This window comes from Brenneria alni, from assembly GCF_003666245.1.
GTDB lineage: Bacteria > Pseudomonadota > Gammaproteobacteria > Enterobacterales > Enterobacteriaceae > Brenneria > Brenneria alni.
Window position 1 is genome coordinate 1 of the sequence record NZ_MJLZ01000033.1, and the last position, 50,310, is coordinate 50,310.

At 52.5% G+C, this 50,310-nt stretch carries 42 protein-coding genes, 1 tRNA gene and 3 pseudogenes; 30 read left to right on the forward strand and 16 right to left on the reverse strand.

All coding sequences use genetic code 11. The annotated features are described in order from the left end of the window. From BIY29_RS14020 to BIY29_RS14030, 3 genes are all read right to left on the reverse strand, one after another. Positions 1-5,952 (reverse strand): two-partner secretion domain-containing protein (locus BIY29_RS14020; protein WP_121575723.1); only part of this gene is annotated, 5,952 nt, incomplete at its 3' end. Next, positions 5,949-6,497, reverse strand: a complete 549-nt coding sequence (locus tag BIY29_RS14025; protein ID WP_121575724.1) for a toxin-activating lysine-acyltransferase — start codon at positions 6,495-6,497, stop codon at positions 5,949-5,951. The genes BIY29_RS14020 and BIY29_RS14025, both read right to left, overlap by 4 nt. Further along, positions 6,497-8,149, reverse strand: coding sequence for a ShlB/FhaC/HecB family hemolysin secretion/activation protein (locus tag BIY29_RS14030; protein WP_121575760.1), 1,653 nt, complete (start codon positions 8,147-8,149; stop codon positions 6,497-6,499). Before BIY29_RS14030 ends, BIY29_RS14025 begins: the two co-directional genes overlap by 1 nt. Positions 8,150-8,714: 565 nt before the next feature. Here BIY29_RS14030 and BIY29_RS14040 point away from each other — a divergent pair. Then, positions 8,715-9,218: a GNAT family N-acetyltransferase gene (locus tag BIY29_RS14040; protein WP_121575725.1), complete on the forward strand. Its 504-nt coding sequence runs from the start codon at positions 8,715-8,717 to the stop codon at positions 9,216-9,218. A gap of 73 nt (positions 9,219-9,291) precedes the next feature. Here BIY29_RS14040 and rraB read toward each other — a convergent pair whose 3' ends face one another. Then, the gene (gene rraB, locus BIY29_RS14045) at positions 9,292-9,708 is read right to left on the reverse strand and encodes a ribonuclease E inhibitor RraB (protein ID WP_121575726.1); all 417 of its coding nucleotides are present in this window, start codon (positions 9,706-9,708) and stop codon (positions 9,292-9,294) included. 92 nt (positions 9,709-9,800) lie between these two features. On the opposite strand from rraB, the gene argL reads away from it, so the two are divergent. Continuing rightward, positions 9,801-9,887: a putative translational regulatory protein ArgL gene (argL, locus tag BIY29_RS21015; RefSeq protein WP_420808422.1), complete on the forward strand. Its 87-nt coding sequence runs from the start codon at positions 9,801-9,803 to the stop codon at positions 9,885-9,887. Next, the gene (gene argF, locus BIY29_RS14050; protein WP_121575727.1) at positions 9,871-10,878 is read left to right on the forward strand and encodes an ornithine carbamoyltransferase; all 1,008 of its coding nucleotides are present in this window, start codon (positions 9,871-9,873) and stop codon (positions 10,876-10,878) included. Before argL ends, argF begins: the two co-directional genes overlap by 17 nt. Positions 10,879-10,976: 98 nt before the next feature. Here the strand turns inward: argF and BIY29_RS14055 are convergent, their stop codons facing one another. Further along, positions 10,977-11,444: a NanQ anomerase/TabA/YiaL family protein gene (locus tag BIY29_RS14055; RefSeq protein WP_121575728.1), complete on the reverse strand. Its 468-nt coding sequence runs from the start codon at positions 11,442-11,444 to the stop codon at positions 10,977-10,979. Between the two features lie 536 nt (positions 11,445-11,980). Between BIY29_RS14055 and pyrB the strand changes: the two genes are divergently transcribed. The 9 genes from pyrB to nrdG all read left to right on the forward strand — a co-directional run bounded on the left by pyrB (position 11,981) and on the right by nrdG (position 21,140). Then, positions 11,981-12,916, forward strand: a complete 936-nt coding sequence (gene pyrB, locus BIY29_RS14060) for an aspartate carbamoyltransferase (RefSeq protein WP_121575761.1) — start codon at positions 11,981-11,983, stop codon at positions 12,914-12,916. Positions 12,917-12,931: 15 nt separating this feature from the next. Then, a complete protein-coding gene (pyrI, locus tag BIY29_RS14065) occupies positions 12,932-13,396 on the forward strand; it encodes an aspartate carbamoyltransferase regulatory subunit (protein WP_121575729.1) in 465 nt (154 codons plus the stop codon). Positions 13,397-13,521: 125 nt separating this feature from the next. Continuing rightward, positions 13,522-13,908: a 2-iminobutanoate/2-iminopropanoate deaminase gene (ridA, locus tag BIY29_RS14070; RefSeq protein ID WP_121575730.1), complete on the forward strand. Its 387-nt coding sequence runs from the start codon at positions 13,522-13,524 to the stop codon at positions 13,906-13,908. A 229-nt stretch (positions 13,909-14,137) separates the two neighbouring features. Further along, positions 14,138-15,571 (forward strand): circularly permuted type 2 ATP-grasp protein, encoded by a 1,434-nt coding sequence (locus tag BIY29_RS14075; RefSeq protein WP_121575731.1) that lies wholly within the window; start codon positions 14,138-14,140, stop codon positions 15,569-15,571. After that, positions 15,571-16,500, forward strand: coding sequence for an alpha-E domain-containing protein (locus BIY29_RS14080; protein ID WP_121575732.1), 930 nt, complete (start codon positions 15,571-15,573; stop codon positions 16,498-16,500). Before BIY29_RS14075 ends, BIY29_RS14080 begins: the two co-directional genes overlap by 1 nt. Next, positions 16,497-17,321, forward strand: a complete 825-nt coding sequence (locus tag BIY29_RS14085) for a transglutaminase family protein (RefSeq protein WP_121575733.1) — start codon at positions 16,497-16,499, stop codon at positions 17,319-17,321. The genes BIY29_RS14080 and BIY29_RS14085 overlap by 4 nt, the downstream gene beginning before the upstream one ends. Positions 17,322-17,344: 23 nt before the next feature. Then, on the forward strand, positions 17,345-18,082 hold the full coding sequence (locus tag BIY29_RS14090) for a proteasome-type protease (RefSeq protein ID WP_121575734.1): 738 nt from the start codon (positions 17,345-17,347) through the stop codon (positions 18,080-18,082). Between the two features lie 400 nt (positions 18,083-18,482). Then, the gene (gene nrdD / locus BIY29_RS14095; protein WP_121575735.1) at positions 18,483-20,621 is read left to right on the forward strand and encodes an anaerobic ribonucleoside-triphosphate reductase; all 2,139 of its coding nucleotides are present in this window, start codon (positions 18,483-18,485) and stop codon (positions 20,619-20,621) included. A 54-nt stretch (positions 20,622-20,675) separates the two neighbouring features. After that, positions 20,676-21,140, forward strand: a complete 465-nt coding sequence (gene nrdG, locus BIY29_RS14100) for an anaerobic ribonucleoside-triphosphate reductase-activating protein (protein WP_121575736.1) — start codon at positions 20,676-20,678, stop codon at positions 21,138-21,140. Between the two features lie 36 nt (positions 21,141-21,176). On the opposite strand, the gene BIY29_RS14105 is transcribed toward nrdG, so the two are convergent. The 3 genes from BIY29_RS14105 to BIY29_RS14115 form a co-directional block, all read right to left on the reverse strand. Continuing rightward, positions 21,177-21,830: an NAD(P)H-binding protein gene (locus tag BIY29_RS14105; protein ID WP_121575737.1), complete on the reverse strand. Its 654-nt coding sequence runs from the start codon at positions 21,828-21,830 to the stop codon at positions 21,177-21,179. A 16-nt stretch (positions 21,831-21,846) separates the two neighbouring features. Continuing rightward, positions 21,847-22,296 (reverse strand): YhbP family protein, encoded by a 450-nt coding sequence (locus BIY29_RS14110; protein WP_121575738.1) that lies wholly within the window; start codon positions 22,294-22,296, stop codon positions 21,847-21,849. 178 nt (positions 22,297-22,474) lie between these two features. Then, positions 22,475-24,631 carry a YgiQ family radical SAM protein gene (locus BIY29_RS14115; RefSeq protein ID WP_121575739.1) on the reverse strand — a complete coding sequence of 719 codons (2,157 nt, stop codon included), beginning with the start codon at positions 24,629-24,631 and terminating at the stop codon, positions 22,475-22,477. A 359-nt stretch (positions 24,632-24,990) separates the two neighbouring features. Between BIY29_RS14115 and BIY29_RS14120 the strand changes: the two genes are divergently transcribed. The 5 genes from BIY29_RS14120 (at position 24,991) to BIY29_RS14140 (ending at position 31,586) form a co-directional block, all read left to right on the forward strand. After that, positions 24,991-25,926: an aminoimidazole riboside kinase gene (locus BIY29_RS14120; RefSeq protein ID WP_121575740.1), complete on the forward strand. Its 936-nt coding sequence runs from the start codon at positions 24,991-24,993 to the stop codon at positions 25,924-25,926. Between the two features lie 187 nt (positions 25,927-26,113). Continuing rightward, complete coding sequence (locus tag BIY29_RS14125; RefSeq protein ID WP_121575741.1) at positions 26,114-27,676, forward strand: carbohydrate porin; 1,563 nt, start codon at positions 26,114-26,116, stop codon at positions 27,674-27,676. Between the two features lie 73 nt (positions 27,677-27,749). After that, positions 27,750-29,120, forward strand: a complete 1,371-nt coding sequence (locus tag BIY29_RS14130; RefSeq protein ID WP_121575742.1) for a sucrose-specific PTS transporter subunit IIBC — start codon at positions 27,750-27,752, stop codon at positions 29,118-29,120. Further along, positions 29,120-30,529, forward strand: a complete 1,410-nt coding sequence (locus tag BIY29_RS14135) for a glycoside hydrolase family 32 protein (protein WP_121575743.1) — start codon at positions 29,120-29,122, stop codon at positions 30,527-30,529. Before BIY29_RS14130 ends, BIY29_RS14135 begins: the two co-directional genes overlap by 1 nt. A 34-nt stretch (positions 30,530-30,563) precedes the next feature. Further along, on the forward strand, positions 30,564-31,586 hold the full coding sequence (locus BIY29_RS14140; RefSeq protein ID WP_121575744.1) for a substrate-binding domain-containing protein: 1,023 nt from the start codon (positions 30,564-30,566) through the stop codon (positions 31,584-31,586). Between the two features lie 24 nt (positions 31,587-31,610). Here the strand turns inward: BIY29_RS14140 and exbD are convergent, their stop codons facing one another. Then, positions 31,611-32,033, reverse strand: a complete 423-nt coding sequence (gene exbD / locus BIY29_RS14145; RefSeq protein ID WP_121575745.1) for a TonB system transport protein ExbD — start codon at positions 32,031-32,033, stop codon at positions 31,611-31,613. Between the two features lie 3 nt (positions 32,034-32,036). Continuing rightward, entirely contained in the window at positions 32,037-33,059 is a 1,023-nt protein-coding gene (gene exbB, locus BIY29_RS14150) for a tol-pal system-associated acyl-CoA thioesterase (protein WP_121575746.1), read from the reverse strand. A gap of 603 nt (positions 33,060-33,662) precedes the next feature. On the opposite strand from exbB, the gene BIY29_RS14155 reads away from it, so the two are divergent. Together BIY29_RS14155 and BIY29_RS14160 are read left to right on the forward strand one after the other, a co-directional pair. Then, positions 33,663-34,739, forward strand: a complete 1,077-nt coding sequence (locus BIY29_RS14155; RefSeq protein WP_121575747.1) for an alpha/beta fold hydrolase — start codon at positions 33,663-33,665, stop codon at positions 34,737-34,739. Between the two features lie 161 nt (positions 34,740-34,900). Further along, positions 34,901-36,520 carry a methyl-accepting chemotaxis protein gene (locus tag BIY29_RS14160; RefSeq protein WP_121575748.1) on the forward strand — a complete coding sequence of 540 codons (1,620 nt, stop codon included), beginning with the start codon at positions 34,901-34,903 and terminating at the stop codon, positions 36,518-36,520. Positions 36,521-36,626: 106 nt separating this feature from the next. Here BIY29_RS14160 and BIY29_RS14165 read toward each other — a convergent pair whose 3' ends face one another. The 3 genes from BIY29_RS14165 to pepA form a co-directional block, all read right to left on the reverse strand. Beyond that, positions 36,627-39,482, reverse strand: coding sequence for a valine--tRNA ligase (locus BIY29_RS14165; RefSeq protein WP_121575749.1), 2,856 nt, complete (start codon positions 39,480-39,482; stop codon positions 36,627-36,629). Positions 39,483-39,494: 12 nt separating this feature from the next. Next, a complete protein-coding gene (locus BIY29_RS14170; protein ID WP_121575750.1) occupies positions 39,495-39,944 on the reverse strand; it encodes a DNA polymerase III subunit chi in 450 nt (149 codons plus the stop codon). Positions 39,945-40,023: 79 nt separating this feature from the next. After that, positions 40,024-41,535, reverse strand: coding sequence for a leucyl aminopeptidase (pepA, locus tag BIY29_RS14175; RefSeq protein ID WP_121575751.1), 1,512 nt, complete (start codon positions 41,533-41,535; stop codon positions 40,024-40,026). Between the two features lie 283 nt (positions 41,536-41,818). On the opposite strand from pepA, the gene lptF reads away from it, so the two are divergent. The 7 genes from lptF (at position 41,819) to BIY29_RS14210 (ending at position 47,874) form a co-directional block, all read left to right on the forward strand. Then, on the forward strand, positions 41,819-42,919 hold the full coding sequence (gene lptF / locus BIY29_RS14180) for an LPS export ABC transporter permease LptF (protein ID WP_121575752.1): 1,101 nt from the start codon (positions 41,819-41,821) through the stop codon (positions 42,917-42,919). Beyond that, on the forward strand, positions 42,919-43,989 hold the full coding sequence (gene lptG, locus BIY29_RS14185; RefSeq protein ID WP_121575753.1) for an LPS export ABC transporter permease LptG: 1,071 nt from the start codon (positions 42,919-42,921) through the stop codon (positions 43,987-43,989). Before lptF ends, lptG begins: the two co-directional genes overlap by 1 nt. A gap of 225 nt (positions 43,990-44,214) precedes the next feature. Then, a tRNA-Leu gene (locus BIY29_RS14190) sits at positions 44,215-44,299 on the forward strand. Positions 44,300-44,519: 220 nt separating this feature from the next. Then, positions 44,520-45,776 carry a tyrosine-type recombinase/integrase gene (locus tag BIY29_RS14195; RefSeq protein ID WP_121575754.1) on the forward strand — a complete coding sequence of 419 codons (1,257 nt, stop codon included), beginning with the start codon at positions 44,520-44,522 and terminating at the stop codon, positions 45,774-45,776. Between the two features lie 18 nt (positions 45,777-45,794). Then, positions 45,795-45,959 (forward strand): CopG family transcriptional regulator, encoded by a 165-nt coding sequence (locus tag BIY29_RS14200; protein WP_121575755.1) that lies wholly within the window; start codon positions 45,795-45,797, stop codon positions 45,957-45,959. Positions 45,960-46,229: 270 nt separating this feature from the next. After that, positions 46,230-46,535 (forward strand): helix-turn-helix domain-containing protein, encoded by a 306-nt coding sequence (locus tag BIY29_RS14205; protein ID WP_121575756.1) that lies wholly within the window; start codon positions 46,230-46,232, stop codon positions 46,533-46,535. 4 nt (positions 46,536-46,539) lie between these two features. Continuing rightward, positions 46,540-47,874 (forward strand): type II toxin-antitoxin system HipA family toxin, encoded by a 1,335-nt coding sequence (locus tag BIY29_RS14210; RefSeq protein WP_121575757.1) that lies wholly within the window; start codon positions 46,540-46,542, stop codon positions 47,872-47,874. Here the strand turns inward: BIY29_RS14210 and BIY29_RS20650 are convergent. Next, on the reverse strand, positions 47,759-48,088 hold the full coding sequence (locus BIY29_RS20650; protein ID WP_276310294.1) for a phage integrase N-terminal domain-containing protein: 330 nt from the start codon (positions 48,086-48,088) through the stop codon (positions 47,759-47,761). The two genes, BIY29_RS14210 and BIY29_RS20650, sit on opposite strands and share 116 nt — an antisense overlap. A 261-nt stretch (positions 48,089-48,349) precedes the next feature. Between BIY29_RS20650 and BIY29_RS14220 the strand changes: the two genes are divergently transcribed. Both BIY29_RS14220 and BIY29_RS14225 read left to right on the forward strand, forming a co-directional pair. Next, the gene (locus tag BIY29_RS14220; protein ID WP_121575762.1) at positions 48,350-48,562 is read left to right on the forward strand and encodes a helix-turn-helix domain-containing protein; all 213 of its coding nucleotides are present in this window, start codon (positions 48,350-48,352) and stop codon (positions 48,560-48,562) included. A 145-nt stretch (positions 48,563-48,707) separates the two neighbouring features. After that, positions 48,708-49,340 (forward strand): LysE family translocator, encoded by a 633-nt coding sequence (locus BIY29_RS14225; RefSeq protein WP_121575758.1) that lies wholly within the window; start codon positions 48,708-48,710, stop codon positions 49,338-49,340. A gap of 91 nt (positions 49,341-49,431) precedes the next feature. Here the strand turns inward: BIY29_RS14225 and BIY29_RS20660 are convergent, their stop codons facing one another. Continuing rightward, positions 49,432-49,554, reverse strand: coding sequence for a helix-turn-helix transcriptional regulator (locus BIY29_RS20660; protein ID WP_240630149.1), 123 nt, complete (start codon positions 49,552-49,554; stop codon positions 49,432-49,434). Between the two features lie 79 nt (positions 49,555-49,633). Continuing rightward, positions 49,634-49,792: pseudogene (locus BIY29_RS14235) on the reverse strand (integrase domain-containing protein); the annotation flags it as partial. Between the two features lie 3 nt (positions 49,793-49,795). On the opposite strand from BIY29_RS14235, the pseudogene BIY29_RS20665 reads away from it, so the two are divergent. Next, positions 49,796-49,960: pseudogene (locus BIY29_RS20665) on the forward strand (type II toxin-antitoxin system RelE/ParE family toxin); the annotation flags it as partial. 5 nt (positions 49,961-49,965) lie between these two features. Then, a pseudogene (locus BIY29_RS14245) lies at positions 49,966-50,310 on the forward strand (IS66 family transposase); the annotation flags it as partial.

Genomic DNA, 50,310 nt, shown 5'->3' on the forward strand with positions numbered 1-50,310 from the left:
ATCGACGGTAAGATCGTTGCCCGCCAGCAAGGACACGTCGCCGGTGCCTGCCACACTGCTGCCCAGCACGGCAAGATCGTTGCCTGCCGTGATGTCAACCGTATCGCCGCTCAGTTCACTGCCCTGTACCGTCTGGCGGGAGACGACGTCATGCGTGCGGGTGGTGGTCTTCGACAGCCAGCCGCTGCTGCCCGTTACCTTATGGCGTTCATCCAGATCGAGAAAGTTCTCTGCGCCTTTAATGTTCACGTCATGGCTGGCGCCCAGTTGCAGCGTACTCTCAGATGAGAGCGACGCCGCCTGCGCGTTAATGTCGTTACCCGCCGCCAGCGTGACGCTGCCTTTACCGACCACTTCGCTACCCACGCTGTCGCGCCGGCTTTGCTTCAGGGTGTTATCACTGTCCCAGACCAGGTCGTCGCTGCTGGCGGTGGTGACGGTGTTGAGATTCAAATCTCGACCGGCGATAAGCTGCGTCTGGCTATTCTCACCGCTGTTCACTACCTGGGCGGCGGTCAGATTTATATCGCGACCGGCCTGAAGGATAAACTTGCCGTCCTCGCCCTGGACGTAAATAGCGGAAACGCTGTCGATGGTGGTTCTGGCGAAACGGTTCTGATCCGTGGCGCTTTCCGCACGACGGAAGGTGGAGGTCGCGTTGATATCACGACCGGCGCTGGCCAGCAGGCTGTCGTTGCCTTGAATAATGCCGCCGATATTGTTGATATCCTTCCGGGCGTTCAGGCTGACATCGGCCCCCTGAATAGTGCCGGTCTGGTTGGTGATGTTACCGGCATCCAATTGCACCACGCGGCGTCCGGCGATGGTGCCGTGGTTAAACAGATCGCCGTCGAGCTTCATCACGATATTGTTGCCAGCGAACAGCGCCCCGGAGCCATCTATATCGCCAGCTTTCACTTTGGCGTAAACCTGCGGCGCCAGCACCGTCTGTCTTGAGCCATCCGGCATTTCCACCTCGGTATTCACCAGCCAGATGATATCGCCAGTCAGCAGCGTCATCTGCTCCGGCGTCAGCGCTACGCCAAGCTTCAGCGAGTATTCTTTGCCGAACGTGATCCCTTGATCCATTAACGATTTAAATTGTTCTTCGTCGCTGGCGTAACCATCAAGATAGCGCTGTCCGGTCAGATTAATCACCTGTTCGCGCACCAAACGCTGCTCGTAGTAGCCGTCGCCGAGTCGCTTGGCGGTGTTATCGCCGTTCTGACTGAAGGCGTCCTGCATATAATCACTACCGAGCCACTGCTTCTCGTTGGTGAAACGTGGGTCGGTTTCCACCAGATAGGGCACATCCGTCGATGGGGTAACGGTGAACAGAGTGTTATCCGGCAGTTTGGTGTCCGGGCCGACGATACGGATTGTCCCCTCCGGCAGATTGACCTCAAACTGCTGACCCGGCGGCGGGGTAACCGGCTCGCCAGCGGAAACCGACTGCAATTGCGGAGCGCGTGAGTCGCTATTTACCTGCGCCGTAATCGTTCCCGCCTGACCGATGGCCACATCGGTAGCCTGCGGCGTCAGCGGATTGAGGTTGACCGAACTGCCCTCAAACTCGCCATTGCCGACAAGCTGGCCCGGCTTAAGCGCGATGGTCTGAATCACCGTTGGCGGGGTGTAGGCTGTACGATCGTCGCCTTGTTCATCCGTGCCTTTATGACGGATACGGTAGTAGTGCGTCACCCAGCCCGCATCGCTGGTATGGCGCTCCCCGGACACGTCGTCGTTTTTAACCTCTTTCATATCGCTGATTGCCAGCGTGCCGCCCGCAACAATCTGGCTTTTATCGTTGAAAAGCGAATCGCCGGCGAGCGTTATGTCGCCGCCTGCGAGGATCTGCGCCGGGTCGGACGCGCTAATCCGCGTCTCCTGAACCGTCCGGGTATAGTCGTACTGGCTGAAGCTATCGTTGTTCGCGCCAGTATCTTCCGGCGTGTTCAGATTTAGCAGCGAGTCTGATGAATTACGGTCGACATACACGCCCTCCTCGCCAGCCTTCCAGCGATTTGGTGAACCGGAATGCTGGTATTCGGTCTCCGGCCCACTGGAAACGGTGACCAGCTCGGTGGAGAAGTTGTCGTTGATGTTATTGATCTGCCCGGCGGCGATCGCCATATTTCCGGCAGACTCAATGGTGGCGCTATGGTTGTTGATAGTGGCCGCCAGCCCCGTCGCCGCGCCGCTGGCAGCCAGCGCCCCGCCGATGGTCATATCGCCCGCGCTATAGATCAGGCTGTGCGTGCTGTTGTTCAGCGTCTGAACGCCGATATCCACGCGTTCGCGGCCTGCAAGAGTGGCCGCCGTGCCGTTTTCGGCCAGGTTGTTGAACGTTGCCGCGTTCACGCCGATGGCATCGCCATAAATACGTCCACTACCGGTGTTGGTGAGCGTACCGGCGTTAAGGCGCGTATATCCCCCGTCAATCAGCCCGTAGTTAAGTAGCGTGTCGTCAACATTCAGCCAGTTCTGTCCGGCATTGATTTCACCGCCTGCCGTATTCGTCAGATTGCCGCCGTGCAGATCGAATTTGCGCCCCGCCAGCAGCCTGCCGCTGTTGGTGATGTCCCCCGGCGTGCTGAGTGTAAAATCGCCGTTAGCGATCGTGGTGCCGCTATGGGTAAACGACTGATTGCTGTGCAGAGTCATATCGCCAAGCGACAGCAATTGCCCGCTTCCGTCGACGTTATCCGCCCGGATATCCAGTTGCTCACCGGCTTTCACCACCCCGTCACGGTTGATGAGATTAAGTCCTGAGCCACTCGCTTTCAGCGTGCCGGAAGAGGCCAGCGCACCGGCGCTGTTGTTCAATTCGCCGTTATTGCTAATCGTCAGCGCGTTATCGGCAAGAATACTGCCGCTCTGATTGTTGAGTCCGCCGGTGTTGAGATTGACGGTCTGGCCTTCCAGCCCCTGATTAACGCCCTGGGTGTTCTGATTAACCAAATTAATCGCGTTGAGAGTGAGATTCGCGCCGCTGCGGATAAGCCCGGAGACGTTATCAACCGCGCCTGTGGCGTTATCGAGCAGCAAATTGCCCACCGACTGGATCTGCCCGTCGCCATTTTGCAGGTTACCGGTATGCAAACGGGTGTTTGATTCACCGATGACGCGCCCTCCACCGCGGTTATCCAGATCCACGGCGACAAGGTCGAACCCGCCTTTCGCCGCCAGCGTGCCGCCCTGGTTATTCAGCTCGCCGCTGTTCAGGGTTAACGTACCGAGGCTATTGAGCGTTCCCGACTGGTTGTTAAAGGTCTGTCCCTGGGTAGCGAGCGCGACGCTTCCGCCTTGTATCAGGCCGGATTGATTTGTCAGCCCTTCGCTTAACGAGAGCGTCAGCGCGTCGGCGGAAACCAACTGTCCGGCAGCGTTGTCAAGCTGGCCGCCGGTCAACGAAAACGCGTTGCCGGCAAGGATAAGACCGTGGTTATTGGTGAGCGCATCGGCCGCCAGCGTCATTGCGCCCTGACCGATCAGGCCGCCTTTTTCGCCGCTATTGCGGTTAGTCAGCTCGCCGGCGTCGACAGCCAAGCTATCCCCGCTCTGAATAAGCCCGCCGTCATCGTTGTTGATGCGTTCGCCGCGAAGAGTGAGCGCTTTTTGCGCCGCCAGTTGCCCAGCGCGGTTGTCCAGAGTATCGGCGTTAATCTGCGCTGCATCGCCGCTGACCAGCGTACCTTGTTGGTTACGCAGTTCACCGGCGCCAAGCGTGAGCGCTTCACCCGCGCCGATGACGCCGCCGCTGTTATCCAGCCATTGAGCGGCGTTAAGCGTCATCCCGCTACCGGACTTAACCGAACCGCCCTGATTGAGGAAGGTGGTGAAGTCGGCCGCCAGCGCCTGTTCGGAGCCGAACACCCCGTTGCTGTTGTCCACCGCCAGACCTTTGTAGGCGAGCGTTCCGTGGCTGATGACCGATCCGTTCTGGTTATTCAGCGCGCCGCTATTGATCCCCAACGCGCCATAAGAGAGCAGGATGCCGGACTGGTTATTGAGCGTGCCGTCGTTCAGCGCCAGATCTAGCCCCTCGGCCAGAACCACGCCCTGCTGGTTTCCCATCCCACCGGATTCGATACGTTGTGATTTAGCCGCCTCAATACGCCCGTTACGGTTATTGATGACCTGTTGGCTGCGAATCTCGCCCTTGCCAGTCGAGGCGGATACCAGACCTTCTTCGTTGTTGAACGCCCCCGCGTTTACGATTGTATTTCCGTCTGCGGCAAGCGTCCCCTTCCAGTTATCCAACTTGCCTTTAACCTGCGCGTTCAGGCTGCCGTTCTGCGCCGCCAGCACGATGCCGCTCTGGTTGTTCAGCGTCTGTGCGCCTAAATTAATATTACCGTTGGCGGCAATCTTTCCCTGCTGGTTATTGAGCTCGCCCGGCAGGTTTAATGCCAGATCGCCGCTGCCGGTCTGGACGATTTCTCCCTGCTGGTTTGACAAACTCTGTGCTGAAAGTGTCACCGCATCGGCGTTAAGCGTACCGCCATCGTTACTCAGTTGCCTGCCGGTACTCGCCGTCAACTGCCGTGCATAAACCTGCGCATCTTGCGTGCTGAGATTGCCGTTCCCCGCGTCCAGTTCTACATGCGTTCCCTGAGTCTGGCTACCGCTGAGATCCATCTCCTGACTGCGGATGCTGAGATTGCCGCCCGCCAACGTTTGGCCGTGCGCGTTCAACTGGCCGCTGACGCTCAGTTGCAAATCGCCTTTTTCCGCCAGTTGCCCGTTATCTTTCACGCCTGCCGCCAGTACGCTTCCTTTGCTGCTGGTCAGCGTGGCGGCCTGGAGCTGCGCATTGTTGCCTGCAATGACGGAACCGCTGTTGTTGAACGCACCTTTACTCTGGATGCTGGCGTTATTCCCGGCACGAACCGCACCGCTATTGACTACGCCCACATTAGACGCCAGTTGCGTATCGTCGCTGGCGCCGATAGCGCCGCTGTTTTCAATACGCCCGTCAGCGGTGATCACCACGCTTCCCGCCTGCGCGCCGATGGTGCCCGCATTGCGAACGCCCACGCCGCTTTCGGTGCCGACCATGCGGATTTTACCCGCGTACATACCGCCGAGGGAGGACGTATCCACCGCCAGTTGAGGGGAAGTGACGGCATCGCCAGCGGTTTTTTCGATACGGCTATGCCCGGCATCGACATTGTTGCGCCCGGTGGTTACCTGCAAATCTTTTGCCCACAGCCCGGCGTTGATTTTTACCGAACGGGCAATGATGTCGGTGTAATCGGCCCCAGAGGTATCCATACCCGCCCCATCAACCACAACCTCGCCGCGCTCAACGTTATAGCCGGTAATATTGCCGTTGTTCATCTGCACCTGGCCGGTGGTGAGCGTGGCGCGACTGGCGTTGATAAAGCCGCAGCCGCTACAGGTAATGCCGGACGGATTGGCGATCACCACCTGCGCCTTTTTACCCGCCACTTCCACAAAGCCATTCAGACGGCTTGGGTCGCGGGAGTTCACCTCGTTAAGAATGACTTTAGCTTCCCCTTTGGCAAGCCACGGGTTGCCCGTCACCATGCCGCCCAATTGCGTCTGTACATTTTGACGGGAGTTATTGAGGATCACGCCTTTCCGGTTAACATCGAACTGGGTGTAATTGTTGCGTGATACGCCGCCTGTGGAAGGCGTCTGAATATTGACTTGCGGCGTACCGTTGGCGCTGTTGAGAATGGTCGGCTGCTGGTTTTTCGGCGCGCCGCTGTTAGCCACAATATTCGCCTGCACGGACTGGACGGCGCCTATCGCCAGCCACAAACTGAAGCTGAGAGCGCTGACTTTACCGATAAGGCGGCTATGCGTATGCCCGATGCCGGAAGAAGGGGAGGAACCAGTGCGACCGGAGCGGGCGATATCCGCCACCACCATCAGCATATTGCGCGCTTTGTTAAAAACGATACGATACAGGTTCTTGTTCATCGCAGTGTCCTTGCTGTTAAAACTTCCGGCAGTTCAATAGCCAATGGATGTGCCTTACGCCAGTTTCCCGCCGCCTTGCGGCTTACTCTCGCTCCGTGGAACATCACCACGCGTTTACCGCGCTGCTGCCCACGGTGGTACAGTGCGCGAACGCAGTGATCGGGGAAGATGTCATCTCGCATCAACTTGTTCATCTCGGCGGTGTGTCCAAAAGGGGCTATCCAGTCGCAGAACCACATCCGATCGCCGCTGTCCCAGTCTTCTTCCTTCATATGGATAGAAGGGCGGATGAGATAGCGCGCTTCCGATTCCAGGTTGAGCCACGCCCAGCTCAGAAAGAAAATGGGGCGCTCCTGCTCGGCGACCAAGACGTACTGCTGGCGCTTGATGATGGGCAACAGCAGCGTTGGCAGCGCATGTAACGGCGCATCACGATGCAATGGCGAGTGCATCCACAGCCACACGGAAGCGCCAAGCACTTCCGCTTCGCTCTCTTCGCCGCCCAGAATCAGCGGCGCCTTGATGTCATATTTTCCGACGCGCATTACCAGTTCCAGTTGAGGTTAAACCCGAGAGTCACGGAATCGGTTTTAAAGCCGTCCGGTTTCGAGAAGGGGACGCCTGCAAACAAGTCATAGCTGGTGTTGAGCACATAGCCGCGCAGGCCCACTACGCCGCCTGCCAGATGTTTACCGATCAGATAGTCCGAGCTATAACCGCCCACTTCACCGTAGTCTGCACCGAGGTACAGTTCTTGATTTGGCAACGGCATGCTCCAGGCCAGATCGTTGCGCACATACCAGCCACGGCTGGCGTTAAGCGTGCGTTCGCCATCAAAGCCACGCACCGTCCAACGGTTGCCGATAGCGAACTGATCCTGGGGCGTAAGCGGCGTGTTGCTTATCTGGCGCAGGTACTGCACGTTGTAGCGAAACGTCTGTGAGCCGATCTCAAAAGGCAGGTTAAGTTGAGCGTTAAACAGAAAAATTTTGCCGAGCGCCGTCGCATCGCCGACAAACTCTTCCGGCGCCGGTTGCGCGCCGAACCAGCGGGTGCCGCGCTGGTAGCTGACGCCAGCGTCAAGCGTGGCCTGACCGATATAGTGACGATGTTGCAGCCCCAGTCGCCATGCGGCAGTCTGGCGACGCTGCACTTCTACTTCGGTATCGTTGATATAGTTGCGGGTTTCGCGTGCCAGCACATCATAGGTGAACGTCGTTTTCTGGCTGCTGCTGCGGTGCAGTACGCGGCTTAACTGCACATCGAGATTTTTACTTTTGCCGCGGTAACGGTAATCCTCATTTAAACCGGCCACCGTCTGGTGATAATCATAATCGCTGCCGGTGATCCCCAGCGTCCAGTAACCAAAGGGAACCGAGTAGTGTGCCGTATAGTTACGGCTTCTCTTGCCGCTTTCGTCATGCAAGTCGCGGCTGGCGGAGACGTAGAGAAGATCGCTAAGTGAAAAGGGATTATCAAGCGAGAGCGTAGCGCCCCCCTGATAGCGGCCTGTGCTTTCGGTTCCTGAATCATCGAACGACAAACCAAGACGCCACATCTTTTCCTGTTTGCGGCTAATAACGATATCGCTCTCACCCGGTTGTTCACCGGGGATAATTTCCATGCTTGCCTGCACGGTGGGAAGACGCTGTAAATTCTCCAGCCCTTGCTCGATATCGCGCAAGTCGAGCAGGTTCCCTTCATGCGCCGGAAAAGCGCTGTAGAGCTGAATATCATCATCGCTGTCCGGCGTCAATTTCACGGTGCGGACATATCCCGGCACGATAGCGAGCGTCAGCGTACCGCTTTTCAGATCCTGCGCCGGAGCCAGAACGCGTGCGGTCACATAGCCGTGATCGATCAGGCGATTCTGCAATGCGCTCATCAGCAAGTTGATCCCTTTGGCTCCCAGGCACCGATCCACCGCCTGATCGGCCAGCCGTTGCAACGGCAGCCAGCCAGGAAAATCCTGAGTACCTTGCAGATCTACTTTTCTGATCGGATAGCACGGGGTCATTTCTACTGGAAAATGCAGACGGGTCAGGAAAGATCCGGGAGGCTGCAAACGAACATCCGGCACCTGCGGCGTCAGTTGACGCTCCTGTGCTCGTTGCCGCTCCTGCTGATTGATTTGCTGCTGGTTAATCTGCCTGTTATCGATCTGCGACGGATTAATGGGTTCAGCCGCATTTGCCATCAGCGTAAAAAAAGGTAAAGGAACGACTAATAACAAATAAGGTAAAAAATGCGTCCCCGTTCGATACTTATTATTTAATAAATTGATTTTATTATATAAATAATTTAAACAAACAATCCCTGTCATTATTTTCACACCAGAGAACTAAATAATTAGTTACATATTGCCACCGAAAAAAGACATTCTGAAATAAGAAGACTCTCATTCGCATATATACCGGGCTAAGAGCAAATACCTTAAATTAACGTCACTCCCCCCAACAATAGCAATCAGACTGTTGACAACGCTCATTATTAGGGAGAGCGTGCTGAGGGGTCGTAGCGGCGTGAGCCGCCGACAAATTTGCCGGGAGCAAAATTTGAACAGCATGTATGCTGACCCGCAGGGTGGGACACAAGGATGTGTCCCATAATGGCCCCTCGGTACGCCAGGCCCGTGTATCTCAGGCTTACAGGCTACTTTGTCAGCAAACTCAATCGGTCATTGCATCAAATCGGGATTAAATGGTATTACAATCGCCAGCACTTATGTGAACCCTTATAGCGTAAAAACAAGAGTGAGTAACATGACAACCGCAATTCCCGTCAGCCTTCGAATACGCCCGATCACGGCACAGGACAACGCCGCGATCGCCCATGTTATTCGTTGTGTTTCCACTGAATTCGGTTTAACGGATGACAAAGGCTACACGGTATCCGATCCTAATCTGGATAGCCTGTTTGAGCTTTACAATCAGCCGGATAGTGCTTATTGGGTGATTGAACATCAAGGTGAAGTGGCTGGCGGCGGCGGTATCGCGCCGCTGGTAGACGGCGATGAAGATGTGTGTGAACTACAAAAAATGTATTTTTTACCGGTTCTGCGCGGCAAGGGTTTAGCCAGACAGTTAGCTTTACAGGCGCTGGACTTTGCCCGCCAGCACGGTTTTCGCCGCTGCTATCTGGAAACCACCGGCCATTTAACCCGCGCTATCCGGCTGTACCAGTCACTGGGTTTTGAACATATTCCGCACGCTATGGGCAATACCGGGCATACCGATTGTGAAGTTACCATGCTGAAAGTGCTATAACCGGACGCTTAAGTGATAAAAAGCCGCATAGGCATTCACCTTTGCGGCCTTGAATGAGGCTTGATGTTAATAATTAATGACGTTTTCCGTCGTCGTCTTCGTCATAAAAATCTTCGTCGTTCGCTTCTTCGCCATCGGGATCTTCAAAGTAGGTTCCCCAGCCGTCGTAGTTCACGCCATAGCGCTCTGCCAGCGTCAAAAGCTGTTCTACCTGCGCGTCGATCAATTCCGCATTCAACGCCACTTCACTGATGGCATCACAGCACATCAATAAAATCCCGTCTTCTACTTCAAGCTCTTCCGCGTCCGTTACTTCATAACCCAATTTGAACGCTTCTACGGCAACCTTTTCCAGCACCTCAAACTTCTCGGCTGAAAAATGGTGTTCAATGGTATAGAGCGCATCGGGATCGCTGCCGTCATCCAGCAGTTCTTCGATGATCAGGCGTGTCTCTTCACGTTGTTCTTCCAGTAATTCGCGGTTTGCCATGCCTCGGTCCTCATTAATCGACGTAATATTTCATCATTCTCCCACAGCCCTGCGGCGGTCTCCACCATAAAGTTTTCCGCCGACACTTGAAATTGAATAATTACACATATAAAGTGAATTTTAATTCAACCATTGGTGTTGAGCTGTATGGAGATATGCTTTATGAAACTGTTTTATAAGCGCCATTTTTTAAGATTAATGGATTTTACGCCAGTAGAAATCGCCAATCTTTTAGCCCTGTCAACGAAACTGAAAGCCGATAAAAAAAACGGTTCTGAAATCCGCCGCCTGCAAGGCAAAAACATCGCACTCATCTTCGAAAAAGATTCGACCCGTACTCGCTGCTCTTTCGAAGTTGCTGCATACGATCAGGGAGCGCAGGTGACTTATCTGGCGCCCAGCGGCAGTCAAATCGGACATAAGGAATCCATCAAGGATACCGCACGTGTGCTGGGCAGAATGTATGATGGCATCCAGTATCGCGGATACGGTCAGCAGATCGTTGAAACACTGGCGCAATATTCCGGTGTACCCGTCTGGAACGGGCTGACGAATGAATTCCATCCAACGCAATTGCTGGCGGATCTGCTGACGATGCAGGAGCAATTACCCGCCAGACCGCTGTCGGACATGAAACTTGCCTACGTGGGAGACGCCCGCAACAATATGGGCAATACCATGTTGGAAGCCGCCGCGTTGACCGGGCTGGATTTACGTCTGGTGGCGCCCAAAGCCTGTTGGCCGGAAGCGGGGCTGGTCGCGGAGTGTCAGGCGGCGGCAAAACAAACCGGCGGCAACATCACGCTGACGGATGATATCGCGTCAGGTGTGGCTGGCGTCGACTACCTTTATACCGACGTATGGGTATCTATGGGCGAACCCAAAGAAACCTGGCGGGAGCGCATTACGCTGCTGAAACCTTATCAGGTAAACATGGCGATGATTGCCGCTACCGGCAATCCACAAGTAAAATTCCTGCACTGCTTGCCGGCATTCCATGATGATCAGACCACAATTGGCAAACAAATGGCGGAGCAGTACGGACTACACGGTGGAATGGAAGTCACGGATGAGGTGTTTGAGTCCACACACAGCATCGTATTCGATCAGGCGGAAAATCGTATGCACACCATTAAAGCTGTGATGGTGGCGACATTAAGCCAGAGTTAGAACACCGAATACCCCACCCCGGCCCACTCATTTTCACTGTCTCTTAGTCACATTTTATGCGGACTCAGAGACAGTTTCGCCCACCACGGGATGCCCTATCACCGCACCAGCGACGCGTCAATCTTTACAACGGCTTTGCGCACCGGAGCCGGTTCCCCGACCGCACACAGTGGTTTGTGTACTTCGCCGGGAAAGAAGACCACGAAATCCCCTTCCTGCATCACAATCTGTTTTTCCTGCCCGCCTGAAGGCAAAAAAGCAAGATCTTTATCAGCCAGCCAGTCAACCTCTGGTTCGCCTGCGGGCAGATTGCTAAACGTCATCCCTTCCACGCCGGACAGTATAATCTGGATATCCAGATATTTGGCATGGTACTCGGCACGGCGTTTTTCCAGCGTTTCGGTACTGTCGTTGGAAATCAGCACGAATGCGTTATTCCCGTCAATATTATGCTTACCCAGCGGCGTATCAGCGGTTATGTTCTGCTTAACGTATTCAATCGCTTCACGCAATTTCGCGGGCAGATAGGGAACCAGCTCAAGATGGTGAATATTGCCAGTGATCATAATTATTCCTATTTTAAAATGAAATAGTGTTTTATAAACTGTGGTTTACCCAACGTTATACACGCCAAACAGGATACCCGCCAGTAGGTTAAGCTGAAAAGGTGACTTGAATTAAATGCTTTCATTTAGCAGTCAGCGATCCGCCGTTCTTACGGCAGGGGATATTCACCCCGCAACCGATTGCCAGGGGTAAAAAATCAGGTTTTCCGCTTGAATTAGCGTCATCGGCGCGTATAATTCCCGACAATTTGCCGGGAGGGATCATGCACTGCTGCATAAATAAATCCGCTGCTCATGTTGGTTGCCAACCACAACTGCCACTAGGCAGCCAGCCAGCGTTTTCCTCTCCGTTGCTTGACCGATCGTTCATAAAAAAGCCCCTCAAATGAGGGGCTTTTTTTTTGTGACCAGCCGTCCCTGGCGGTCACCCTTCGGGCTGCCGCTGTGTGACGTCAAAAACTTCATCTGGAAGCTTTTTGCCTGTCATTTGCGGCGAACATCTGTTTATCGGGCCTAACCGTAAGGAGAAAAATAAAATGGTCAATCCGCTTTATCAAAAACATGTCATTTCAATTAACGATCTCAGCCGAGAGGATTTGGAGCTGGCGCTGCAGGTTGCCGCCAGTCTGAAAGCCAACCCTCAGCCTGAGCTGTTAAAGCACAAAGTGATTGCCAGTTGTTTTTTTGAAGCATCAACGCGCACACGCTTGTCCTTTGAAACCGCGATGCACCGGCTGGGCGCCTCTGTGGTGGGTTTTGCCGACAGCAGTAATACCTCGCTGGGCAAAAAAGGCGAAACGCTGGCCGATACCATCTCGGTCATCAGCCAATATGTTGATGCGATCGTCATGCGACACCCACAGGAAGGGGCGTCCCGCCTGGCCACTGAGTTTTCCGGCGGCATTCCGGTACTGAATGCCGGCGACGGCGCCAACCAGCACCCGTCGCAAACGCTGCTCGATCTGTTTACCATTCAGGAAACGCAGGGGCGTCTTAATAACATCAATATCGCTATGGTGGGCGACCTGAAATACGGACGCACCGTTCACTCTCTCACCCAGGCATTGGCAAAATTCGACGGCAACCGCTTTTACTTCATTGCCCCGGATGCGCTGGCAATGCCGGATTACATCCTGTCTATGCTGGAAGATAAAAATATTCCTTACAGCCTGCACAGCAGCATTGAAGAAGTGGTTGCCGATCTGGATATCCTGTACATGACGCGGGTACAGAAAGAGCGTCTGGATCCGTCCGAATATATCAATATTAAGTCTCAGTTCATTCTGCGGGCCGCCGATCTGGACAGCGCACGCGCTAACCTGAAAGTGCTGCACCCGCTGCCGCGCATTGACGAAATCACTATCGATGTGGATAAAACGCCCTACGCTTACTACTTCCAACAGGCGGGGAACGGCATCTACGCCCGTCAGGCGTTGCTGGCGCTAGTGCTGAATCGCGAACTGGTTCTGTGAGAGAGAGGAATAGTCATGACTCACGATAATAAATTACAGGTTGAAGCCATCAAGCGTGGCACGGTTATCGACCACATTCCCGCACAGGTGGGTTTTAAGCTGCTGACATTGTTCAAGCTGACCGCGACAGATCAGCGCATCACCATCGGCCTGAACCTGCCCTCCAACCAGCTTGGCCGTAAGGATCTGATCAAGATCGAGAATGTGTTCCTGACTGAGCAGCAGGCGAATCAGCTGGCGATGTATGCGCCGCAGGCCACAGTCAATCAGATTGATGACTACGATGTGGTACGTAAACTGACGCCGACGCTGCCTGATCATATCGACGATGTATTAACCTGCCCCAACAGCAACTGCATCAGCCGCCGGGAGCCGGTTTCTTCATCATTCAGCGTCAAGCAGCGCGATGGCGAAGTGCAGTTGAAATGCAAATACTGCGAAAAAGAATTTGAGCGTCAGGCGGTATTGCAGGATCGCTAAACTTCCCTTTGCAGGACAACCGGCGCTTTTCTTCGGTTCGTCCTGCTCACGGTCATTGCCTCACACCACGCTTTTTTGAATAATGGCGCATTCACGTTATTGAGACGCAATAATCAGGAGATACCATGTCACGCACCATCAGCACCGAACACGCTCCGGCAGCCATTGGCCCTTATGTACAAGGCGTCGATCTTGGCAGCATGATCATGACTTCCGGCCAAATTCCGGTTAACCCGAAAACCGGCCTGATTGCCGATGACATTACGGCACAGACGCGCCAGTCGCTGGAGAATGTGCAAGCCATTGTGGAAGCCGCCGGTCTGAAGGTTTCCGATATCGTAAAAATCACGGTATTCGTTAAAGATCTGAACGATTTCACCACCGTCAATGCGGCCTATGAAGCCTTCTTTACCGCACACAATGCACCGTTCCCGGCGCGTTCCTGCGTAGAAGTCGCTCGTCTGCCAAAAGACGTGAAAATCGAAATTGAAGCGATCGCCGTTCGTCGCTAAACCCTGTTTTTAAGCATAATGTCATAAAGGCGCACCATTTGGCTGTGCGCCTTTTTCTCTCTCTGCCCGTTTTTCCTGCCGTCGCCTACCGCTGTGCAACCACTCGACCCGCCGCACCAAGCAAGTGCAAAAAAATCTGCCGGATGATAGCAGGCAGGCACTTTGTCAAAATGGCGCATTTTATGCATTGTTCTATTATCGCTATTAAGCGATACGCATGGGGATGACAATGATAAAAATGACGCTTCCGACAACGTCTTACTACGATGAGATGCTCTCCGTAGAAGGCCAACAACGCCAACATTACAATTCCTATTGGCAATGGCTGCAACAAACCGACCAACAGGCAATCAGACAGAAAAAGGAGCAGGCTGAACTACTGTTTCATCGCGTCGGCATTACCTTTAACGTCTATGGCGAAGAAGGCGGCACTGAGCGTTTAATTCCCTTCGACAGCGTACCGCGTATTATTCCCGCCCATGAATGGCGTCAGCTTGATCGCGGTATCCGCCAACGGGTGCAGGCGCTGAACGCGTTTTTATATGACATCTATCATCAGCAGCATATTCTCAAGGCCGGCATTATTCCCAGCCAACAAGTGCTGGCTAACGATCAATATCAACCCTGTATGCAGGGTGTGGATTTGCATAACAACATTTATGCCCATATCACCGGTATTGATATGGTGCGCAACAGCGACGGCCATTATTACGTTCTGGAAGACAACCTGCGCACCCCTTCCGGGGTTTCTTACATGCTGGAAAACCGCAAAATGATGATGCGGTTATATCCGGATCTGTTCGCCAGCCAGCATATTGCCCCCGTCGAACGCTACCCCAGCTATCTGCTGCAAACGCTGCGTGAAAGCACACCGGTTGACGACCCGACCGTGGTGGTGATGACGCCGGGGCGGTTTAACAGCGCCTATTTTGAACACAGCTTTCTGGCGCAACAAATGGGCGTCGAACTGGTGGAAAGCGCCGATCTGTTCGTTAAGGAAGGGACAGTCTACATGCGAACCACCGAAGGCCCCTGTCAGGTGGACGTGATTTATCGTCGCGTGGATGATGCCTTTCTCGATCCGCTGGCATTCCGCGCCGATTCAATGCTCGGCGTACCCGGCCTGCTGTCGGTGTACCGTTCTGGCGGCGTGGTGCTGGCCAACGCCATTGGCACCGGTGTGGCGGATGATAAGTCCATCTACCCTTACGTACCGGATATGATCCGCTTCTACCTGTCCGAAGAGCCTATTCTGGGCAATATCCCGACCTGGCAGTGCCGCGATCCGCAAGAACTCAGCTATGTGCTCAACAATCTGGATAGCATGGTGGTGAAAGAAGTTCACGGCGCAGGCGGGTACGGGATGTTGGTCGGCCCCAGGGCGACACGCCAGCAGATCGAGGATTTCCGCCTGCGCTTGCTGTCGAATCCGTACAATTACATCGCTCAGGAAACGCTGGCGTTGTCCACCTGCCCCACCTTTGTGGAAGATGGACTGGCTCCCCGTCATATCGACCTGCGTCCGTTCGCACTTCTGGGGGAAGAGATCCGCCTGATACCCGGCGGTTTAACCCGCGTCGCACTGACGGAAGGCTCATTGGTGGTCAACTCCTCGCAAGGCGGCGGCACCAAAGATACCTGGGTCATGGAGGAGGATGAATAATGTTAAGCCGCACCGCCAGCGAACTCTATTGGATGGCCCGCTATCTGGAGCGGGCGGAAAGCCTTGCCCGTGTTCTGGATGTCACCTACAAATTATCCATGATGCCGCGCCACAGTCAGCAACAACGCGATCTGGCGCTACCGCTGAACCTGACCTCTACGCATGAGTTGTTTCAGGAACGCTATACGCTTTTCTCCATGAGCAATCTGCTGAACTTTTTCGCGCTGGACAGCCAGAACCCCAGCAGCATCTATAACTGTATTGAGATGGCCTGGAATAATGCCCATGCCGTGCGCGGCAGCCTGTCCTCAGAGGTGTGGGAATGCATTAACACCACCCGCATTGATATCCGTAACCTGCGCGACCAGGGGGTGGATAAAATCGGCATTGATACTTTCTTTGACTGGGTAAAAGAGCGCGCTCATCTGTTCCGGGGCGCGATGTTTGGCACCCTGTTGCGCAACGACGCACAATGCTTTATTCGTCTCGGCACCCTCATCGAGCGCGCCTACGCTACCGCACAGTTACTCAGCCTGAAAGATCAACAGTTGAATAGCGATCCCGATCCCGTGCGTGAATATTACCGGCTGGATACGCTGCTGCGGGCCGTCAGCGCCCGCGAAGCCTATCACAGTATCTATCGCCAGCCGATCAGCCGCGAAACCGTAACGGAATTACTGGTGTTACGTGAGGATGTTCCGCGCTCACTGCACGCCTGTATCGACGATCTGGTACAGCAACTGGAGGCCATTGGCGGCCAGCGGGCCAGGGTTCCCCACCGTCTTGCCCATCTTCTGCACGTGGAGCTGCGTTTTGGTACGCTTGACGACATTATGGCTGAGGGGCTGGATGCCTATCTGAAACACTTTCTAAGTAAAATCAATGAACTGGCAGATAGCATCCGTCATACCTATCTGGAGGCGCTATGAAACTTACCATTAATCACCTGACGCATTATCACTATGATGAGGAAGTGAAATTCAGCACCCAGTATCTGCGTTTGACGCCACAGAACTCAGCCCGCCAGCAGATTCAGGAGTGGAAACTGATGCTCCCCGCCCCGGCCATTACCACCACCGATGCCTATGGCAACGTACTGCATGTGCTGACCCTTGATGTTCCCCATCACGACATCACGATCCACGCTCAAGGCATAGTGGAAATCGCCGATAACGCAGAAGCGGCCTATGACAGCGGCCAAGCAGATACCCTGTCGCCGCTGGTATTCCTGCGCAGCACACCGCTGACGGAAGCGGATGGCAACATCCGCGAGTTTGCACAGCGCTATTATCGGCCACAGGAACCAGAAGAAAGCCTGAACACGCTGATGGCGGAATTACAGTTGAAAATGCCGTATACTCCCGGCGCCACGCAGGTTCAGGATACCGCGGCAGAGGCGTTTGCCATGCGCAAAGGCGTTTGTCAGGATCATACCCATGTCTTTCTGGCCTGTTGCCGCAGCCTGAATATTCCTGCCCGCTATGTGAGCGGTTATGTCTATAGCCAGGATACCCAGCATGTGGCTATGCACGCCTGGGCGGAAGTCTGGCTGAACGATCGCTGGCAAGGTTTTGATATTACCAATAACACCCGTTTGCTCTATCAGCATCTGTGGCTGGCGGTAGGCATGGACTATCTGGATGCTTGCCCGGTACGCGGCTCACGACTCGGCGGCGGGTGTGAAGAGATGTTTTCAGAGGCTGAGGTACGCCTGTTTGAACGCCAACAACAGGTACAGCAGCAACAGTAACTTTTATGACGAAAAGGTGTTCTATGACGTACTGTGTGGCCATGCGTTTGTCTGACGGCTTGGTATTTGCTTCAGATTCCCGCACCAATGCCGGTGTTGATCACATTGCAACGTTTAAAAAACTTCATGTCTTTCATCATGATGATCAACGTGTGCTGGTGATCCAATGCGCTGGCAATCTGGCCACCACCCAAAGCATCATCAGCCTCCTTAGCGCCCGCATCGAGGCGCAGGAAACGCCTAACCTGATGCAGACCAGCACAATGTACCATGCCGCCATGCTGCTGGGGGAAACCGTGCGAGAGGTAATTCACCGCGACAGCCAGTCCCAGCAGAGCGGCAGCAACACCAATTTCGGCTGCAATCTTATCCTCGGCGGTCAGATTAATGGTGAGGCGCCACGGCTGTTCCATATTTATCCTGAAGGCAACTTCATCGAGGCCACCGACGACACACCCTATTTTCAAATCGGCGAAAGCAAGTACGGCAAACCGATTATCGATCGGGTACTGAGCATGGATACGCCGCTGGAGCAGGCCATGTGTTGTGCGCTGATCTCCATTGATTCCACCCTGCGCAGTAACCTGTCGGTAGGATTGCCGCTGGACGTCATGATCTACCGTGCGCACAGCTTTGATAGTAGCGAGCAACAACGTATTACCGAGAGTAATCCCTATTTTATCCAAATCCGCAAGGCGTGGTCGGAAGGGTTGCTGAATACCTTCCGCCAGCTCCCCCTCTTCCCAGAGATTCAGAAGTAACGCAACCTCAACCGGCAATCGAGGATGAAACTCACCATTCATCACCGTTGCCGGAACACGACTGCCAGACACTTTCAGATTTTTCTATCCTTCACGCGTTTTGACGATAAAAAAACATCAGAAAGATCGTCGCGCTACGCACGGCCACGCTTCACAGCCATCTCGCCATTTTGGTTGATTTTTATGCAAGCGCGATTTATCTACGCCGCGAAAATTTCTTTGCTCTACATCAATTTTACAGCGATAAAAGCATGAAACCCTTTGTGCAATTTCAATATATAGTGTCTATCCTATAAACATCACCTATATATAGTGTTTATCCACAATATCATCCACACCCCACGCAGCCCTTACGCACTGCGGTTTTTGCTTGTGGATAACATTGACAGAGGAACAGAACGTGAAACCAGTCGTGATTAAACGGGATGGCTGCCAAGTACCTTTTGATGAAGTCCGCATCAAAGAAGCCGTAGAGAGAGCGGCACAAGCTGCCGGAATCGACGACGCGGATTACTGTGCAACCGTGGCCGGTGCAGTCGCTCAACAAATGCAGGATAAGCAACGCGTTGATATTCGTGAAATCCAGAATGCGGTCGAAAACCTGTTGATGTCCGGCACCTACAAACAGTTGGCTCGTACCTATATTGAATACCGCCACGATCGGGATGTGGCGCGTGAGCGTCATGGTCGGCTAAATCAGGAGATCCGGGGGCTGGTAGAACAAAGCAATCTGGCGCTGTTGAACGAGAACGCCAACAAAGACAGCAAAGTCATACCCACCCAGCGCGACTTACTGGCGGGTATTGTGGCCAAGCACTATGCCAAACAATATATTTTGCCGCGTGATGTGGTGCTTGCCCACGAACGGGGAGAGATTCATTACCACGATCTCGACTACTCGCCCTTCTTCCCGATGTTTAACTGTATGCTGATTGATCTCGATGGGATGCTGACCAAGGGATTCAAGATGGGTAATGCGGAGATCGAGCCACCAAAATCGATTTCGACCGCTACCGCCGTAACCGCCCAGATCATTGCTCAGGTCGCCAGCCATATTTATGGCGGCACCACGATTAACCGTATTGATGAAATTCTGGCGCCGTTTGTCAGCGCCAGTCATGAAAAGCATAAGGCTATTGCGCAAGAATGGCATATTCCTGATGCGGATGGTTATGCCCGCACCCGCACGGAGAAAGAGTGCTATGACGCCTTCCAGTCACTGGAATACGAGGTGAATACGCTGCATACCGCCAACGGTCAGACGCCCTTCGTCACCTTCGGCTTTGGGCTGGGCACCAGTTGGGAGTCCCGGCTGATCCAGGCGTCCATTCTGCGTAACCGCATCGCCGGGCTGGGTAGAAATCATAAAACGGCGGTTTTCCCCAAACTGGTGTTTGCTATTCGTGACGGGGTGAATCACAAGCCTGACGATCCGAATTACGACATTAAGCAACTGGCGCTGGAATGCGCCAGCAAACGCATGTATCCCGATATCCTCAATTACGATCAAGTGGTTGAAGTCACCGGCTCATTCAAAACGCCGATGGGTTGCCGCAGCTTCCTGGGGGTTTATGAAGAGAACGGTCAGCAAATTCACGATGGCCGCAACAATCTGGGAGTGATCAGCCTGAACCTGCCGCGTATCGCTCTGGAGGCCAACGGTGACGAGGCTCGCTTCTGGACGCTGCTCGACCAGCGTCTGGCGTTGTCTAAAAAGGCGCTGATGACGCGCATTGCCCGGCTGGAAGACGTCAAAGCACGGGTGGCGCCGATTCTGTATATGGAAGGCGCCTGTGGCGTGCGCTTGCAAGCGAATGACAGCATTGCGGAGATCTTCAAGCATGGCCGTGCGTCCATTTCGCTGGGCTATATCGGCATTCATGAAACCATCAACGCACTGTTCGGCAATCAGGTTCATGTATTCGATAATGAAAAGCTGCGTGAAAAAGCCGTGGCGATCGTTGCCCGTCTGAAACAAGCCACCGAGCACTGGAAAGAAGAAACCGGCTACGGCTTCAGCCTGTACAGTACGCCCAGCGAAAACCTGTGTGACCGCTTCTGCCGTCTGGATACCGCCGAATTCGGCGTGGTTCAGGGCGTGACGGACAAAGGCTATTACACCAACAGTTTCCATCTGGACGTGGAGAAAAAGGTCAACCCATACGAAAAAATCGATTTTGAAGCGCCCTACCCGCCGCTGGCCAGCGGGGGCTTCATCTGTTACGGCGAATACCCGAATCTGCAACATAACGTTAAGGCGCTGGAAGACGTCTGGGATTACAGCTACAGCCGCGTACCTTATTACGGCACCAACACGCCGATTGATGAATGCTATGAATGCGGCTTTACCGGTGAGTTTGAGTGCACCAGCAAGGGCTTCACCTGCCCGAAATGCGGTAATCACAACTCAGCCCGCGTATCCGTCACCCGCCGGGTGTGCGGCTATCTCGGTAGCCCGGATGCAAGGCCGTTTAACGCCGGTAAACAGGAAGAAGTCAAACGCCGCATCAAACACTTAGGCAACGGGCAACTGGGTTAATGGTCTCAGGCCGCAGGGAGCGTGGCCTCACCTTCATCAAATGGCTTCACACGTATGAATTATCACCAATATTACCCGGTTGATGTGGTCAACGGCCCTGGAACGCGCTGCACCCTGTTTGTTTCCGGGTGTGTGCATCAATGCGCTGGGTGCTACAACAAAAGCACCTGGCGGCTAAACTCCGGCCAACCGTTTACCCAGGAACTACAGGATCGGATTATCGCCGATCTTCAGGATAGGGAGATTCCGCGGCAGGGGATTACGCTGTCCGGCGGCGATCCGCTTCACCCGCAGAATGTACCTGAGATTCTGCAACTGGTAAGGCGGATACGTGCGGAGTGTCCGGGGAAGGACATTTGGATGTGGACAGGCTATGTTTTGGCGGAGCTGACGGCGGAACAGCAGCAGGTGGTAGATCTGATCAACGTACTGGTTGACGGTAAGTTTGTTCAGGATCTCAAAGATCCTGCGCTGATCTGGCGAGGCAGCAGCAATCAGGTTATCCACCGCCTGCGCTAATCTTCCTATCTCCGTTTACCTCTCTGCGACTGCTTTTTACATCCGAGTTTTCTGCTTACCCAGCTTGCGTAATTGGTCGGATTCCAAAACCGTCACCTTTGCTTTCGGTTCTGGCGAAAATGCCTGATTCAATAATGCCTGCGCCACTGTTTTCCCGTCTATTGCCCGCCATTTTGCCGGGAAAAAGCGAAATAACGGCGCAGTCAGGCTCTCTAAAGGGCGGCTGTCTTTCCTTTCACCCAATAGCATCGATGGCCGGGCCAATGTCAGATGTTGCCACCCTTGCTGACGCAAAGCCTTCTCGGCTTCGCCCTTGACCCGTGAATAAAAGAAAGGCGAAGTCGCATTGGCGCTCAGTGAGCTAACTACCAACAGATGTTTCGCGCCCAATGCCAGTGCCGCTTTTGCCCCTTCCACCACCAGCGTGTAATCCACATAGCGGAACGCCTGCTTACTTCCTGCTGCCTTAAGCGTCGAACCCAGGCAGCAAAAAGCGATATCAATGGGTGCAATAATCTGGGAAAGCGCTACCAAAAGATCAGAGTTATAGAGATTAACCACTTTCTCTGTGGGAACCAGCGGTTTACGGGTTGGCGCATAAATGGTTTCAACCCGATTATTCGCCTTTAAAAGCTGTAACACCTCATTCCCCACCAAGCCCGTCGCTCCCAATAGCAATACCTGACTCATTTCTCCCCCTTGTTGCCTATCTTTTAATATCGTCATGTCGTTGCCAGTAACGTTTCTTGCCAAATCCCAGCGTGTTGTCCGTCATCTTCAGTTCTATCAGTTGCAAACGCCAGATCGGGGCATGAGCGGCTCTGGCTACCGGGAAACGCGCATTGTAACAGGCCCGCGCCTGCTGCTCGTCTTCTCCCTCCAGCCGCACCGCCTGCGCACGGAACTGTATACCTTTAATCAACATCACACTTTTCGGCTGGCCGCTTACCGTGCCGGCAACCTGTGGCTGCCGTAACATCAGCTCACCATGACGGGTATGCAACTCCGTCATCAGATAAAAAGCAACCTGCCGATCGTCATAAGTGTAGAAGCAACTCGCACACCATAAATCCGAATTATCGCCCACGCACACTGTCAGTACGTGCAACTTCTTCAGATAATGGGAGATGGCTTTAAGGTCGTTTTCTGTCTCCATCGGTTCTCCTGCCATGCCTGACATCTCAGTTAATTTTCTGAACGCACCTATCCTGCGCCACAGGTAAACGGCTGTCAGCGGAGTGTGACAACATTTGTGCAGTTGCGAAAAGCGATCGAGGCGCAGGTTGAGCGTTGAGAAACTGCCAATACCGATCATAGCCCGATCGACAGCAATGTTAAGTCGGTTTTTTACCTGACGATTTATGGGGTGCGATCGGCGTAGTAAACCGGGTCAACGCGGGGCGGGGTGATGATGCGCCTTTTGCGCCAGCGCCACCGCGTGACGCCGTGCGCTCACCCGGCGCTTCTGTGGGGATCAGGCAGTCAGTCCGGTTGCCAATCAGCCGTTTCATGCCCATCGCGGTCAGTGAGTCGCGGATCAGCGGCCAGTTCGCCGGATCGTGGTAGCGAAGCAGCGCTTTATGCAGGCGGCGTTGACGCTCACCCCGCGGCACAACCACGTCCTCGCTTTTGTAATCCACTTTGTTCAACGGGTTCTTACCGCTGTAATACATGGTGGTCGCATTCGCCAGCGGGGAAGGATAAAAGTTTTGTACCTGATCCAATCTGAAACGGTTCTCTTTCAGCCACAACGCCAGATTGACCATATCTTCATCACGGGTTCCCGGATGTGCTGAAATAAAATAGGGGATCAAATACTGCTGTTTTCCCGCCTGTTTTGAATAACGGTCAAAAAGCTGCTTGAAGCGATGATAGCTTCCCATGCCGGGCTTCATCATTTTTGACAGCGGCCCGGTTTCAGTATGTTCAGGCGCAATCTTAAGATATCCCCCCACATGATGTTCGGCCAGCTCCTTGATATAACGCGGATCTTCCACCGCCAGATCGTAACGGACGCCGGAAGCGATGAGGATTTTCTTAATGCCTTTCAGGCTGCGCGTACGCCGATAAAGTTTAATGGTTGGTTCATGGTTGGTATCCATGTGCGAACAGATTTCAGGATAAATACAGGACGCTCGCCGACAGCTCTGCTCGGCACGCGGCGACTGACAGCGCAACATGTACATATTGGCCGTCGGCCCGCCCAAATCAGAGATAACGCCGGTAAATCCAGGAACATGATCGCGGATCTCTTCGATCTCTTTAACTATCGACTCCTCTGAACGGCTCTGGATGATCCGCCCTTCATGCTCAGTGATCGAACAGAATGAACAGCCGCCGTAACACCCGCGCATAATGTTGATCGAAAAACGGATCATATCGTATGCCGGGATCACCGCATTACCATAAGAAGGATGCGGAACACGCTGAAACGGCAGCGCGAACACCGCATCCATCTCTTCAGTTGAGAGCGGGATCGCTGGCGGGTTAATCCAAACATAGCGGTCGCCGTGTTTTTGCATCAATGCCCTGGCGCACCCCGGATTGGTTTCATGATGTAATATCCGCGACGCATGGGCGTACATCACTTTATCGCCTTTCACTTTTTCAAACGACGGCAAGAGCACATAGGTTTTTTCCCACGGCTTGGGTCGCGGCGCTTGCACGGTGATCGGTTGAGCCGCATCCGGCGCCGGGCTTCCCCCTGCGGAACAAGGCAAATCTTCGCCGTAAGGGTTCATGATAGGTTCGATGCGACCGGGCTTGTCGAGCCGGGTTGAGTCAACCCCGCTCCAACCAGTCAGCGCCGTTTTACGCATCACCGCGGTATTACGCACGTCATGGATGTCGTTTATCGGTTCACCTGCCGCCAATCGGTGCGCAACCTCCGCCAGCGGGCGCTCACCATTTCCGTAAATCAGCATATCCGCTTTGGCGTCCACCAGCACCGAGCGCCGCACGGTATCAGACCAGTAATCATAATGCGCGATACGCCGCAGACTGGCTTCGATACCGCCCAGGATCACCGGAACCCCGTTATAAGCCTCTTTGCAGCGCTGGCTATACACCAATGTTGCCCGATCCGGCCTCTTCCCACCGAGGTTGTCAGGCGTATAGGCATCATCGTGGCGTAGTTTTCGATCCGCCGTGTAACGGTTGATCATCGAATCCATATTTCCGGCGGTGACGCCAAAAAACAGATTGGGCTTACCGAGGCGCATAAAATCCTCTTTCGACCTCCAGTCAGGCTGAGAGATAATTCCAACGCGAAATCCCTGTGCTTCCAGCATCCGCCCGACAATCGCCATACCAAAACTCGGATGATCAACATACGCATCACCGGTCACGATGATCACATCACAACTGTCCCAGCCCAGTTGGTCCATTTCCTGCCGCGACATCGGAAAAAACGGCGCAGTACCGTAACATTCGGCCCAATAACGTGGGTACGAGAACAGTGCGCGTTCGGGCTGGATCAGGCTGATTGGCATAGAAATTCTTCGTTGTCAGAAAATGGGATTTATATAAACCTAGCTAATCTTCGATAGTTTATTAACCAGGCAACAGGGGACAGAATTATACGAGGACAAAAATAACGCTGCTGATCAGAGTGGCTTCGACATGCGCCGGATCATGCTTTTCAGCCAGAAACGCGCTTAAAGGGGAGGGATCTCGCATCACTCCCGCGCTTTCCTTGCTAAATCACTATTCTCAACCAGCGCCATAACATTTGATAAGGAAAAAATCAGTTTGTGGCGTTGCGCTAACATCTATCGTTAATGAGTTGCACTGCTAAACCGATTCTTCTATTTTAGCAAACAGTTCTAATATCCTTGATAAGAGTGATTTTATGGCAAATAAAATTTGGGTGATGGGCGACGCGGTGGTCGATCTCATCCCGGAAGATTCAGAGCGTTACCTCAAATGTCCGGGCGGCGCTCCGGCTAATGTCGCAGTAGGTATTGCCCGGCTGGGGGGCCACAGCGCATTTATTGGCCGGGTAGGAAACGACGTTTTCGGTCACTTTCTGCAAAACGTCCTGGATCAGGAGCAGGTAGACATACACTGCATGATCCGGGACGATCGCTATCGCACCTCTACCGTGGTCGTCAGCCTGGACCAATTCGGCGAACGGTCATTTACCTTTATGGTACGTCCCAGCGCCGATCTGTTTCTACAAGCGGATGATTTACCCGTATTCAGCCGCGGAGAATGGCTGCATCTGTGCTCCATCGCCCTTTCACAGGAACCTTCGCGCAGCACGGCCCTTGAGGCGATACGCCGCATAAAAGCCGCGCAAGGATGGGTCAGTTTCGATCCCAATATCCGCGAGGACCTCTGGTCCAGCGAGCAGGAACTGAAAACGAGCCTCGATCAAGCGCTGGCGCAGGCTGACGTCGTGAAGCTATCGCAGGACGAGTTGGTGTTTCTCACCGCCACCGACGATATAGAACAAGGCATCGAGTGGCTTATGCAACGCTACGCCATAAAGCTGCTGCTGGTCACACTGGGCAGTGAAGGCGTATGGCTCCATGACGGTAAACAGCGGCAGCACTTCGTTGCGCCCTACGTCACGCCGATTGATACCACCGGCGCAGGCGACGCCTTTGTTGCCGGGTTACTGCAAGGTTTAGCCGAATACGACGATCTCTCACAGGCGGTTTCATGGGAAAAGGTTATCGAACAGGCCCAACTGTGCGGCGCGCTTGCCACAACAGCTAAAGGCGCCATGACAGCCCTGCCTTACGCGCAACAAATCCGCTCTACATCGCCGGCCAGACACTGACCACGCTAGCGCATCAGTGAGTAATCCTGTTTTGCTGTCAGGATCACAGTTACACAATCGGGCTGGTGAAATTCCTTGCCAACCCGATTGACCAGTTTTATTTTCCCTTTTGAAAAACCGGTTTAGCATTCCAGCAAAACAGACCTCTGTAAAAACAATAAAACGCCCCCAAGGAAGAGAACAAAAAATGAAACTAAACTATCTTACCGTAACAATAGGATTACTCCTCTCCAGTCCTTTCTACGCTTCTGCTGCCAGTACAGACAGTATTGAAGCCCGTCTGAATGCACTCGAACAACGGTTGCAGGAAGCCGAACACCGGGCGCAAGCCGCTGAAGCCCGTGCCGAAGCGGCAGAAAAACAGACACGGCAACTGGCGACCCGTACCGCGCAAACCGAGCAGAAAACCCAGCAGGTGGAACAGCGTACCGCCGCGCTGGCCAACCATAAATCCTCTGCTGATGGTTTTGAATTTCACGCCTATGCCCGTTCGGGTCTGTCCATCAATGATTCCGCCACCAGCTCCAAAACCGATATTGGGCCGGGTATGACACCCGCCGGTCAAACCGGTGGACATGTTGGTCGCCTGGGTAATGAAGATGACACTTATGTCGAAGTGAAGCTGGAGCATAAACAAATACTGGATAACGGTGCCACCACCCGCTTCAAAGTGATGATGGCAGACGGGCAGCGCACTTATAACGACTGGACCGCCAGCAGCAGCGACCTCAACGTGCGTGAAGTCTTTGTCGAGTTAGGCTCACTGCCAACCTTTACCGGTATATGGAAAGACACCACGTTGTGGGCAGGTAAACGCTTTGACCGCGACAACTTTGATATTCATGAGTTGGATAGCGATGTGATCTTTATGGCCGGTACAGGCGGCGGGATTTATGACGTGAAGTGGGCGGATAACTTCAAAAGCAACTTTTCCCTTTACGGTCGCAGCCTGGGTGAAGTCACCGCGCTGGATAACGATATTAAAAACTACATCTTGACCGCCAATAACTATGTCGGCCCTTTCCAGTTTATGTTGAGCGGGTTAAAAGCGAAGAACAACGATTCACGTGAAAACACGGCAAGCAATAGTGCCAATGCCGTCACCAATACCAACGCGGGAGACAAAGGTTTTCATGCGATGGCCGTCTGGAATGGCGACAGCTTCTATGGTTTGCGTGAAGGTAATTCGAAAGTGGCGGTTCTCTATGGTCACGGTTTAGGCGCGGAAGTCAAATCCATCGGTTCAGACGGTAACCTGACCAATGACGCGGATACCTGGCGCCTGGCTGTTTACGGCGACACGCCATTGAGTAGAAACTGGACGTTTGCCCCTTCTATTCTTGCTCAGGTCAGTCAGGATCGCTATGTCGATGGCGACAGCTATAAATGGATAACCTTCAACACCCGTCTGGTTCAGGAAATCACCGAAAACTTCGCCCTGGCATATGAAGCCAGTTACCAATATATGGATCTCGATCCTCAAGGCTATACGATAAGAGTCGATGGTAATGATAGAAGATTCAATAAGGTGAGCGGCGGCTTCTATAAGCTGACATTCGCGCCCACGTTCAAAGTGGGTGATATAGCCAATATCTTCAGCCGCCCGGAACTGCGTCTGTTCGCCACCTATATGGACTGGGACAAACGTCTGGATAACTACACCAGCGATAACTCCGATACCTTTGGTACTACCGGTTTCAAGGCTGGCGGCGAATGGAATTTCGGTGTCCAGATGGAAACCTGGTTCTGATAGTCACATAACGTGGCCGCCGGTTATCAAGACCGATAACCGGCGACGAGGATACCGTAAAAAGAGGAATAAAATGGACATTAACGCCACAGCGACAGCACTCATCCCCTTGTTGGGGGGAAAAGAAAATATCGCCAGCGCCGCCCACTGCGCCACCCGTCTGCGCCTGGTACTCAATGATGATAAGCAGGCCGACAAAAAAGCGATTGAACAGGTTGAAGGAGTCAAAGGCTGTTTTCACAATGCGGGGCAAATACAGATAATTTTCGGTACTGGACTGGTCAATAAAGTTTATGCCGAATTTATCAAAGTGGCTGGCATCAGTGAGTCCAGCAAGTCTGAAGCCGCTACGCTGGCGGCACAAAAACTAAACCCACTGCAACGTCTGGCGCGCCTGCTGTCAAATATCTTTGTTCCCATCATTCCGGCGATTGTTGCATCCGGTCTGCTGATGGGGCTGCTCGGGTTGATCAAGACCTATGGCTGGGCCGATGCCGGCAGCGCGGTTTTCATTATGCTGGATATGTTCAGCTCCGCCGCATTTATCATCCTGCCTATTCTTATCGGTTTCACCGCCGCCAGGGAATTCGGCGGAAACCCCTATCTCGGCGCAACATTGGGCGGCATCCTCACCCATCCTGCACTCACCAACGCCTGGGGGATTGCCAGCGGCTTTCAGACCATGAACATGTTCGGTCTGGATATTGCCATGGTGGGTTATCAGGGTACGGTCTTCCCGGTGTTGCTGGCCGTCTGGTTTATGAGCATGGTGGAAAAACGCCTGCGCAAAGTGGTGCCAAATGCGTTGGATATCATTATTACTCCATTTCTGACCGTGGTCATTTCTGGCTTTATCGCCTTACTGATCATCGGTCCGGCAGGGAGAATGCTGGGTGACGGTATCTCTTTCGTACTGAGCACCTTGATTACGCACGCAGGGTGGCTGGCCGGGCTGCTGTTCGGCGGAACCTATTCCGCGATTGTTATCACCGGTGTTCACCACAGCTTCCATGCCATTGAGGCCGGGCTGCTGGGTAATCCAAACATCGGCGTTAACTTCCTGTTGCCGATCTGGGCAATGGCTAACGTCGCTCAAGGCGGTGCTTGTCTGGCGGTTTATTTCAAAACCAACGATGTGAAAATCAAGGCAATTGTTATCCCATCCTCGTTTTCTGCGCTGCTCGGCATCACCGAAGCCGCCATATTTGGTATCAACCTGCGCTTTGTAAAACCGTTCCTGGCCGCACTGGCGGGTGGGGCATTGGGCGGGGCATGGGTCGTCTTCAATCACGTCAATATGACGGCGGTAGGATTGACGGGCTTCCCAGGTCTGGCTATCGTCCAGGCAGGCTCTATGCTCAACTACCTCGTTGGTATGCTCATCGCCTTCGGTGCAGCGTTTATCATTTCATTCCTGCTGAAATATAAAACGGATAGCGAATAATGATGGAAACCCATTTGTTAAAACGTATGGCGTATGCCCTGATGTCTAACCAGGCCCGCATCGGCAATGATCCTCACCGTCCGCATTGGCATCTGTCGCCAAGCGTGGGGCTACTCAACGATCCGAATGGATTTATACATCACAATGGTCGTTACCATCTGTTTTATCAGTGGAATCCTTTAGCCTGCACCCACGGAGCAAAATTCTGGGGGCACTGGAGTTCAGTCGATTTGGTGCATTGGCGGCACGAGCCTGTTGCGTTAGTGCCTAGTGAAAGCTATGAGACGCACGGATGCTATTCCGGTTCCGCCGTGGTTGATAATGGCGCGATCACCCTGATTTACACTGGCAATGTGAAATACGAGGACGGTTCGCGTACTGCATTCCAGTGTCTGGCCAGAGAAAACACCGATGGAGAGTATGACAAGCTGGGGCCGGTGCTGACGTTGCCGGAAGGCTATACCGGCCATGTCCGTGATCCAAAGGTATGGAAACACGAGGATCACTGGTACATGGTTCTCGGCGCACAGGATAAACAGCTACAAGGCAAAGTGCTGCTGTACCGCTCAAGCGATCTGCGCCACTGGGAACGGATCGCTGAAATTGCCGGTTCCCGACTTGGCGGTCTGGGTGATTTTGGTTATATGTGGGAATGCCCGGACCTATTCAGACTGAACGGACGGGATGTCTTAATCTGCTGTCCGCAAGGGGTGCCAGCGGAAGAAGAGCGCTATCTGAACACCTTCCAGGCAGGTTACTTTATCGGGGCGCTGGATTATCGAAACGGTAATTACCCGCATCATGGATTCAACGAATTGGATCTTGGCTTTGAGTTTTACGCGCCGCAAACAACGGAAAGTGAAGATGGGCGGCGTTTGATGTTTGGCTGGATGGCCATTCCCGATGAGAACGAGTTTTTTGAGCCGACGATTGCTCATGGATGGCTCCATACCATGACCTGCCCGCGGGAACTTACGCTACGTGAAGGGAAACTCTATCAACAACCTGTCCGCGAACTGCAACAGCTTCGAACACAGCATTATACCTGGCATGGCGTCGCCAACTATGCACCACCGTTAGCCGTTGACAGCGCCGAAGTCACACTGACCTCCCAGGGCGAATTTCAGCTCAACATCGCGTCCTTACTGGTTCTCTGCTGGGATGGCGAATGCCTGACCCTAAGCCGGCATAACCGTCGCACGGGGGAACCAGAACATCGTTACTGGCGCGGAGATCTGCACCAGTTGCAGATCCTGTGCGATCGCTCCAGTGTCGAGATTTTTATCAATGATGGTGTAGCCGTGATGTCTGCCAGCTATTTCCCCGGCAGCAACGCAACGCTCTCCTTCAGTGGCCCAGGGCGATTGACGTTGCAACACTGGCTGTTAGCGCCATGCGTGATAGAATAATTTCCCCTTTCTCTGACAGCAGACAGATCCAGCAGTGAAACAAACCAAGCGCGTAACAATCAGTGATATTGCCGCACTCTCCGGTGTATCAAAATCCACTGCCAGCCTGGTGCTTAATGGCCGCAGTAAAGAGTTTCGCGTTTCTGATGCAACCCGCGATCGTATTCTGGCCGTCGCCCACGCGCAGCGCTATCAGCCCAGTATTCATGCCCGCTCACTGCGCTCCTCTCGCAGTAATACACTGGGTTTGGTTGTACCGGAAATGACCAACTATGGTTTTGCCGTCGTCTCACGCGATCTGGAAATGCTGTGCCGCGAAGCCGGGTTGCAGCTCCTTATCGCCTGTACGGACGAAAATGCCAGTCAGGAGATGATGGCCGTCAACAGTTTGATACAACGTCAGGTTGATGGGCTAATTGTCGCATCCAGTATGCTCAGTGACATCGAGTACCAGAAAATCAATCAGCAATTGCCTGTTGTTCAGTTTGACCGGGTGATTGGCGAGTCAGACTTACCGTTCGTGCTCACCGAGTCGGTGGAATCGACCGCCAAACTCGTCGAGCGCATAGCTCGCCAGCACCCTGATGAATTCTATTTCATCGGCGGCCAGTCGCGAATCTCCCCTACCCGCGACCGTCTGGCTGGCTTTCAGTTAGGATTAGAGTGGGCAGGTATTGAGTGTCGGCCTGAATGGATTATTCATGGCAACTATCATCCCAGTTCAGGCTACGAAATGTTTGCTCAACTCTGCGCCAATCTGGGCCGACCGCCTAAAGCGCTCTTTACCGCCGCGTGCGGCCTATTGGAAGGGGTTTTACGTTACCTGAACCAGCATAACCTGATGGAAAGTGAGATCCGGCTGTGCAGCTTTGACGATCACTATTTGTTTGATTGTCTACCGTTGAAAATTGACACCATTGCTCAAGACAGTGAGCGACTGGCGGAAAACAGCTTTGAAATGATTACGACGTTGATCGATGAACGCGCTCTGACACAGGACAAACGTTATATCCCACCAATGCATATCCACTGGCGGCATCCTGACTCACGCCAGTAAGTCAGGAGCGACTCGCATGTAGAACTATTTCGCCGCCGATTCCGCGCCCACCAGACCCACCTTGAGATACCCGGCTTTGCGTAGCGCATCCATAATTCTCATCATGGTTTCATAATCCACGCTTTTATCCGCCTGAAAGAAAATGGTGGTTTCTTTATTTGCGCTGGTTGTTGCATCCAGTACCTGAGCCAGTGATTGCTCACTCACCGCATCATCGCCAACATATAATTGCTTATCGGCTTTCACCGTCAGGTAGACCGGTTTTTCAGGGCGCGGCTGAGGGGCGGCAGATGAAGCAGGCAAATCAACGCGGATGTCCACCGTTGCCAACGGTGCAGCTACCATAAAAATGATCAGCAGAACCAACATGACATCAATAAACGGCGTCACGTTGATGTCGTGCATCTCGCCATTATCACTCACATCATCGTTCAAATGCATGGCCATGACTTATCCCACCCGCAGTTTATGCGCCGATGAAGAGACACGATTGTCGTTGCTGGCTCCCACATCAAGGTCACGACTCAACAGCAGCAACACCTGTGCGGCGACATCACCTACCAACGCTTTATATCCGGCAATCCAGCGGGCAAATACGTTATAGATCACCACCGCAGGAATAGCAGCAACCAGACCAATAGCCGTCGCCAACAGTGCTTCGGCAATACCTGGGGCAACGACAGCCAGATTGGTCGTCTGCGTTTGTGCAATGCCGATGAAGCTATTCATGATGCCCCACACTGTACCAAACAACCCAATAAAGGGGGCAACCGCACCAACCGTCGCCAGATAACCATTACCACGCCCCATATGGCGGCCAGTCGCAGCAACGCGACGTTCCAGACGGAAAGCCGCACGCTCTTTAATTCCGTTGTTGTCGTCAGAGCGTGCGGACAATTCCAGCTCATTCTGTGCATCCGCCAGCAGTTGCTGCGCCACCCCCCCACGATTAAATGCTTCAGCCGCTTCCACGGCATCATCCAGTGTTCTGGCCTGCTCCAGCGCTTGATATTCACGGCGCACGCGACGCTTGGCTCCCATCAATTCCACGCTTTTGCTGAAAAAAATCGCCCAGGTAATGACAGAAGCCAACAGCAGACCGATCATAACCGTTTTCACCACCAAATCGGCATGTTGATACATACCCCAGACGGACAGATCTGTTCTCATCAGGTTATCAGTACCAGGCGCAGCGTTGGCTGGTAGCGCTAACGATGAAGCTGGCATCAATATTTCAGATGCTGCCAGGGTCGTTGAAGCATCGGGGTCGGCAGGCGCAGCCGATGTTGCCGCGTCACTGGTATTTTCACCAGACAAAGGGGCCGCAGCGGGCGCCGCAAACGCATTTCCACTTAGTCCCGCGGTCAAAAGCAGGATAACCAGCACGCTACGGGAAAATGCGCTGAATGCGCCACATTTTTTTTGCCAGGCTGATAACACCTGTTGATCAATGTTACTGACAGCCGTATTCACGCTGTGCCTCCACCGTTAATTCACACAAGAAATCAGCCTGAAATGATATCAAACCCTGAGCGAATTGATAGTCGTTCTCATTATTATTTACATGCCAAAAAGCATTTTTTCGTCATATCTATACAAAGGAGGTGTGGGCGGTTGAGCCTTTCTCACAACACAAAAGACAGGATCTCTTTAGCTCGGGAATTTTCAATTTCAACAAGGCGTACATTGATAGTCGACACTAATCGATTCGGTATGATCATGTTGGTTAGGTATATTCCGGCCATTTCATTATGGCTACCCAAATTAGGGTGCGCGCACCGGTTAACGGCCATCAAGAAATATGGTTTATTGACAATGAAAAAACTTCCTGTTTACCGGTAACGTCGGGTATCGGTAGCGGGTTGTCAGCGAGAATGTTTTGGCAAGGGAGCAACCGCAGTGAATGTCAGATATATTATCATATTAAAAATTATGCAGATAATATCTGCTCATAAATAAAAATATCAGATAATAATACTTTTTTATTATTAGCACACTAATGTTTATTGGGATTTTTCCTAATAAACATTAACATCAGCCTCTCCATTCCTCTATGATGACCAAAAGAGTTGTTTGATGGCTAACCATATAGTATCAGGGCTAGTGGGCGCATCCCTGTTAGTGCTATCAGCATTAACGCACGCACAAGCTAATTTCCCCTCCCCCCAGGAAGGTGACTGGACTGCTCCCGAGTTCACATTTAATAATGGTGAAAAACTGAAAGATCTGCGTATTCACTATTATACGATTGGTGATCGAAACAAACCTGCCGTTTTATTATTACACGGAACCAATCAGCCGATTAAAGCGCTATTAGCGAATGGTTTTGGCGGACAACTTTTTGGCGCTGGGCAGGCATTAGACAGTAATAAATATTTCATCATTATGCCGGAAAGTATCGGCTCTGGAAAATCATCCAAACCCTCTGATGGATTGCGAATGAAATTCCCTCAGTATGATTATTACGATATGGTACAAGCGCAATATCGTTTGTTAAAAGAGGGATTGGGTATTAACCATCTGCGTCTGGTTATGGGTTACTCCATGGGCGGGATGCAAACCTGGATATGGGGTGAGAAATATCCGGACATGATGGACGCCCTGGTGCCGATGGCCTCACAGCCAAATGAGTTGTCTGGCCGCAACTGGATGATGCGGCGTATGCTGATTGAATCCATCAAGCATGACCCTGCCTGGAATAACGGTAATTACACACAACAGCCGCCCACGCTAAAAACCGCAAGCATTATGTTCAGTATTGCCACCACCGGCGGCACATTAGCCTACCAGCACAAAGCACCGACCCGCGCTCTGGCAGACAAACTGGTGGATGAACGTTTGGCGGCACCATTAACCAGTGATGCCAATGACTTTATTTATATCTGGGGATCGTCTGCCAATTACAATACCGCGCCGGAATTAGGCCAAATTAAAGTACCGATATTAGTTATTAATTCCACGGATGATGAACGTAATCCTGTTGAAACAGGAATACTGGATGGTGATCTGAAAAAAATAAAACAGGCCGAATTGTTTCTGATTCCTGGCAGTAAGGAAACCAGCGGTCATGGCACGATGATGTCAGCAAAGTTTTATAAAGATAAGCTGAAAGATTTTTTAGAAAAAACCCAATCTTATAAAGACACTAAATAATCAGTACTGGCCGGTATAAAAGTGCGCTTTTTACCGGTCATCATCCTCATGGTATGTCCTTATTTTATTTTTATTACGGTTTAACGCATGAACAACTGCATGACTCCAGCAGGAGCCGGTGTTCATCAGTCCTCATTTTTATCAGGCTACAGGGATAATTTATGTTTCGTAAGATAAAGATTCGTACTGCACTCAGCATTATGGTTTTTTCGTTAACAGCGCTATTACTTTTCGTTGGTGTTTTGGGGTTGGTGGCCGTTCAGTCAGGAAATAAATCATTTGCCCACGTCGATAAAGCCGTACTGCCAGGATTAGTGGCGTTGAATGAAAGTTCCGAATTATTGCTGCGCGCCCGGTTGGATTTACGCCTGTATGAGTCGCTGGTAGGAAAAGGCGATACCGAAACGGCTAAGGTGGCACTGGGACGCGCCAAAGATAAAATTAATGGCGCCGATGGGAAATGGCAGGAATACCTGAAATATCCGCAGTCCGAGCCGGAAAAAGTGATTTCGGCTGATATGGCTGAGAAACGCGATACCCTGATGAGAACGTTTATTGAGCCAGCTTTAGCGGCGCTTGAAGCCGGGAATCTGGATGAGTATCGCCAGCGGGCGGGAAAATCCACGGTACTCTACTCCGCGTTTGATAAATCGACCAAAGCGCTGGTGGCCTTCAAACAGCAGAGCATTGATGACGCCTATGCTGATTCTAATAACCGGGTTATACGCATGCAAGCCATCTTGTATAGCGCCATCGTCTGCGCCTTGCTGCTGGCGGCGCTGACCTGGTTCATTATGACTAGTCTGGTGGTGAAACCACTGAATCAGGCTATCTCGGTTTTTGATCGTATTGCCGAAGGCGACCTGCGAGCCGACCTTGATATCAAAGGAAAAAATGAAATTGCCCAACTGTTTGCATCGGTACTGCGTATGCGAGACGGGCTGAAAAACATGGTGCTGGTGGTGCGAAACGGAACGGACGCCATCACTGTCGGAGTAGAAGAGATTGCATCGGGTAACATCGATCTCTCCAGCCGCACAGAGCAACAGGCTGCCTCGCTGGATGAAACCGCATCAAGCATGGAACAGATCCTGGCGACGGTGAGAAATAACGAAGATAACACGCGTAAAGCCAACGATCTGGCACAGCAGGCTTCTGATTCAGCGTCCCGCGGCGGTAATGTCGTATCAGAAGTGGTCGATACCATGCGCTCGATTAAGCACAGCTCCGCCAAGATTTCGGACATCGTTGGGGTTATTGACGGCATTGCTTTCCAGACCAATCTGCTGGCGCTGAACGCGGCGGTGGAGTCTGCCCGTGCCGGTCAGTACGGTAAAGGGTTTGCTGTGGTGTCCGCTGAAGTAAGAACATTAGCCCAGCGTAGCGCCACGGCAGCGAAAGAGATTGGCGCGATGATCGACGATTCTCTCAGCCGCATTGAAAAAGGCGCCGGGCTGGTTGAACTGGCGGGCAAAACCATGGATGAAGTATTGATGGACGTGAAAAAAGTGGTGGATATCATGGATGAGATCATGCTGGCCTCAAGTGAGCAGAGCCGGGGTATCTCGCAAATCAATATCGCCATCAATCAAATGGACACTGTGACCCAACAGAATGCGTCGCTGGTAGCGGAAGTAGCGACATCGGCCGGTTCCCTGCAAGCGCAGGTAGTCAACCTGCAGCAATCTGTGTCCCGCTTTCAGATTGAGAGAGAGAGGATGGAAATAGAAAGCAATATGTCAGGATTGCGGCAGAATATCGCGCTGCTGGATGCCCGCTAAGTCTTTCCCTTGATGCCACAACGTGACAGCGGCTATAAGTGAAAAAGAAAGCCCCGTGAAAACGGGGCAATATTTTTGTCGTTAACTCGACGGCATTAGCGTGGTATTACAGCGCGGCGATGGTAGCCTGCTGCTCCAGCAATTTCGCTTTTACTACTGCATAACCATCAAGTTTTTCACGCTCTTTGGCGACCACCGCTTCTGGAGCGCGAGCCACAAAACCTTCGTTGGACAGCTTGCTTTCGATGCGGCCAATTTCAGCGTCAATTCTGATCACTTCTTTTGCCAGACGATCCAACTCGGCGTCTTTATCAATCAAGCCAGCCATTGGGATCAGCAGTTCCGCACCGTCTATCAATCTGGTAACGGATATCGGGCCTTTATCACCTGCCGGCATCAATGTAATGCTTTCCAGACGAGCCAGCGTCTGAATAAAACTGCGGTTCTCTTCTATACGACGCACTGCCTCAGCGCTGGCATCACGTAGCAACACATCCAGCGGTTTACCCGGCGCGATATTCATTTCCGCCCGGATATTACGCACGGCAATAATCGCCTGTTTGATCCATTCCAGATCGTTCAGCGCCTGCGTATCCTCCTGCGCCGCATTGAAGGCCGGGAAGGGTTGCAGCATGATGGTATCGTCTTTAATGCCTTTCAGCACTTTCACACGTTGCCAGATGGTTTCCGTGATAAACGGAATGATCGGATGTGCAAGACGCAGCAGCGCTTCCAGCACCTCGACCAGCGTATGACGGGTGCCGCGCAGCCCGGCTTCCGTTCCGCCATTCATCACCGGCTTCGCCAGTTCCAGATACCAGTCGCAGAACTGGTTCCAGGTGAACTCATACAGAATATTGGCGGCGATGTCGAAACGATAGTTATCCAGCGCGTCACGGTAGGCTTTCACCGTGCGGTTGAACTCCGCCAGGATCCAGCGGTCAGCCAGCGACAGCACTTTTTCGCCGCCGCCAAAACCGCAATCATGCCCTTCGGTATTCATCAGCACAAAACGGCTGGCGTTCCACAGCTTGTTACAGAAGTTGCGATAACCTTCCAGGCGTTTCATATCCCAGTTGATGTCACGACCGGTCGAGGCCAGCGCCGCCAGTGTAAAGCGCAAAGCATCCGTTCCGTGCGGTTCGATGCCGTTCGGAAATTGCTTCTCGGTGCGCTTGCGGATTTTCTCCGCCAGTTGCGGCTGCATCATGTTGCCGGTGCGTTTTTCCAGCAGGGCTTCCAGCGAAATCCCATCCACCATATCCAGAGGGTCAATCACATTCCCTTTGGATTTGGACATTTTCTGGCCTTCCTCATCACGGATCAGCCCTGTCATGTAAACGGTATGGAACGGAACCTGCGGTTTGCCGTTTTCATCTTTGATGAAGTGCATAGTCAGCATGATCATGCGGGCAATCCAGAAGAAGATGATGTCAAAGCCGCTGACCATCACGCTGCTGGGGTGGAACGCTTTCAGTTCCGGCGTCTGTTCCGGCCAACCCAGCGTGGAGAAGGTCCACAGGCCGGAAGAGAACCAGGTATCCAGCACGTCTTCATCCTGATTCAGCACCGCCTCATCAGACAGGTTATTTTCGCGGCGCACTTCTGCTTCGTCACGGCCAACATAAACGTTGCCATCGGCATCGTACCAGGCCGGAATACGGTGGCCCCACCACAGCTGGCGGGAGATGCACCAGTCCTGAATGTCGCGCATCCAACTGAAATACATATTTTCGTATTGCTTCGGTACGAACTGGATTTCACCCTGCTCCACCGCTTCAATCGCCACTTTTGCCAGCGGCGCAGAGCGCACATACCATTGGTCGGTAAGCATCGGTTCGATAACCACGCCGCCGCGATCGCCATAAGGAATGGTCAGATCGTGTGCTTTAACTTCCTCCAACAACCCCAGTTCATCAAACGCCGCCACCACGGCTTTACGCGCGGCAAAACGCTCAAGACCACGGAACGGCGCCGGAATTTCACCACTGAATGCACTACTGGCTTCACCGTTGGTGTCAAAAACCTCGGCTTCCTGACGGATATCACCATCAAACGTCAGAATGTTAATCATTGACAGGCTGTGGCGTTTACCAACTTCGTAGTCGTTAAAATCGTGTGCCGGCGTGATTTTCACACAACCGGTGCCTTTTGCCATATCGGCATGTTCGTCACCGACGATCTTAATACGACGGCCAACCAACGGCAGGATCACGTCCTTACCAATCAGATCCTTATAACGCGGATCTTCCGGGTTCACCGCCACGCCGGTATCACCCAGCACGGTTTCGGGGCGGGTGGTGGCGACAACCAGATAATCTTTGCCTTCAGCGGTTTTGACGCCGTCGGCCAGCGCATAGCGCAGGTACCACATGGAACCTTTTGACTCGCGGTTTTCCACTTCGATATCGGAAATGGCGGTGCGCAGTTTCGGGTCCCAGTTCACCAGACGTTTGCCGCGGTAAAGCAGGTCTTCTTTATAGAGACGGACAAACACTTCTTTCACCGCGTTGGACAGGCCCTCATCCATAGTGAAACGCTCGCGGCCCCAATCGACGGAATTCCCCAGGCGGCGCATCTGACGGGTAATGGTGCCGCCAGATTCGGCTTTCCACTGCCAGATTTTATCAATAAACCCTTCCCGACCGTAATCATGGCGGGTTTTATCTTCTTCCGCCGCAATCTTCCGTTCCACCACCATTTGAGTGGCGATACCGGCATGGTCGGTGCCTGCTTGCCATAGCGTGTTTTTCCCCTGCATACGCTGATAGCGGATCAGTGTATCCATGATGGTTTGCTGGAAAGCATGACCCATATGCAAGCTGCCGGTGACGTTGGGCGGCGGGATCATGATGCTGAAACTTTCTTTACTCGTATCGCCGTTCGGCTTGAAATAGCCTTGTTCTTCCCAGTGCTCATAGAGCGGCTGCTCGATATCTTGCGGGTTATATTTCGTTTCCATTATGCTCAAAATTCATTGGGTTGGCGGCTTGGCCGTCGTCAATTGGAAGCCGACGCTGCGATAGGCTTTATAGCGGTCGCGCGCCAACTGTTTCAGGGATTCTTCGTAAGGGACAAAGTCTATCACTTCATGGAAAGCGGTGGCAAAATCTGCGAAATGCGGCAACAGACTGATAAGCAGATCCCGTGGGGCATTTCCCCGCCGTTCGGGCCAGGCCAGTTCGACCGGTGCGCCCTGACGCGGCCCTTCTCCTGCCAGATTATGCGGGACAAACGAATGGGGATCGCGTTGCCACAGCGCTTCATCCAGCCGTATAGCCTGCTGCTCGTCCTCACAGGCAATTAATACGCGCTTTCCCGCACGCCAACGTTCTGCCGCCAGTGAACATGCCAATACTTCAAAGGCACTGAGTTCACCGCTTTTGCCATCGTGTTCGAGAAGATAGAACGTTGCGTTTTTCATTGTTTACACTATTGATAAAGGCCGGAAATTCCGGCCCGGTATGACGGGTTTATTCAGTACTGCGCCCGACAGATTACCATCATTCTACGTCGTTCAGGCCAGCGCGATTAAGCAGGAACTGCGACAACAGCGCCACTGGACGACCGGTCGCCCCTTTGGCTTTACCTGAACGCCACGCTGTACCGGCGATATCCAGATGCGCCCAACTGTATTTACGCGTAAAGCGCGACAGGAAGCAACCCGCAGTAATCGCACCGCCAGGCCGACCGCCAATGTTTGCCATATCGGCAAAATTGGATTCCAACTGTTCCTGGAATTCATCCGTCAACGGCAGGCGCCACGCCCGATCGCCTGACTGCTCGGAGGCCCCCAGCAACTCATGCGCCAGCGGATTATGGTTCGACATCAGCCCGGTAATATGGTGACCCAGCGCCACCACGCAGGCCCCGGTCAGTGTAGCGATGTCAATAACCACATCTGGCTCGTAACGTTCAACATAGGTCAGCGCATCGCACAGTACCAGACGGCCTTCGGCATCGGTATTCAGCACTTCTACCGTCTGCCCTGACATGGTGGTCAGTACATCGCCCGGGCGATAAGATCGCCCGTCGACCATATTTTCACAGCCAGCCAGCACGCCTATGATATTCAGTGGTAACGCCAGTTCCGCCGCCATGCGCATTACGCCGTAGACAGTGGCGGCGCCGCACATGTCGTATTTCATTTCATCCATACTGTCGGCAGGCTTGATGGACACCCCGCCGGAATCAAACGTCAGGCCTTTACCGACCAGCACGATCGGACGGGTATCCGCTGACGGATCGCCTTTATATTCGATGACAGACATCAGTGATTCATTCTGAGAACCCTGACCGACCGCCAGATACGCATTCATACCCAGTTCTTTCATCTGTTGCTCGCCAATCACGCGGGTGGTGATATTCTGGCTATAGGTATCGGCCAGTTGGCGCGCCTGCGACGCCAGATACGCCGCATTACAGATATTGGGCGGCATGTTGCCGAGATCTTTCGCCGCCTTAATACCGGCGGCAATGGCCAGACCGTGCTGAATGGCGCGCTCACCGCTGGTCAGTTCACGGCGCGTCGGCACATTGAACACCATTTTACGCAGCGGACGGCGTAGCTCGATTTTATTACTTTTAAGCTGATCAAAGGTATAGAGCGATTCTTTCGCCGTTTCGACGGCCTGACGCACTTTCCAGTAGGTATTGCGGCCTTTAACGTGCAGTTCGGTCAGAAAACAGACCGCTTCCATCGACCCCGTTTCATTCAATGCATTGATGGTTTTCTGAATCACCTGCTTGTACTGACGTTCGTCAAGCTCGCGCTCTTTACCGCAGCCAATCAGCAAAATACGTTCTGAAAGGATGTTGGGTACATGGTGCAATAGCAATGATTGCCCCACTTTGCCTTCCAGTTCACCCCGGCGAAGCAGGGCGCTGATATAGCCATCGCTGATTTTATCAAGCTGTTCGGCAATCGGGGACAGGCGACGCGGTTCAAACACGCCGACGACAATGCAGGCACTGCGTTGTTTTTCCGGGCTACCGCTTTTTACGCTGAACTCCATGTACTCTCCTGAATCTTAAAGACAAAGGCGGGATCAACGGCTAGAATGTGACACTCCGTAATACTTTCCCGCCGTTGCGTTAACATCACCTGTGTTAATCTTAACGACGTAACGAATCTGCTTCGATGAGTATAAGCAGGTTCTGATACAACAGCCTAAACACAGTATGTTGTAATACCGTTTTTAGCTATGAAGGTTGCCACAGATGAGTATAAATGGCGTGTTAGCGAAGAAACTATCGGCTTTCCTGCAAAAAGACAAGTTTTCACAGGCGTAATTAAGCGTGATTATCATTCGATATCTGGTACGGGAAACATTTAAAAGCCAATTGGCCATCCTTTTCATTCTGCTACTGATTTTCTTTTGCCAGAAATTAGTGCGGATACTGGGTGCCGCCGTTGATGGCGAAATCCCGACAAATTTAGTTATCTCCCTGTTGGGATTAGGGGTGCCAGAGATGGCGCAGCTTATTCTGCCATTAAGTTTGTTTCTTGGATTATTGATGACGTTTGGCCGCCTGTATGCTGAAAGCGAGATCACGGTGATGCACGCCTGCGGGCTGGGAAAACGCGTGTTGTTAAAAGCGGCGCTGGTGCTGGCACTGCTGACAGCCGTGATAGCAGCGATAAATGTGCTGTGGGTAAGCCCCTGGTCTTCACGACATCAGGACATGGTGCTGGCAGAGGCGAAGGCCAATCCCGGCATGGCCACACTGGTGGAAGGCCAATTTCAGTCGGCCCAGGGCGGCAGTTCCGTACTGTTTGTCGGTAATGTCAAAGGTCAGGAGTTTGAACACGTTTTTCTGGCGCAGTTAAGGCCCAGCGGTAACGCACGGCCTTCTGTGGTGGTGGCCGATCGCGGACATGTAACCCAGAGCAGCGATGGTACGCAGGTCGTGACGCTCGATAACGGTTCCCGCTATGAAGGAACCGCGCTATTACGTGATTTCCGTATTACGGACTTCACTAACTATCAGGCTGTAATCGGACACCAGACAGTGACGCTCGATAATAGCGACGTACAGCAGATGAGTATGTCAATGCTGTGGCGCTCAAATGAAAATGATGCGAGGGCCGAGTTCCACTGGCGTCTGACGCTGATCGTATCCGTATTAATCATGGCGTTGATGGTGGTGCCGTTGAGCGCGGTCAACCCACGGCAGGGGCGTGTTCTGAGTATGCTGCCAGCCATGCTGCTGTACCTGATTTTCTTCCTGCTGCAAAGCTCACTGCGCTCCAACGCCAGTAAAGGGAAAATAGATCCGATGATATGGATATGGCTGACGAATCTGGTGTATTTCGGCATTGCGATTGCGCTTAACCTGTGGGACAGCGTACCTGTACGCCGGGTTCGAGCCCGCCTTAAATTACAAGGAGCGGCCTGATGTTTGGCGTATTAGACCGCTATATCGGCAAAACTATTCTCAATACCATCATGATGACCTTATTCATGCTGGTATCCCTGTCCGGCATTATCAAATTTGTCGATCAGTTACGTAAGGTTGGACAAGGCAACTATTCGGCATTTGGAGCCGGGCTTTATACGCTGCTTAGTGTGCCGAAAGATATTGAAATCTTCTTTCCAATGGCAGCACTGCTCGGTGCGTTGCTGGGCCTCGGCACGCTGGCCACCCGCAGTGAGCTGGTGGTAATGCAGGCGGCGGGATTTACCCGCCTGCAAATCGCGTCTGCCGTCATGAAAACGGCCATTCCAATGGTATTGCTTACCATGGCAATAGGCGAATGGATATCACCACAGGGCGAGCAGATGGCGCGTAACTACCGTTCGCAGATGATGTACGGCGGTTCGATGCTCTCCACTCAGAATGGGCTGTGGGCAAAAGATGGCAATGATTTCATTTATATTGAGCGTGTTGTAGGTGACAGCGAACTTTCCGGCGTCAATATTTACCATTTCGACAAGCAAAACAAACTGCTGTCTGTTCGCTATGCGGCCTCCGCGTCTTTCGATAATGGCGTGTGGAAACTCACCCAGGTTGATGAGTCTGACCTGAGTGATGGAAAACAGATTGGCGGCAGCCAGACACTGAGCGGTGAGTGGAAAACCAACCTGACGCCCGATAAACTGGGCGTGGTTGCACTGGAGCCAGACTCGCTTTCCATCCGTGGGCTACGCAACTATGCTGATTACCTCAAGCAGAGTGGGCAGGAATCAAGCCGTTATCAGTTGAATATGTGGAGCAAGATATTTTCGCCGATATCCGTCGCGGTGATGATGTTGATGGCGTTATCCTTCATTTTTGGCCCGCTGCGTAGCGTGTCCGCAGGATCCCGTATTGTCATTGGTATCAGTTTCGGCTTCTTGTTCTACCTGTTGAATGAAATTTTCCGGCCACTAAGCTTGGTATACGGTATTCCCCCGATACTGGGCGCCATATTACCGAGTGCAGTATTCCTGATAATCAGTGTGGCGCTGCTGCTGAAGCGTCGTTAAACAGAACTGAATAGGCAAAAGGCGCCGGTCGGCAACCGCTCGGCGCCTTTTTGTTGACAGCTACTTTCAAACACAACGCTAAACGCCCCTCGCCCGCCCCCGAAAACGCGATAACGCCTTGCCAAAGATGATTTTTTCAGCACTTAACCCAACCCCGGACGGATTAGAGTTGCGTGCGAGTAGGCAAACGGTATAATGCACCCGTTTTCCGCATACTACTTCAGTGCCGAAGTGGCGAAATCGGTAGACGCAGTTGATTCAAAATCAACCGCCTTCGGGTGTGCCGGTTCGAGTCCGGCCTTCGGCACCATCGTATGAAAATCAAGTCACCTCAGGGTGGCTTTTTTTATGTCCATAATCGTCCACTGAATTCCATATCTATCTGTAAAATAACAATTTTAATTTCATTCCCCTCTCTGCGTTTTTGTCTATTTTATCCACACTGGTCTTTTTTCGTCCATTGACATCCAGATAATTTGGGGGTCAAGATGAGGGTCAATTCACTTCGATTATGAGTTGACCCCCAAATTATGGCGCTGACTGACGTTGTTGCCCGAACCGCCAAGCTGCGCGAGAAAGCCTACAAACTCGCGGATGCGAATGGCCTGTATCTTTTGGTGAGTCCTAACGGCTCTAAGCGCTGGTATCTCAAATACCGCTTTGCAGGTAAGGAAAGCCGGATTGCGTTCGGCGCCTATCCGCTGATCTCGCTGGCAAAGGCCAGAGAGAAACGTGACGAGGTGCGATTGCTGCTGTTGGAGGGCATCCACCCAACGGAAAAGCGTGAAGAAGAGAAAGTGCAGGCACAAGAAGCGTTGAATACCTTTGAGAAAGTCGCGCAGGACTGGCATCGAAACATTAGTCAAAACCGCTGGTCGGAAACGCATGCTGGGCGGGTATGGCGCGATATGGAACGGAATATTCTGCCTGCTATCGGGCATCGCCACATTGCCGACCTGAAAACCAAAGACCTGCTTGAACCGCTTAAAACCGTGGAACAAAACGGCCATCTTGATTTGGCGTCACGGCTGCGCCAGCGCGTCACCGATATCATGCGCTACGCGGTGCAGAACGATCTGATAGAGCGCAACCCCGCGCAAGACCTCTCCGGGGCGATAGCCGCGCCAAAAGCCACCCACCGGCCTGCGTTGAAGCTGAACAAACTGCCGGACTTTCTGGCAAGGATTGAACGCCACAAAGGGCGGGCATTAACCAAGCTGGCGTTAAAACTTACTCTGTACGTTTTCATCCGCTCCAGTGAGCTACGTTTTGCCCGTTGGCCGGAAATCGATTTCAAATGCGCCATGTGGACGATACCGGCTGAACGTGAAGCCATCCCTGGCGTGAAGCACTCGCAGCGCGGCGCAAAGATGCGCTCTGAACATCTGGTGCCGTTATCCCGACAGGCTTTAGCGCTGCTGGAAGAGATTAAGGCCATCAGTGGCGGACACGAACTGATTTTCCCCGGCGATCACCGGCCAACCAAACCGATAAGTGAAAACACCGTCAACAATGCATTGCGGGTAATGGGCTACGACACCACCACCGAAGTCTGTGGACACGGTTTCCGCACGATGGCCTGTAGCGCACTAGTTGAGTCCGGCAAGTGGTCACGGGATGCGGTAGAGCGCCAGATGAGTCATCAGGAACGTAATGGCGTTCGTGCTGCTTACATCCACAAAGCGGAACATCTGGATGAGCGCAGGCTGATGCTGCAATGGTGGGCGGATTATCTGGATGCGAACCGGGATGAGCATGTGGTGCCGTATGAGTTTAGAAATATTTGATTCATTAATGAGTTAGCGATGAAAAAAACGAAAAAACCAACGGTGCCGGTTACTTCTCTGATTGAAGAAGAGGAAGAACAGCGTCATCAGAGAGTCTTGCGAGGGCTTGCCGATGTTGATGCTGGGCGTGTTGTAAATCACGCTGATATGCAGGCGTTTATCGCCAGACTGAAGCAAGCATAATCAATAAAAATACAGGGCGTATCCTGTATCGAAAGCATATGCATTAAGCTCCGCGCCAGCCCCTTTTTCTTATGTGGATGATTTTCCCTGCGCAGTATCATTTCTGCCAGATCGTTTTCCAACATTACATTCTTACCTTTTTACAGCATATAAGCTGTTTTATCATTTTACAGCTTATTTGATGTATTCTGTTTTTTACAGCTTATAGGGTGTATTATGTAAAAACAACCTATAGTATGTATAAGTATCTAAAATAAGGATAAGTGCCTTATGAATACTGTTTATCCGTTGAAAACCTTGAATCAGTTGCGCCCATTGCTGATTGGCTTTCGCAAAGCTAAGGGACTGACGCAAAAAGAAGTGTCTGAAAGGTTAGGTGTAACACAGCAAACCTATGCCCGTCTGGAAGCAAACCCAGAAAGCGCCAGTATTGAGCGCTTGTTTAAAGTGCTTACTGTTCTGGGGGTTGAGGTGGTGCTGTCTTCTGGACCAAGAGTACATTTCTCGATGTCATCCTCAACAATGGAAGATCCAGAAAAGCCAATAGACTCACCCGCCAGACGGGAAAAATGGTGATGATATGCGTCGTACACAACAGCGGTTAGCGATATGGATGAACGGGATCCAGGTTGGATTCTGGGAAAGGGCCCGAGGTGAAGATAGGCTGCAATACCTTCCGGAATGGATTGCTGATGAACAGGGAAGACCTTTATCACTCTCTTTGCTTTTCACCCCCGGTAATCAGCTTTGGCGCGGCAATATGGTACGCGACTATTTTGATAATTTATTGCCTGACAGCGAAGTCATTCGTAGGCGTTTAGCAATGCGTTACCATGCTGACAGCCTTGAGCCTTTTGATCTGTTGGCGGAACTGGGAAGAGACTGTGTTGGTGCAATACAGTTACTGAATGTTGATGAGGAACCCACAGATTTATTTTCCGTAAATTATCGTCCGCTTTCTGAAGCTGAGATCGCCACAAGATTGCGTAATACCACGGTGGAATTGTTTCCAGGTCGGCAGGATGATACTGACGATTTGCGTTTATCGATTGCCGGTGCGCAGGAAAAAACGGCTTTACTGTGGCATGAAGAACAATGGTGTTTACCAGAAGGTAATACCCCAACCACACATATCTTTAAGCTACCACTCGGGCTGGTTGGTAATATGCAAGCGGATATGAGTACGTCGGTTGAAAATGAATGGCTATGTTCTTTGCTTCTTGAGCACTACGGGAGCCGTGTAGCAAAAACACAGATTGCGCAGTTTGAAGATCAGAAGGCATTGGTCGTTGAGCGTTTTGACAGAAGATGGTCAGGCGATCGGCAATGGATCATTCGCTTGCCACAAGAGGATATGTGTCAGGCTTTGGGTGTTTCACCGCTACGAAAATACCAGTCTGATGGTGGGCCAGGTATTTCCGATATTATGGCCATACTGAGTCATTCAGAGCAGGCTGAACAGGACAAAGCGCAGTTTTTCAGGGCGCAAATTATTTTCTGGCTGATAGCGGCTACTGACGGCCATGCCAAAAATTTCAGTATCGCTATTGAGCCACAAGGTCGCTATCACCTTACGCCTCTTTACGATGTTTTATCGGCATGGCCGGTCATTGGTCCGCGTAATAACCAGATTTCTTGGCAGAAATGCAAGTTGGCAATGGCCGTTCGCGGTAGCAGTAATTATTACCACCTGTACAAAATTCAACGGCGACATTGGATCAAGCAGGGTGAATTAACCGGTCTTGGCAGACTACAGGTTAAATCCATGATGGATGAAATTATCTCCAGAACGCCTGAAGTTATTGAACGTGTATCTGCGTTACTGCCTGAGTCATTCCCGCCAGAGCTTGCGGAATGTGTTTTTGAGGGTATGCGGCAACAGTGTGGTCGGTTACAAGAACTACACCGTGAATAAGATATTGAGGAACGTCTTGAAACAATTGTTGATGGCGTCCAAGCTGCTTTTCCCATGTCTTCAACGAACTGGCGCACTGTACTGCTTCCTGAGAACGCAGCCCCAGCAGGTGACGGCACAACCTGTCCATGATGCGGATACGATCATGAACCGTCTTGTAGCTCCCGCCAGCTTGTTTAGCCAGCGTGGTCATTTCACGACTTAATTTACTCATGCAACTTCCCCCATAATTTCAACTGGATGCTTTTCTCTGGCGCGTGGGAAAGGGCAGAAACAATCGCAATTGACCTGCCTTGAACGATACCTGTGCGCCAGAGCGGACAGCAGTTGAGGTTTTGGAAGGTGTCGGCTATGCACCCGGTGCGGCCGCCTGCGGTTGCAGGATTTCCTCTCAGGCGGTTAGGCCTGCCTCGGTATCGGTTCAATCTCCTGTAAAAAAAGCGATCAGTCCGGCACAAACGGGTGTGTAAGATTCATGACGCAGTGGTTGAGGTGCATGTCTCAGGGGCTGATGGCAAGCCTAAGTGCATCAACGCTTGCCAATGTGTTTCCGAAAGGAGAATGGCTTGTGGCTACGGCGCTGGGCGTGTATTTTGCGGAAATCTGGCCCAGCCGTTATTTTGATGATTCGGGAATATTGCTTGATAGAAAGGCAAGAAGGAAAAAGGGATTAAGGCAGGGTAAGTAATTATACCCAAGATCATTGAAACTGCTTGATTTTGTGCAGCATGAAGATCATGCTCGGTGAATGGATGTTGAAGTCACATCTGAACAGATAGTTTTAGTATCTTCGAATTAACCGGGTGTGGAGTTTGTCGCTAACTGGAGGGTATATGCCTGAAATAAATAGCCTTTTTGCATTCTCGCTAATAGCTCTTGGGATGGTGCTTACGCCAGGGCCCAATATGATATACCTTATTTCACGTTCTATTTGCCAGGGGCGTGCGGCTGGACTGATTTCGCTAGGAGGTGTCGCGCTGGGTTTTGTCTTTTACATGATCTGTGCAGCATTTGGTATAACAGCGATAGTGATGGCTGTTCCTTATGCTTACGATACGATCCGGATCGCGGGTGCTATTTATCTCTTATGGCTGGCATGGCAGGCAATACGTCCAAACGGAAAGTCACCATTTCAGGTTAAAGTATTGCCGAAGGATAGCGCTCGAAAACTGTTCATTATGGGATTTCTCACCAATTTGTTAAATCCAAAGATTGCCGTGATGTATTTATCGTTATTACCACAGTTTATCAACCCCGCTCATGGCAGCATCTTAACGCAGTCATTAGCCCTCGGCATGACACAGATAATCATTAGCGTTTCAGTCAACGCCGTAATCGCCATATCTGCCGGAACAATCGCTCATTTTCTCACGAAACGGCCATCCTTTTCGCTAATCCAACGCTGGGTTATGGGGTGCGTTCTGGCAACCCTCGCCGTCAAAATATTAGGTGAATCTCGCCGTTGAGGACAATTCCCAGAAGGTCGACAAGTTCTTCTAACGTCAGGGGAGGTGGGGTCATACATGACGTACCTCCGCAGAAAAAAATAACAATGCATCATGGCTGGCCCTCCTCACGCTGGCTGACATGCGCCGCGATCCAGTCATTCACTTCACTTTCCACCCACACTACCGAGCGAACGCCGATTTTGACCGTCTGAGGAAATTCCCCCTGCTTCATCAGCAGGTGATTCCATGATTTCTTGAGTCCGGTTTTTTCATCACATCCGATAAGCGAATCAACGTGATATCCGTCATGATCAATCCTCCTGCCGGGTGTAAACCCGCTCGAAATAGCGCCCCCGACCATCACCGTGACCGAGATCCATAGAGGTTAATGCTCTGGCTTCACTGTGGGAAAAACCTTGTGACAGGCAATAACGCATGGCATCCGGCGCCCATGCGTAGCGCATGTCGTTCTGATGCGTGTATTCAAAACCAAATGGTTCACTAAGGCGGCTAAATCCTGCGCCATCAAATATAACAAGTTATGTCAGGCTATTGAGGTGGTGATGCAAGGGAAAGCTGGCGGTCTCGGCGGCGGCGTTTATAAGAAGCGTCTGAACCAGAATCGCGATCGTGCCATCACGACCTGTTGCAGCATCCGGTGCTCCAGGCCGACGAAACCCCGCTGTCCATCCTCGACCCCGGTAAGGGTAAAACCCGGCGTGGTTACCTCTGGGCCTATATCACTGCGCAAAGCGCCGACCGGTCGATAGTGCTTTATGACTGCCAGCCGGGACGCAGCGGACAGTATGCCCGTGATATGCTTGAGGGCTGGCGCGGCACCCTGGTGGTGGACGGTTATGCCGGTTACCAGGCGCTGTTCGACAGCGGTCAGGCACTTGAGGCTGGCTGCTGGGCACACGCCCGGCGCAAGTTCTTCGAGCTGTTTACTGCCAACAAAAGCCCGGTGGCCAGGCTTGCGCTGGACACC

Coding starts and splice junctions, on each gene's coding strand:
- BIY29_RS14025 (WP_121575724.1), bottom strand. CDS start 6,497: ATGCGCGTCGGAAAATATGACATCAAGGCGCCGCTGATTCTGGGCGGC.
- BIY29_RS14030 (WP_121575760.1), bottom strand. CDS start 8,149: ATGGCAAATGCGGCTGAACCCATTAATCCGTCGCAGATCGATAACAGG.
- BIY29_RS14040 (WP_121575725.1), top strand. CDS start 8,715: ATGACAACCGCAATTCCCGTCAGCCTTCGAATACGCCCGATCACGGCA.
- rraB (WP_121575726.1), bottom strand. CDS start 9,708: ATGGCAAACCGCGAATTACTGGAAGAACAACGTGAAGAGACACGCCTG.
- argF (WP_121575727.1), top strand. CDS start 9,871: ATGAAACTGTTTTATAAGCGCCATTTTTTAAGATTAATGGATTTTACG.
- BIY29_RS14055 (WP_121575728.1), bottom strand. CDS start 11,444: ATGATCACTGGCAATATTCACCATCTTGAGCTGGTTCCCTATCTGCCC.
- pyrB (WP_121575761.1), top strand. CDS start 11,981: ATGGTCAATCCGCTTTATCAAAAACATGTCATTTCAATTAACGATCTC.
- pyrI (WP_121575729.1), top strand. CDS start 12,932: ATGACTCACGATAATAAATTACAGGTTGAAGCCATCAAGCGTGGCACG.
- ridA (WP_121575730.1), top strand. CDS start 13,522: ATGTCACGCACCATCAGCACCGAACACGCTCCGGCAGCCATTGGCCCT.
- BIY29_RS14075 (WP_121575731.1), top strand. CDS start 14,138: ATGATAAAAATGACGCTTCCGACAACGTCTTACTACGATGAGATGCTC.
- BIY29_RS14080 (WP_121575732.1), top strand. CDS start 15,571: ATGTTAAGCCGCACCGCCAGCGAACTCTATTGGATGGCCCGCTATCTG.
- BIY29_RS14085 (WP_121575733.1), top strand. CDS start 16,497: ATGAAACTTACCATTAATCACCTGACGCATTATCACTATGATGAGGAA.
- BIY29_RS14090 (WP_121575734.1), top strand. CDS start 17,345: ATGACGTACTGTGTGGCCATGCGTTTGTCTGACGGCTTGGTATTTGCT.
- nrdG (WP_121575736.1), top strand. CDS start 20,676: ATGAATTATCACCAATATTACCCGGTTGATGTGGTCAACGGCCCTGGA.
- BIY29_RS14105 (WP_121575737.1), bottom strand. CDS start 21,830: ATGAGTCAGGTATTGCTATTGGGAGCGACGGGCTTGGTGGGGAATGAG.
- BIY29_RS14110 (WP_121575738.1), bottom strand. CDS start 22,296: ATGGAGACAGAAAACGACCTTAAAGCCATCTCCCATTATCTGAAGAAG.
- BIY29_RS14115 (WP_121575739.1), bottom strand. CDS start 24,631: ATGCCAATCAGCCTGATCCAGCCCGAACGCGCACTGTTCTCGTACCCA.
- BIY29_RS14120 (WP_121575740.1), top strand. CDS start 24,991: ATGGCAAATAAAATTTGGGTGATGGGCGACGCGGTGGTCGATCTCATC.
- BIY29_RS14125 (WP_121575741.1), top strand. CDS start 26,114: ATGAAACTAAACTATCTTACCGTAACAATAGGATTACTCCTCTCCAGT.
- BIY29_RS14130 (WP_121575742.1), top strand. CDS start 27,750: ATGGACATTAACGCCACAGCGACAGCACTCATCCCCTTGTTGGGGGGA.
- BIY29_RS14135 (WP_121575743.1), top strand. CDS start 29,120: ATGATGGAAACCCATTTGTTAAAACGTATGGCGTATGCCCTGATGTCT.
- exbD (WP_121575745.1), bottom strand. CDS start 32,033: ATGGCCATGCATTTGAACGATGATGTGAGTGATAATGGCGAGATGCAC.
- BIY29_RS14155 (WP_121575747.1), top strand. CDS start 33,663: ATGGCTAACCATATAGTATCAGGGCTAGTGGGCGCATCCCTGTTAGTG.
- BIY29_RS14160 (WP_121575748.1), top strand. CDS start 34,901: ATGTTTCGTAAGATAAAGATTCGTACTGCACTCAGCATTATGGTTTTT.
- BIY29_RS14165 (WP_121575749.1), bottom strand. CDS start 39,482: ATGGAAACGAAATATAACCCGCAAGATATCGAGCAGCCGCTCTATGAG.
- BIY29_RS14170 (WP_121575750.1), bottom strand. CDS start 39,944: ATGAAAAACGCAACGTTCTATCTTCTCGAACACGATGGCAAAAGCGGT.
- pepA (WP_121575751.1), bottom strand. CDS start 41,535: ATGGAGTTCAGCGTAAAAAGCGGTAGCCCGGAAAAACAACGCAGTGCC.
- lptG (WP_121575753.1), top strand. CDS start 42,919: ATGTTTGGCGTATTAGACCGCTATATCGGCAAAACTATTCTCAATACC.
- BIY29_RS14195 (WP_121575754.1), top strand. CDS start 44,520: ATGGCGCTGACTGACGTTGTTGCCCGAACCGCCAAGCTGCGCGAGAAA.
- BIY29_RS14200 (WP_121575755.1), top strand. CDS start 45,795: ATGAAAAAAACGAAAAAACCAACGGTGCCGGTTACTTCTCTGATTGAA.
- BIY29_RS14205 (WP_121575756.1), top strand. CDS start 46,230: ATGAATACTGTTTATCCGTTGAAAACCTTGAATCAGTTGCGCCCATTG.
- BIY29_RS14210 (WP_121575757.1), top strand. CDS start 46,540: ATGCGTCGTACACAACAGCGGTTAGCGATATGGATGAACGGGATCCAG.
- BIY29_RS20650 (WP_276310294.1), bottom strand. CDS start 48,088: ATGAGTAAATTAAGTCGTGAAATGACCACGCTGGCTAAACAAGCTGGC.
- BIY29_RS14220 (WP_121575762.1), top strand. CDS start 48,350: ATGACGCAGTGGTTGAGGTGCATGTCTCAGGGGCTGATGGCAAGCCTA.
- BIY29_RS14225 (WP_121575758.1), top strand. CDS start 48,708: ATGCCTGAAATAAATAGCCTTTTTGCATTCTCGCTAATAGCTCTTGGG.
- BIY29_RS20660 (WP_240630149.1), bottom strand. CDS start 49,554: ATGAAGCAGGGGGAATTTCCTCAGACGGTCAAAATCGGCGTTCGCTCG.